This is a genomic window from Chrysiogenes arsenatis DSM 11915 (genome assembly GCF_000469585.1).
In the GTDB taxonomy this organism is placed as follows: domain Bacteria; phylum Chrysiogenota; class Chrysiogenetes; order Chrysiogenales; family Chrysiogenaceae; genus Chrysiogenes; species Chrysiogenes arsenatis.
The window spans coordinates 1-57671 of the sequence record NZ_AWNK01000005.1 but is presented as its reverse complement, the minus strand read 5'-3'; the positions used below and the strand labels follow the sequence as shown (position 1 = coordinate 57671).

Here is a 57671-nt window from a genome sequence, read left to right as displayed (position 1 = left end):
TTTCGGCAGAGGTAGCAAGGTCGTATGAGCGAAATTGTTGTCCAGCAAGGAGTGTGGCCGTTTCCAGTGACCACAAGTAGTCGCTCACTTCTTGGACGACGCGTTCGCGCAGGTGTTCTACAATGGTTCGGGAGAGGGTGACAGCGGCTTGTGACGCTTTGTGATAATTATAGGTGCTGAGCGCCAGTATGGCACTGGTGGTGAGCAGAGAAAAAAGCATCAGAATGCTGATGCGAAGCGGTATTCTTTTGGGGATCATACCCGAACCATGTGATGGTCGTCCGCGCTACGCATAATCCGTTTGAGTTCATTGCACCGTTCCGTGTGGCAATACTCTTTGCGAGCAAAAAGCACTCCTGCTAGCAAATACCCATTAGCCGAAGCATACGCGAATCCTTGTTCGCGCAGTGTCATAATATGGGCAAAGACTTTTGGTTCGCGGCTGTAATCTCCATAACGGATCGGCATGATTAAAAAATTTGCAACACACAATCCGTGATGGTGTGCGGTGTCGATAATGCCAAGCGGGTTGGAGTAACTTGATACGAGCAACAGCGACATTGGGTATGGTTCACGTAGGAGCTGTGTCGTCACTTCGCTTCCGTGGAGACCGCCATGCAGGTAAGGAAGACGGATGGAAGCGTCAGGAAATGGGATATACGGGGGGTTGGCTAGCAGCGCAAATGCTTCGAAAGAAGGCTTTTCGAAAAATGAACCCGCTTGAACGTGGTACTTGGAGCCGAGATTGGCGGCGGTAATATTTGCCTGGCACAGAGCATATGCGCGCAAATTCAGTTCATAGCCAGTAATGGTTCCCGCAAAATCAGGTGCCTTCTGCAACGCTTCGATAACAGGAGTGCCATCACCCGAACCAAATTCAACCAGTGCGGCTCCTGATGGGATGTGCGGTAATAAAAGATGTTCAATGCACAGTGCGTAGAATACCGACTCTTCAAGGCACGAAAAGATTTGTTCGGGAACCGCGCTATCGGAATGGCGAGGGGAATTATGTCGGTTCATCGCATGTCACTCCGTTTTCGCGCGGGGTAATCAGGGTGCTGGCGGCACAATTTGATTGTACGTTCACCAGTGTGAGGAGAGGATCGGTGATTGGGTCAAGTGCTAGTAAAAGAATAAAGGCTGATTCTATCGGTAGTCCAAGCGGTTCGAGAACAAGTGAAAGCATTGAAATAGCGACAATCCCTGGCGCACCAGCGCTGGCCATACCAGCGATGACTGAGCCAAATATCACAATAGCCAGTTCGCGAAAACCAATTTCGATTTGGTAGAGTTGGCATAAGAATAAAGCTGTTAACGCAAAAATCATAATCGTGCCATGGCGGCAAATCGTTATTCCCAGTGGAATAACAAGGTTGGTTCCTGTGCGTTCAAAACCGAACCGCTCATGAAGGGCTTCGATAGCCGAAGGGATAGCGGCTAATCCTGAACGGGTACCAAGAGCAATCACGATAGTATCTTTCAGCCCCAAAAGTATATCACTGAAACCTTGTCGAGCGCGCACCCAAATAATGACAAAACTGACTATCAGGAGGAGGACTCCTGCAATACCAAAGGCGATGATAAAGCCCAAGAGTGCTTCCAGTGTTTCACGTCCGACACGTGTGGCTTGTTCCGCCACTAAAGCACATAAACCAAATGGGAGGAGGTACATGAGACCGCTGATAATCCTGCTGAAAGCGGCGAACACAGCATCGAAAAAGTCAAAAGCCGTTACGGAACGGGCAGGTGGCAAGATACCCAGAGCAATTCCAAAGAGAATAGAGAAAACCAAAATCTGAATGCTGTGCCCCTGACTAAGGGATTGAAAGACGTTTTCTGGCACCATATTGGCCAAGTACGCCAACGGATTAACGGTTGCTGGAGGCGGAGGAGAAGTGAAAAAGGTGATCTCAAGGTCAGTAGCGATAGTGTGAGTATCGGTATCACCACCAGCACTCATGAGCCGCCCGACCATCTCACGATCGGAACTATCCAAAGCATTACCCGGCTGTAATACCAACGCGGCGGCAACGCCGACGACACTGGCAATCAACAAGCCGATGAAAAACACGCCGGCAACCCGCAGAGGGCTGATTCCTTGGTCTTTTGAGGCAACAAGACGGCCTAAGCTGGTGATAACGGCAGAAGTCATAATTGGTAGGACGCACATTTGCAGGAGGAGTAAATAGAGTTGACCTGCTGGTGCGAATGCCAGTGCGGTATCCGTATAAAAGACCCCAAGGATAACACCACTGGCGAGGCCGATGGCAATGGCCCATGGCGAAAGAAGAAGCTTACTGTTCATAGTATTTCCTCAGTAAGGTGTCGATATCCATACGCACGGGAAATGCATCGATATACTGTTCTAGCCATGCCAGAAGATGTGTGCTCTGCCAGGGAACGGCCATAGCAATCGGGTCGGTCATATCGCTGATAATTGCTGTTTGGAGTTGTATGGCTATCGCTGGATTGTCGCGGATGATTTTCTTTACTTCAATTTCATCGTGATAAGCAAAGAGCACTTCGCCACGGACACAGGCGTCAACCACCTCTTCCCATTCAGGGTAGGTGCGGATTTCTGCGTTGGGGAAATTCGCCTGAGCATACCCCACATAAGAAGTTCCGGCTTTGACACCCACCGGGCCTGCAGAGGTAAAAATCCACTCAAATCCAGTGGTCGACTGTGCGCGTACTGCGGCAACACGATTCAGGAGTAACCCTTGCCGTAAAACGATATAGGGACGGGTAAAGCGTACGGTGCGTGCCCGTTTCAGGGTTCGTGATAGTTCGGAGATAACAACGTCAACTTCTCTTTTTTCCAACATTTCAACGAGCGCATCAAACGTTTTTGCGGTTCGTACCAGTTCAAGTTCTACGCCAAGCTCTTGTGCGACATGGTGCGCGAGATCCACATCAATACCAGTCAATTCGCCATTATTGCTTTGCATGAAAAAAGGGGCGATATCGGCATGGTACATTCCCACGCGTAATGTGCCGCGGTCAAAGATGCGCTGCATGTCGGGAGGTAAATCACGGGACGATGCCAAGCTTGTTCCGAAGAAGCAGCTTATAATGGCAAGTATAACCATCAGAGCGCGAAGCATGGTATTCACCTCATTTGCGATGTATTGTGTATCCTATTCTTGTTCTAATTTCCGTGGATCTGATGCGAGTACTAAGACAACACCAACCAGAGGGGTCAAGAAAAGGCTGGCAAAAAAATACCCCCAAAAGCCAAATTTACGATTCATTCCAAAAAGGGCAATCATGAGGCAGACGACGATGTAGAGAGCCATTAAATGTGCTGGCATGGTTTACTCCTCTGAATCCTGTTGTAGATAAAACACCCCATCGGATAGCTTTTTAAACGCAATCTTTTTGCCCGCAATACTCCCATCTAGCTGCATGGCGTATGTACCGAGTACACCTTCCCATGGTGGCGAAAAACGGAGTGCTGAAGCTACCTCAATAGGGACAGACGATTGGCTGTGGCGCATCGCATTGGCAATAACCATCAGTGCATCATACCCTTGTGCTGCCAAAAAGTCGGGCTGCTTATCGGGATAGCGAGCGGTAAAGCGTTCGACAAATCCTTTCACGTTCGGGTGGTTGTCAGCGGCGTCGAAGGTTGTAGCTACAACGGTTTCATTGGCCGCTTTTCCCGCAATCGTCCACAGTAAATTAGAGTCGAGCCCATCGCCTCCTATAAAGGGCTCGGTGCCACCCATGGCACGGTATTGCCGAATAAAATGAGCAGCGCGCGGTACGACGTCTGCGATAAACACAAAATCATACTGGTAACGGCGCATTTCAACGATCATGGCGCGAAAATCCTCCTGATTTTCAGCATATGACTTGAGTGTAGCAATGTTAATATCATGTAGGTAGGCCTCTTCTTGCATTATTTCAGTAAAACTCTGGCCGTAATTGCCACGAACATAAACAATAGCAGCATTTTTCCAATTCTGTTTTTGGCAGTAAGTGAGTACCGCAGCAGAAATTTCGGCATCGGTAGGGATATTACGGAAAAGGTAGTTAAATCCGAAACGGGTCAGCGATGGGCTGGTAGCCACGGGAGACATATAGAGAATGCCGTTATATTCATAGGTGACTGCCGCAGGCAGCGAACGGCTGGAACCGTAGTGGCCAATGGCAGCCACAATCTTGGGGTTAGCCGCTATCTTTTGTGCGACTCGTTTGCTTTGTTCGGCAGATGTTTCGTCAAAGATACGCAGGGTTATACTGCGTTTGGCATACACGCCTGTCGTGTTGATCTCTTCGGCAGCAAGCTGTACCCCTTCCATAAAGAGTCCGGCTTCCAGTTGTTGTGGCCAGACGACGGCAATTTCAATATCGCCGGTATTGGCTTGCGCCAGTGCGTCCCGTTTTTGGCGGCTCATCTCATAGAAATCGCATCCTGCAAGAATGGTCATCAGGAGTAATGAGAGGACGATGGTGGATGCACGACGCAAGATCATATCTCTACCAATCTGAACCGAGGATGATCGGCAACTCTTTCGATGAATTTCCGATGACAACCACCTTTGCATTGTCAGATTTAGCCAGTTCTCGGGTCGCTTCGATCCCTTTCCATTGAAGGATTTGCGGCGTTAAAGATTCGCGAACGGTGTCATTATAGTCTTTGAGTCCCGATGCTTCTATGCGACGGCGCTGTGCTTCCTGCTCTTCGCGTTGCAGGCGAAATACATACGCTTCGGCGATTTGCTGTTGTTCGAGTTTGGTTTCGATGGCGTCCTGAATCATTGGCGGAAGATCGACTTTCCGAATAATTACGTCGTCGATTTTTATGTACTTTTGCGTGACTTGTTCGAGCGATTGGTTGACGACTTTATGCAGAATGGCTCGTTTGGTGGTGTAGACTTCTTCGGCGTCAAAATCGCCAATGATAGTACGGAGTGTTGATTCCACTTCTGGAATGACGATTTTCTGCACATAGTCGGGACCTACTTTCTGGTGCAACACGCCAAGAACATCGTACTCAGGGTGATAGCGAACCGAGAGGCTCAGGTGAATTTTTAACCCTTTCTGAGTTAAGACATCAATTTCGTGAGCTACTTCCTGCACACGCATATTATAGATGTGCATGGTGTTCCATGGCGGAATGATGTGTAGCCCTTCACTGAAAACGCGGTCAGTTACCGTACCGCCGAAAAGCGGACGGTACAATATTCCAGCATGCCCAGCATTAATAACGACAAAAATTCGTGGCCAAAAAAACACCACGAGAAATACCAGCAAAAGGCTCGCTATCATGAGCTGGGGAAGATGTTGTCGCACGTACGCTCGAATGCGGTTCATTGTTTCGACCTCAATGTCTCTGAACAGTCTGATGGAAACCTAAAGAGGAGCATAGAAAAAACGGGGAGATTGCTCCCCGTTTTTGCGTCACAGGATTATACGGTTGTGGTTGCTTCTTCCGGAGCTGTCGTAGTGTTCTTTTTGCCGCTTGATTTGACCGATTGCTTGAGAGAGTTGGCAACCTCTTTCCCTTCGGCATACATTTTTGAGAAATATTCTTTTGTTTTGGCTGGGTCAAAAGTAAGGAAAGTTCCGCCTGACTCAAAATGACGAATGAATACTTTCCCGACTGCGTAGGTTGATGCTCCGGCTATTGCAGGCATCGTCAGCATGGCGGCGGCTTGACCAACCAAAGGGATGAACTTTACAAGACTCATCACGGGTGGAGAAAGGTAGTAGGTGCCAGCGCCTCCGACAAGCGAAGCGACAATGTGTTTGGCACGATCTTGTGAAAACGGCACACCGTAGATGGCACACAGACGGCTCAGCATGTTGATTTGTAATCCAGTAATAGCAACCATGTCGAGGAGCGGGAAAGGGATCAGACCGACTCCAGCCGCCATAGCGGTGTGGTTGTTAACGGTAGTGTTAGCTTCAGCTAACGGTTCAATAACAATTTCTGCTTGAGCGGTCGTTGCTTGTGTTTCGTCCATGGAATCCTCCTGATAGTTCAGAGCCCGTTAAGTGGTTATAAGAAATCTCTCCTGCGACAGAATAATATGGTGTGCCGGAAAAAGCATCCCTTTTTTATATATTGTTTCGCTCAACCGATTCCGGTGGCACGGCAAGCGTACCATAGTCCATTTTTAGCACCCGATCGGCAACACCAAAGTAACGGTCATCATGACTCACCACTATCACGGTCTTACCTTGCTGGCGTAGTGATGGGAGAAACACTTCGTAGTAATAGCGACGAAATTGTGGATCTTGATCTGCAGCGACTTCGTCAAATAGTAAAATCGGGCGATCTTCCAGAAGCGCACACACGAGGGCGAGTCGTTTCCGTTGTCCAGTAGATAATCCCGGCGTTTCAAACACGTCGCCGTCAAATCGGACTTTCTTCGCAATATCCATCTGTTCAAGAAGCTCCCAAACCCGTTTGGGTTCGACCTCATTCATGCCGTAGAGACGGTCAAAGAGGTGAAAGTCGGTAAAAATAACGGAAAAAAGCTGTCGAAATTGCTCGTATTCGCCGGCTGCTATCGGGCGACCATCTATCTGTAACACGCCGGCTTGAGGTGTATAGAGTCCCGTGAGTAATTTCAGTAAGGTGGTTTTCCCGCTACCATTGCCGCCCACAATAAAAAGGATTTCACCAGCACGGACGTCAAGGTTGACGGGGCCAAGTCGAAAGGTGTGATCACTTGGTTCGCTGCCGTTGTAGGTAAAGTACATATGTTGCAATGAAAGAGTCGTGAATGTTGGTTGATGCGCGAGGGGCGAATAGGTAGGTTCTACTTCGCGGGCTTCATCGAGTTGTGCTTCGAGTTCCGCCAAGCGGCTGAGAGCAATATTGGCTTTCGTAAAGGTTGGCATGGCATCAACAACGGCTCCAAGCGGCCCCACAATAAAGAGGATCATCGTAACCAATTGCACAATGATGTGCGGTTGTTGCGACTCAAAGCGTGGCAGTAAAAAGATGATCGCGGCGATCAGCAGGTAGAAAAAAATCTGGGTAAAAATCATGTTATCAACGAAACGTTTTTCGGTGTCACTTTTCAGGTCACGTAGGCGAGTTAAAATGTCGCCGAGAGTCTGGTGAAAGAGCGAATCGCTCCGTGCGCGGTTCATTTTTACTTCTGTGAAACCCAACGTGAGGTGGTGGAGCGTTTGTGAATACTCCTGTTCGACACGTCGTGTTTCCCGCAAACCGAGGCTGATTTTTTTTTCATTGTGCAAGTAGGCATAAATGCCACATGAAACAAGAAAAAGACTAAGCCAGAGAGCGGCTGGCGAGAGTATGGCAATGTAGACAAAAGAGGCAAACAGCATCACGACAGCCGCGGCGGCACTTGTTGCCATGCGTGAGGCTTCGAGAATAAGGGAGCTGTTTTCTGTTAAGTCAGCAATAATTCGTTCTGGGCCGATTCTTTCGTAGGAGCGGAGTCCAATATGCCGTGTTTTGTCGGCCAATCGTTGATTCAGATCGATCAGCGAACGTTGGACGCCAACGATACTTTTTTGCAAGGCAAAACGGCGAGTTGTGATATACAGGATAATTGTTATGGCAAACATGGCCAAATAGCGCCACTGAAAGTCCGAAAAATCTTCTGACGCATTGTTGATGATAACAACTACTCCCGCGTTGGCGGTTCCGGCAATGACAGAAGCGAGGATAATGCGTCGGAACTCAGCTGGCGTTGTCGCTTTTTGAAAAAAACGTGTCAGGTCGTTCGCCATGGTACAATCACCCTTTGTTGAAAGGTATTTTTTATTGTGCGTGTTTTTCAGTGTATATATAGCAGATAATTCGGTAATAACAGCATAATGTTGCAGATGCTGTCGGGAAATTTACAAGGAAGGCTGTTTTGGCATGACGATTATCTTTCAGGGATTAGCTCCGATTTTCTTACTTATCTTGTTTGGTTATGCGTGTAAAGTGAAGCATTTTCCAGGTGATGCTTTTTGGCCGATGGCTGAACGAGTCACCTATTATGTTTTTTTCCCGGCACTGTTGTTTTCCAACTTGGCGAAGGCTCCGCTTGAGGGGTTACCCGCGGCTTCTATGGCAATTATCTTGTTTGGAACCACCACGCTGGCGTCGCTTTTGCTGTTGGCGCTGCGGGCAGGAATCCGTTCTGGCGGCCCGGCGTTTACGTCGGTATTTCAGGGGGGAATCCGCATGAATACCTATGTCGGTATTGCTGCCGCTGCAGCGATATTTGGCGAAATCGGCCTGACGCTTTCGGCGATTGCCATGGCGACATTGATACCACTGGTCAATATCTACTGCGTCTGGGTTATGTTGCGCTATGCTTCGGAACGCAAAGAGGGACTGCTCAAGGTGTTTCATGCGCTTTTCCGCAATCCCCTTATTCTGGCCTGTGCGGCGGGGATTGTCGTTAATTTGGCGCATATTCCACTGCCGCTCTTTCTCCTCAACACAGCAGAAATACTGGGTCGAGTCTCATTGCCATTAGGTCTGCTGAGCGTGGGTGCGGGGTTGAGTTTTGGCGCATCGATCAGATCTTGGAAAGAACTTGGTATGAGCAGCTCTGTCAAGTTGATAGTCTATCCGGGGATAACGCTTCTCGCCTGCCAGTTCTTTGCGCTTGATGCCACAGCTACGGCGATAGCGGTACTTTTTACTGCTGTTCCAACGTCGGTTTCATCATACATTCTTGCGCGTCAAATGGGTGGCGACACGACGCTGATGGCGAGTATTATTACGTGGCAGGTCATTTTTGCGGCGGTGACCATCCCTGTTTTTCTTGCGCTTGCAACGTAAAAAAGGCGACCGAAAGGTCGCCTTTTGAAGGAGTGAGATACGTTAACTTTCTTGAAATGCGTCTATCAGCTTCTGTAATACTTCGGGCGCACTTTCGTGCGAAAGCTGGCAGGTGCCGGCTGCGGCGTGTCCACCACCTCCGTACTGCAGCATCGTCTCCCCGACATGGGCTTTTGACGAACGGTTCACAATCGATTTTCCGACGGCAAAAACGACATTCTGTTTCTGGAAACCCCAAAGAACATGGATCGACATATTGCAGTGTGGGTAGAGGGCATAAATCATAAAGCGATTTCCCGCGTAGATGACCTCTTCGTTGCGCAGGTCAAGCACAATGAGTTTTCCGTGAATGGTTGCGCAGCGGCGTAGTTGCTCTTCGAACTTTGGAGCATGCTCGCGGTACAGCTCGACCCGTTCTTTCACGTCTGGAGTTTCAAGGATTTGTTCTATGGTGAGTGTTTTGCAATATTCGATAAGATCCATCATCAGTGCGTAATTGGAAATGCGGAACTCGCGGAAGCGTCCGAGTCCGGTACGTGCGTCCATAAGATAATTGAGCAGAACCCAGCCATCAGGTTTCAGTATTTCGGCAAGGGTAAATTGAGCCGAATCGGCTTTGTCGACGGCGATCATCATTTCGGGGTTAATGACACCTCCAAAACGACTGTTGCCACCGTAGTAGTTATAGACAACCCGCGCGGCAGAAGGGGCATTAGGGTCGATAATATGGTTTGGATAATCTTTCCCGTCGGCACGCTGCACTTCGCTGGCGTGGTGGTCGAACGCCATATAGCAACCCGGCACGTATGGAAGGTTTGTGGTGATATCACGTGAGGTTACGGCGATTTTACCGTCTTGCATATCCTTCGGGTGGACAAATTGGATATCATCTATCATGCCCAGTTCCGTTAAGATCACAGCACATGCTAAACCATCGAAATCGCTACGTGTAATAAGTCGATACTTTTTATCCATGGGGAACCTCCTAAGGGTTTGTGGTTATATTTCTTCTTTGTGCTCTCTCTGAAAAATCGTCTATTGAATCAGTGTCATGCATTGCTGTGGTTGCGCGATTTGCATCGCTGTTGCCCCACAAGGTTGTCATGCCGTACACCTGATTGCGCCCCGCTTCTTTGGCGCTATACAGCGCTTGGTCGGCTGCTTGCAGGAATTCCAAACGAGAGATACGGAAATTCGGCAAACAGGTAGCGTGACCAATGCTGACGGTAACGAACGGTGAAACCGATGAGTCAGGATGGGGAATTTCCATCGCTTCTACAGCAGCTCGGAGTTTTTCTGAAACCTGTACCGCCCCATTGATCTGTGTGTCGGGGAGCAGCGCGATAAACTCTTCACCCCCATAACGAGCCACCATGTCAGAACCGCGTAAGAGCACATTGCTCAGAGCTTCGGCGACACGGCGTAAACATTCATCGCCATCACTATGGCCACGTATATCGTTATATGCTTTGAAGTTGTCAATGTCTATCATCACCAATGATACGGGTTTGTTGTAGCGCATGGCGCGACGCCATTCCTGTTCATAAGAGTTGTCAAAACGGCGTCGATTCGGGATATGGGTCAGTCCGTCAATCAAGGAGAGTTTTTCGAGCAGCATAGTTTTGCGTTGCATATTCACATGATTGCGGACGCGGGCACGGACAACCGGCACATGGAATGGCCGAGTGATGTAATCGACGGCTCCGAGTTCTAAGCCAGTCTCCTCCGATTCGCGGTCGTCGCACGCCGTGACGAAAATGATCGGAATATTCATGGTGCGGTTATCGCTTTTGAGTCTGCGGCAGATATCATATCCACTCATTCCCGGCATCATAACATCGAGCAGAATGAGGTCTGGTTGTTCATCAGAAAGGGCAATTTGCAGCGCTTTTCGTCCATCAGTCGCACTGATTATGTGGTAATCCTGCGAAAGTGTTCGCGTTAACACCTCAATATTTGTCGGCTCATCATCGACGATTAAAATAGTAAATTCGTCAAGTTTCATTGGCTGCCCTCGTCGTAAAGTAGGATCGGTTTATATCATCTTTCAGTTTACAGTGTAATAGATAATTCACGTTTTTGATTCCTCTGTCGGGAGGGCAATAGTGAAGCAGGCTCCAGCTTCGCTATTCCTTGCTTGGAGGCGGCCACCCATTTTTTCTTCGATAATGGTTCGTCCGAGCGATAAACCAATCCCAGTTCCTTTTTCCCCTTTTGTCGTACTAAACGGTTCAAAAAGTTTGTCTGGTAAAAGTGACTCAGGAATACCGCCCCCATTGTCACAGAGAATAATCGTAACAAAGGGATCGGTCGGTTCCACGGTAATCGTTATTTTCCCTGTCTCAACGCCCCGTTCAATGATGGCATCGTGTGAGTTATTTATCAGATTGAAAATGACTTGTTTAAAATCGCTTGGGAAACCAAAAGCGACTAAACTTTTATTGCCTGTCAGCACAACATCAATATTACAAGGGGTGAGCTGGTGGCTGAGTAAATCCAGCACGCCCTGAATGGCCTCGACAACAGCAAAGTACTTTTTTTGTTGTGATGGCTTATAAAAGTCGCGAAAATTATCGACCGTTTCGCTCATAAAGCGTATTTGATTCATCACTTCTTCGATATGTGTTTCTAGCGTAGATGCGTCAAAGAGTTTATCTTCAAAATCGTTTTGCAGTGTTTGCGTCAAAAGGGAAATGATGTTGAGTGGCTGCTTCCACTGGTGCACGATGGCGCCAATCATTCCGCCAAGTTCAGCGAGCTTGGTTTGTTGAATGAGCAATGCTTGTTGCAGTTCACGTTCCTGCTGGAAACGCTTTTCATTTTCCATGCGATTGCACACCTCCAACTCTACCTGCTCTTGCAACCGCTGGTTGAATTCGAGCAGCATGGCTTCGTGCGCTTTGCGTTCGGTGATGTCTTCTTTTACGCCAACATAGTGGGTGATTCTCCCTTGTTCGTCGCGGATGGGTGAAATAACAGCCTGTTCCCAGTATGGTTGGCCGAGGCTATTGATGTTTTCAAATTCACCACTCCACTCCTGACCACTGCTGATGGTTTTCCAGAGATCTTGGTAGAATTCTGCTGATTGTCGCCCTGATTTTAACACGCGCGGGTTTTTCCCCACCAAAGACGCTGCGCTGATGCCAGTAATTTTTTCAAATCGAGGGTTCACGTATTCTATATTTCCCAAAGCGTCGGTGATAACAATCGAAACTGGGCTTTGTTCTACGGCACGCGACAGCGTACGCATTTTTTCTTCGTAATTCAGTCGTTCAATAGATAACGCAACCAGACGCGCGCAGGTTTCGATAAAGGCAATTTCCTGAGGGCTCGGTCCCTTCGGTTCACGATAGTACAGCGCAAAGACGCCAAAAAGATCTCCGTGACGATCAAGGATCGGTTCCGCCCAACAGGCGCGAAGCGAGGTTTTTATAATGTGCGCGTGGTACGCTTCCCAGTACGGGTGCGATACAATATCTTCTACTACCACCCGTTCTTTGCGCCATGCCGCAGTTCCGCACGAGCCACTCTTATCAGCAATCAGCATGCCATCAATAGCGGCACAGTAAAACGGTAGTAAACTTGGTGCCGCACCGTGAAATAAACGTTTCTTTTTGGAATCGGCGAGCATAATCGCACAGCTGATATCAGGGAACTCTTGTTCGATATATGATGCCAGCGGATCAAGAATTCCCGCGAGCGTATCTCCTTGGCTGACAAGTTCCAGAATAACGCCGTGACGGTGTAGGTCATCGATATGCTTGGCCATAAGCGAAGTGAGCGTACGAGTTTTTGTGCTGACGTTGCAGGCCATGGTGTCGAGCGCCATCGCTAAACCACCAATTTCATCAGCTGATTTTGGCGCAATGCGCCTATCAAAATCACCGGCAGCAATTTTTAACGCCTGGGATGAGAGTTGCCGTATGGGTTTAAGGATTATGGCATTCATAAAAATGACAAACGCCAAAATTATAAGAAATAAAGAGGTGAAACCAAAAAAGAGTAAAGTAAAGAAACTCCCCCGATGGAAAGTGCTTTCAAATAACCCGAGCCCCCTAGGGCCAAAGAAAAACAGTGAGGCCATAAAGTAGGCCGCGCTGGCGATTACAAAAAGAACGGTACCAAAAAATACAGTACGACCACGGATACCCAAGCGCTCCCACGTTTGTTGCATAGAATGGTTAACCCTCGTGCTTGTTATTGGTGACGCGAGCCATCTCGTGAATCAGTGGTGTTTTTCGATCGCTGGTTTTTCCTGAACATTTAAAACGTTGATGAGTTGGAAATCATTCAAAAGTTTCCATAAGCGGTGATCGGAGAGGGTAATGGAGATCTGCACGCCATCGTTGACTACTTTTAAAAGAAACCCGATAACAGCGGAGGTCATAGAGAAAGAATCTTCGATAATCAGATGAATCGAACGGCTCCCCTGCGTGATACTGTCCTCGATAGACTTGCGAATAGTTTGCGCATCAATAATGCTTTTAATGTGCCCCGTAATCACAATGGTCGACTGATTCTTCTTGTACAGTTCCATGGCAAACTCCTTTGCGGTAGAAAATCAAATTAGTATCTTATTACAAAGCAGAGCACCTGAATGCCCCTTATAAGCTCACTTATAAGAATGAAAAAATAAGATCGAGATAATACACATGAACGAGAGTAAACGCAAACGGGATACGAACTATTTTGCATCGAAAAATCAGAATGCCTTGCACTCTGAACCGACAGACACTATATTCGGCACGTATTCAGTGAAACGTACTCCAAGAGGTCGCTCCAATTATGAAACAGGTTTTGAGCACAATTATTCGCCAAAGTATAACAAAAGCCATCACCACCGGCGAATTTCCTATTCCCCCATCACAAGTTCCGGATATTATCATTGAAATTCCAAAAGACAAGAGTTTTGGTGATTATGCCTGTAATGTTGCGATGCAGCTTGCTCGGCCAACACGGTTGTCGCCGCGCCGTATTGCTGAAATTATCGTAACACATTCTGCAGAGCATCCCTATATGGCCAAGTGTGAAATTGCCGGCCCTGGATTTATTAACTTCACGATTGCCGATGCCGCGTATCACGATAAACTTCGCGAAGTTTTTGTGCAGCAAGAGCAGTACGGTGCTTCGAACGTCGGCAAGAAGCATAAAGTTATGGTTGAATTTGTCAGCGCGAACCCAACCGGCCCACTGCATATCGGTCATGGGCGCGGAGCTGCTGTGGGTGATACGCTCGCGCGGCTACTCGCTTTTGCCGGATACGATGTCACCCGCGAGTACTATATTAATGATGCTGGCAACCAAATGAATAATCTTGGTCGTTCCACGTACATCCGCTATATGCAGCTCCTTGGTCACGAGTCATTTCAACTCGATGAAAACTGTTATCAAGGCGACTACATTATCGGTATTGCGCGTGATGTGGTTGCGAAGTATGGCCCGAAGTTTGAGCATGACGATGCTGCGTTGCCGTTTTTTACGAAATTGACCGGTGATATTATTCTTCAGGGGATTATCGACGACCTTAAAACCTTTGAAGTCACGTTTGATACCTATTTTTCAGAAAAGTCACTGCACGAGGGCGGACATGTTGCCCGTGTGCTTGATCAACTGCTAGAAACGAAAGGGGCGTATGAAGAAGACGGAGCGCTCTGGGTGAAAACTACAAATTATACCGACGATAAAGATCGCGTTGTGCGTCGCTCCAATGGCGAAACGACTTACTTTGCAGCCGATATTGCCTACCATAAAAACAAGCTTGACAGAGAGTTTACGACGATCATTGATATCTGGGGTGCCGATCACCACGGATATGTCGGACGGATGAACGCGGCGATGCAACTGCTCGGCGCTCCAGAAAATACACTCGAAGTGATCTTGATTCAACTGGTTAACCTGTTGCGTGATGGGAAGCCAGTGGCCATGAGCACGCGGAGCGGCGAATTTGATGCGTTAATTGACGTATTGAATGAAGTCGGCACCGATGCTGCACGCTACTTTTTCCTCATGCGTCGTAGCGATTCGCAACTAGACTTTGATCTTGAATTGGCCAAAAAACAGACCAACGAAAATCCCGTTTTCTATGTGCAGTATTCACACGCTCGCTGCTGTAGTATTGTCGAACAGTTGAAAGCGAATCAGCAGTATCCGGCACTGCCGCTCGAAAACATTTCGCTCGCAGCTGTCACATCACCTCAGGAACGCGAACTGATTAAAACGCTTGTTAAATTTCCCGAAGTTGTCGCTGGCGCAGCTTTGGCGCGAGAAGGGCATCGCATTCCCCATTATTTGAATGAACTCGCTTCTAACTTCCATAGCTTTTACAATACCTGCCGCGTGATCGGTGCCGAAACAGATGAGTTGACGGCCGCGCGGACCACACTCGTAGAAGCCACGCGACAAGTTGTCGCCAATGGATTACATTTGCTCGGGGTGAGTGCGCCGCAGAAAATGTAACGCGGGAAACTTCAGAACGCAGTTAAGGAGGTTATTGTGGATCAGCAATTTGGAAGTGGCAGAGTTGAACATAAAAGTAATCGACAAACTTTTATTATGCTTTTGGTTTTCATCGTCGGGGTGACACTCGTCTTTGGCCTTGGCATCTTTGTCGGACGTATTGTGCTGGGTCCAAAAGAACCCGCTGCGCAAGAAGTCGCTACCTTGCAAACCCCACCCACCATTGCGGAAAATACTGGGAGTGCAAACACTCCGTTAAGTCGTGACGAGGTGCTGAAACTGCAACCAAGCCGTAGCGATGCCACCCTCCCTGCAACTCCGCCGGAACTTCGCTACTCTGATGTGCCGAAACTTCCCGAAGAACAACGTGTTGAGGCTGCTGAAGACTCAGCTATTCGCGCTCAGGAAGTGCAACAGCAGAAAAAAGAAGTATTAGACAACGCAAAAAAACAAGTGGCGGTAGTTGCGCCGACACCTGCGCCCGCCACACCAGCACGTCCGGCTGCAACGCAAGCACCAGCCACCACATCAACCGCCGCTACGCCTGCCGCCACTGACCCGAACGCACGTTACCGTCGTACGTTGCCTACGGGATCTTTTACGATTCAAATAGGAGCGTTTAAAACAGAAGATCGCGCTTTAGAGCGGGTTCAAGACCTGCTTAAAAAACGCTATGATGCCTATTACACCATTGCCGATCTGGGTGACAAAGGGATGTGGTACCGCGTTCGCGTTGGTAAATATGATGATATGGCCAAAGCTCGCCAAGTTGCCGACGAGATTAAAGAGAAAGAAAAACTTTTTCCGTATGCTGTAGAAGTGAAAGAGTAAATGAAGGTATATATGGTGCGCTTTTGGGTATGCCTGACGCTTCTTGTATTGCTGGTTGGCTGTGCGCGGAAAATACCGGAAAGTGAATTTGATGGTATTCAATCCTCTACCTATACCAGCGCAGGAACCTACCAAACCGAAGAACAGCGCGAAGCGGAAACCGAAGCGTATGGTAATATCCTCTTGGCCATGGTGCAGGATGATTTCCAACTGGCTTATGATCGACTCCAACTCTACCGCCAGACCTTTGAACCGCCGGCACATCGGATTACCCAACTCGCCGAAATTCAGCAACGGCTTGAACTTCAGCTTGCGTTGACTTCTGGTGTCGATACCGCTGAAGCAGCGGCTGACTCGCATGAATTTGTCCCGCTCACCCAGGCGACGGATGAATTTACGACGCTCTTTCTTGGACAAATTCCGCTAGTTGCCGTTTTGCTTGATATGACAGGGCAGTACTTCCCGTTTTCGCGAGATATATTGCAAGGGATACTGGCCGCTGCCGAAGCCGAAAAATTCTCCTTCCGGTTGATTAACACGGCTACCATTACCCCCGAAGCATTGGTTGATCTAATAGCGTCGTACCGCGTCGTGATCGGCCCCTTACGCCCAGATCGTCTTGCTGTGCTTGAGCCATTTTTGAACGATCCGAATCGTGTCTTTATTTTCCCGACCATTGCGAATAACCCAGCTCATCCGAATCAGTATTCGGTCGGATTGAGCATTGCTGACGAAATCCGTGCCATCAAACGCCAGATGCTGGCCGATAATGTGCAGCGGTATATCTCCTTTGCGCCCGATGATACTATCTCCCAAAGCATTGCGTTGCGACTGAAAAATGAACTGGCGCAAACACCAATTCGTCTCTATCGCGAGCGGACGTACTCTCCATCACAGAATAATCAGTCAGCGTTGATTCGTGAGTTTCGCGGCCGTGTAATTGGTCAAAGCAGTGATCGCGAAAAGTTTGCCACCTATTCGACGGACTTTGACGGGGCGTTTCTCCCTGGCGGGCCTCTGGATGCGCTTGTCGTTGTGCCACAGTTCCCTTTTTATAATTTCAATATGAACATAATCCGCTTGTACGGGACGAGTTTTTGGCAAACGCCGAAACTGTTAGAAGCGGCTCCGCATATCTACGGGGCAAAATTTCCCACCACCTACCTTTCCAACCAAAACTGGTTGCCAGACGTATCGTTCCGGCACCACCTTGCGAGCGTCACCGATCAACTGCCAAGCACGCTCCAAGCCCAAGGATACGACGCCGGGATACTGGCAAAGCAGGTGCTTACTCACGGCATTGAGACGCTTAACAATGCGTGTTTTCTTGGTGTAACCGGCCTGATGTGTCGCGAAGCAGGGCGTCACGTAAAATTTCCTTTTATTGTAGAAGTTACCAGAGGAGGGTTCCGTCTCTATGACGCACCAAGAAACCGCTTTGAATTTGAAGTACCAACCAGCACCATCAATTGAGTTAAAAGTCTCACTCCCTGCCGCTGCTATTGAAGAGGCCGAAGCATGGCTCACCTATTTCGGTGCAGAAGGATTTGTGACGAAAGAGTTAGAAGACGAAGAGGGTCAGGAACGACAAACGATGAAGGCTTACTTCCCGCCTGATGTGTACGAATCCAATCGCGTCGCGGTAGCGCAGTACCTTGAAGAAAAAACTTTTACACCATTTTCGGCGACGACAGTCTTGCCCGCTGATTGGGAAAATTGTTGGAAAGAATTTTTTTCTCCACTCGAGTTGCGCGGTGGCATACTTATCAATCCGGCATGGATTCCGATTACTCCGGAAAAAGCAGCCAGCTATCGTGCGGTAATCTTTATCGATCCCGGTATGGCGTTTGGTACTGGGCAACATCCGACCACCGCACTGTGTATTGAAGCACTTGGTGGGCTGCCAGTGGCAGGTATGTCGGTACTTGATATTGGAACGGGTTCGGGAATTCTTGCCATCTGTGCCCAAAAACTCGGAGCCAAGCCGATTGTTGCGATTGATAATGACTCCGACTGCGAACGAGTGGCACTGAAGAATATGGAGCTGAATGACGTCAATCCTTCTGATATCACCGTGCAAACGGGTACCAGCGATCAGATGCAAGGGGTATTTGATATTGTGTTGGCGAATATCACGGCTGATGTTCACCTCTTATTGATCGATGACTACTTCCGCCTGGGAAAAAAATATCTTGTCCTTTCCGGTATCCTCTGCACGCGTGAAGCAGAAATTACCACTATCCTCCGCCAGAAAGGGTTGCGCAATCTGCAAACGGTTGTCGATGTGGCTGGTCAATGGTGTTCCATTCAAGGAGAGTTTTAGTGGCGTTTTTGGTTGCGCAGCACACGATTACTGACGATCAGTGCGTTCTGAGTGGCGACGATTTTCACCATCTCGTGCGAGTGTTGCGCGCCAAAGAGGGCTCTGTTATCCCTATTATCACCGACCAGAATATTCGCTATCGCGGATTGGTCAGTGCGGTCGATGATTCCAGCGCTACGATTACGCTTCTTGACCCCCAGCAGCATAATATTGAATCGCCGGTACGGATTATCGTGGCGTGCGCCCTTACGAAAGGGAACCACATCTTCGACACGATGCGGATGTTCACCGAACTTGGCGCAAGCGAGTTGATCCTTTTCCATTCGCAACACACGGTTGTCCAGTATACTTCACAGAGCTTTGCTGCCAAACGGCAGAAACTGCAGCGTATATCGGAAGAGTCGCAAAAACAGAATCAACGTACAGCGCCAGTACAGGTGAGCGATGTGTGTTCCTTCAAAGACCTTTTTCAGGGGACATACGGCGAAATTCCGAAGGTGCTTTTTTACGAAAAAGATGGGCAGAATCTAAGCGATATTTCGTTGTCAGCCATGCCATCATTGATGCTCATTTTTGGGCCAGAAGGTGGATTTCATCGTGATGAAATTGCCTTTGCGCAGCACAAAGGTACCCATTTCGCCACGCTCGGCCCGCGCATTCTCAAAGCTCAGACGGCTCAGATTGCAGGCGTGACACTTGCCCAGCATGTGTTTGGTGATATGTAATGTGGCAAGAATACCCGTAGCCGTTTGGGGAGTTTGCCAGTCATCTCGAACGAAGTGAGAGATCTAGATTTCTCCTCGCGCTGCTCGTTCGAAATGACGGATTGTGGCAGCCACAGATACTGAAACAGAGAAATTATCGAAAAGGAGAACGATATGACAGATGTTCAACTTCGTGAATTACTGACGCGCACAAAAACCATCGCCGTCGTTGGCTATACCCCAAAAGAAGGGCGGGCGGCAAACTCGGTCACTGCTTACCTCCACCGCGAGGGATATCACATCATCCCCGTGAATCCAGCGTATGCCGGACAAACGTTTTTCGGCGCTACCTGCCTTGCTTCGCTTGATGAACTGAGTGAGCCGGTCGATATGGTCAATATTTTTCAACGATCTGAAAACGTACCACCCTTTGTCGATCAGGCGATTTCCGGTCGGGCAAAATCTATTTGGATGCAACTTGGTATTGCCCACGAAGAATCCGCCAACAAAGCGCGCACACACGACATAACCGTTGTAATGGATGCCTGCTTGATGGTGGAGCATGCTAGAATTTTCGGGAAACAACCAATTCATTGATAAAGGATTTTTATATGCTCACTCCCGCTCAAGCGCTCGATACTGTTTTAGAACACATTCGCACCATTGGCACCGAACGGATAAGCCTTTTCGAAGCCCAGAACCGTGTTGTCGCACGGGATCTTACGTCGCAGCGTTCGTTACCACCTTGCGACAATGCCGCTATGGATGGATTTGCGGTGCGTGCTGCAGATATTGCGGAGCTTCCGGCACGATTGACCGTACAAGGGACGATTGCCGCGGGTGATGATGTCACTGCACTGAAGCTTTTACCTGGTCATTGCTACCGCATTATGACGGGAGCATTCATTCCAGCGGGGGCGGATACCGTGGTGGAATATGAAATTACCCGTTCTGAAGGTGAGCAGGTTACCGTACTTGAACCGAAAAAACTGGCAGCGAATATCCGCCGCGCAGGCGAAGATATTGCTCGTGGTGCCACGATTCGCTGTCAGGGGGAACCTGTCCGCCCATGGCATATTGCGCGGTACATTTCGGCGGGGGTTTTCTATTTCTCGGTCTATCGCCGTCCTCGCGTGGCGGTGATATCGTCGGGCAATGAAATTGTCGATCCTGGGACGCTTGATGATTCAACGAAAACGTACGACTCGAATGGACCGGCGGTGGCGGCACTTTTGCGTAACATTGGGTGCGAAGTGGTTTACCTTGGCGTCAGTCGTGATGATGAGGCGAGCTTGCAAGCAATGTTCAGCGATTTGAGCGGTTTCGATGCCGTTATTACTTCGGCAGGGATATCGGCTGGCGATTTTGATATGATGAATCGCGTCGCGAAGAATCTTGGCATCCGCTGGCACTTCCAAAGCGTGAGTCAAAAACCCGGCAAGCCAATTTCGTTCGGAGTGCTCCATGGCACAACACTACTTTTTGCCCTCCCTGGAAACCCTATTAGCTCAATGTTTTGTGCCTATTTTTACCTTTTGCCTGCCATGCGCAAAATGGCGGGATATGCGTCATTCGCCAATGTTGCTGTGAACGTGGAACTTGGTGCCGGTACGAAAAAGACAAAAAAGCGGACGCAATTTGATCGCGCCCGCTTGCAAATTGAAAATGGGAAGCTGATAGCGTATCCCGCGGCAAATCAAGATTCGCATGTGATAGATTCGATGGTTGAATCGAATGCGTTTCTCGTTTTGGAGCCACAAAGCGAATATCGCCAGGGCGATATTGTCGCCGCATACGTCCATAATGCGGCGGGGTTGCTCGGAGGAATTTAGCGCGTTTCGGAGTAAAAGCTACCCTTCGCGCCTAATAGCCGATACCAGCCGCTTGAATTGATCCGATATCATGGGCGTGGCATGGGGTTACACCGTACGTCATGTTGCACGAAGGGCAGCTTGACTCCAATGTTTCCATCACAAACTCTGTCTGGCAGTTGGTACAGGTGAAATCGACCGGAATTGGAAAAAAACTGATGGTTGAAACCCATCATGCGCAACTTATCGACTACTTGCGTGCCGCTGGCAAAAGAACCGCTACATCCACTGTGCATATTGACCCCTTATGTAAAATTTTTTGTGACATATAGTTTCGGTGTATGTGCAGTTGCATGCACCATTAATGCCCTTATACCCCTTCTCTCAGTAAATAAAATTGATATATGTCAAGATCAAAATAGAAGCACCATTTTTCTTGTTATCTTGGGGAAAAGTGAGTATGTTTTGTGCGGAATTACTCATGTGTTTAAGAGAGAGAAATAGATACAACAATATATCCGGAGGGGCTTATGCTGTATGCCAGTCCAGTTAAGATAGCGCTACTTATTATCCTTGGGATAAGCCAATTCGGGCTCATGTTTTTATCTGATATGGCACTTCGCGTGTCGTGTAGTTTGGTGGTGCTAGTTGCTACTATTCTTGTGCTTTTCCTCCTCATGCGCGACTATCGCAAAAAGGTGGTGCAAGAGAAAGAACAGGCGGAAGCAGGGATCTTCGAGCGTATACACGAAGTGCTCACCCCTATCTATAATATCCTCCATCAACGGGCAGAATTGGTTCCCGTCATTAACGCGCAAATCCAAGAAGTTATCGATGATAGCGGATCGGCGATTGAGTCCATAGGGACTCGCTTTGGGGATATTATTGATCGGGCGCAATCGCAATCAAAAAAGGCAGAAAGTGCCTTTTCTGAATTGATTACCTCCAATAATACAGATGATGATGGTCTGATGGAAGGGATCATGGATAACGTCAAAGGTTCCATGCACCGCATCATTGAAGACTTGAAACAGTCGGGACTTTTCACGACAAAAATATGCTCGAACCTTGATGTTCTTATGAAGCGGTCGGAAAAAATCAATTCCATTGTGGGACAGGTTGGTGAAATTGCCGACCAAACAAATTTACTTGCGCTCAATGCCGCTATCGAAGCGGCGCGCGCCGGAGAACATGGTCGCGGATTCGCTGTAGTAGCTGATGAAGTGCGAAAGTTATCGGAGCAATCCAACCGCTTTGCGCTCGATATTAAAACCGCCATCAATCAAATAACCGACGAAATGCGCGGCGTGTATACGCTGGCAATATCCGAATCTGAAAAAGTTGAGCACGCCACAAAAGATGCCGAAGAAGCGGTGATAGGATCACTGGAAAAAATTGATGTCGGGATTAAAGTTTCCGGCATGATGATGACCGAACTTGCCAGCGAAACCAACGAACTTGCCAACGATATTGGCATGATCGTTGTTTCTATGCAGTTCCAAGATATCAATCGCCAACGGCTGGAACACGTCATGCAGCCACTAGAAAAGATTCAGGGCGAGCTGGTGAAAATTGCTGCGAACCTGAAGCATATTGAAGAACTAAAAAGCGATATAGACGAAGAAGATTTGAACCAGTGGCTGAAAGAAATTTACACCATGGAATCAGAACGGGTCTTACTCGAAAAGAAGCACGCTGGACATCAAGCTGCTGCACCAGTCGCTGCTACGCACCATCCAGAACCAGACCTTTGGGGTGACGAGCCAGCAAAACCTGCGAAAGCCCCAGCAGCGCAACCAAAACCGCAGAAGCCGAAGCCTGAGCCGAAAGCGGCAGATCTCGGCGACAATGTGGAACTGTTTTAACCGCATTCTGTGAAGGGCAGTGTTCTGCTGTCCGTATGTCATTTCGAACGAGCATCGCGAGGAGAAATCTTGATCTCTCACTCCGTTCGCGATGACAGGTGGATACTGCAACGCCTCATGGCAAAGGAAAAGTCAGTGGCGAGAAAATATGGAGGAGACGACCATGATCCATGCGCAAGTGATCCATGAAAACGATGGGAACACCACTGTCAGCCTCGGTGGGGAAATTACCATAGAAAATATTGGCCAAGCTCGCGAAGCACTGCTTGAGGCGGTGCAGGCCAGTTTGCACAGTGTAACAGTCGACTTTGTGCCGGAATCGCAGGTGGATATCAGCCTCATTCAGCTTTTGTGCGCGTCGCACCGCAGTGCCGAAGAACTCAATAAGCGGATTACCATGAAAGCACCGCTCCTACCAGCGCTGAACGACTTGGCGTCCCGTTCTGGCTTTGCGAGTTGCGCCGGTTGTACTGCCCAGATTGATAAAACATGTTTATGGAAATATATAGAGAGCGTTGAAGGAGGTTTATAGATGTCAAAAACAATTTTAAGTGTCGACGACTCTGCCAGCATTCGTCAGATGGTAAAATTCACTCTCAAGCAAGCGGGCTATAACGTCGAAGAAGCGGTGGATGGTAAAGATGGCCTTGCCAAAGCTTCTGCCAAGAAGTTTGATATGGTGATTACCGACCTGAACATGCCGAATATGGATGGTATAGCGTTAATTCGCTCGCTGCGGGCGTTGCCGAATTACAAATTTGTCCCGATGGTAATGCTGACAACAGAATCACAAGATGGCAAAAAACAAGAGGGCAAAGCCGCCGGAGCGACCGGCTGGATTGTGAAACCATTTCAACCGGAGCAATTACTAGCAGTTGTCAAAAAAGTACTGGGGTAGTGCCATGATGGAAAATCCGCAAGAGGTATTCAAGCAAGAAGCCTACGAACTGCTGGAAGTCCTTGAAAGTTCACTGCTCGAACTCGAAAACACGCCCGACGACATGGAAGTGGTCGGCAAAATATTTCGTGCCATGCACACCATTAAAGGGTCGGGAGCCATGTTTGGCTTCAAGACCCTTTCTGAATTTGTGCACGACATTGAAACGGCATACGACTTGGTGCGTGGGGGAAAACTGCAGGTAAGTCAGGCGATTATTGACCAATCGTTGACTTCAACAGACGTGATTAAGCGGATGTTGGAAGACGACTCTATTACACTCGATGATCCCGCCGCGGCGGGAATCCTCCGCTTCTTTCGTGGTTTTACGCGAGCGAAAACGGAACATGCCGAAGCAGCGCCCAAACCACAAAGCCCCACCAAAAAAGAGCAAAAGCCCACCTCGGAAGACCTCACCACGTACCGCATCCGCTTTAAGCCGCATGCTGATATTTTCCTGCACGGCGTCAATCCTGTCCTTTTACTCGATGAACTCAATGCTATGGGGTACGCCAAGGTGATTGCCCACAGCAATGCTATTCCTGACCTTGCAACAATCGATACCGATAAGTGCTACATCTATTGGGATATTCTCCTTTCGACAGAAAAAGACATCAACGCCCTGCGCGATGTGTTTATCTTTGTCGAAGACGATTGCGATTTGCATATCGACGTCATCGACCGCATGAGCGATGACGATGGCGAAGTCCACATCAAGCGGATTGGCGATATTCTCGTTGAAAAAGGGGACATCTCGCGCGAAGAGCTTGACGCCGTCATGCAGTCGCGCAAACTCATCGGCGAAATGCTGATCGAAAAAGGACTCGTGCAACCTTCGGTGGTCGAAGCAGCCGTGCAAGAGCAAAAACACATCCAAGAAGCGCGCGAGAAAAAAGGCGAAGCCGAAGCAATTGCTTCGATCCGCGTCCCTTCCGATAAACTCGACATTCTGGTTGACCTCGTCGGCGAACTCGTCACCGTGCAAGCACGCTTGACACAAACCGCCGTGCAGGAAAATGATCCCGAAATGACCAAACTCGCCGAAGAAGTCGAACGACTCGTCTGGGCACTGCGCGATAACACCATCAGCATTCGCATGCTGCCAATCGGCACCATCTTCAATAAATTCCGCCGCTTAGTGCGCGACCTATCGCGTGATCTTGGCAAAGAAATCGACCTTGTTACCGAAGGCGAAGAGACCGAACTCGATAAAACCGTTATAGAAAAACTGAACGACCCATTGGTTCACCTCATCCGCAACAGCCTTGATCACGGCATCGAAATGCCCGCGGTGCGCGAAGCCGCTGGCAAGCCGCGCGCCGGAAAAATCCTCCTTTCTGCCAAACACTCCGGCGATAGCGTCCTGATACAGATTATCGATGATGGCAAAGGGATTGATCCCGACGTGATCCGCGCCAAAGCGATTCAAAAAGGGATGATTGGCGAACATGCCGAACTCAGCCGCAAAGAAATCTTTGACCTCATCCTCGCACCCGGATTTTCGACCAGCGAAAAAGTATCCAGCGTTTCGGGGCGGGGCGTCGGCATGGACGTTGTAAAACGAAACATCGACGCCATGCGCGGCACGGTGGAAATTACCAGTGAAGTAGGCAAAGGGTCGACCATGTCACTGCGCCTACCGCTGACATTAGCCATCATCGACGGCCTGCTCGTCAAAATCGCCGATCAGTCATTCATTATCCCGCTCTCCAATGTCCGTGAATGTATTGAACTCACACGCCACGATGTTGCCAATACCCACGGGCGCAACGTAATTCGCGTGCGAGACGAAATCGTGGCCTACATCAGCCTGCGCGACTTTTTCGGACTCAGCGGCGAAGCGCCCGAGTTTCAGCAGATAGTGATTACCGAACTCGATGGACATAAAACCGGCTTTGTCGTTGATACCGTGATCGGCGATCACCAGACTGTTATTAAATCACTCGGGAAATCGTTTAAGCATATTCAGGGCGTTTCTGGAGCAACGATCCTTGGCGACGGCTCCATCGCTCTGATTGTCGATATTGGCAAGGTATATGAGGGACTGGTGACGGCCAGCTACCAAGAGGAGATGCCTATGGCAAGTCAGTAAATGCTACTGCCGCTTGTTTTCGCGCTGGTGTCACTTCGAGCGTCAGCGAGAAATCTGACATCCCTGAACATGGCACTTGAGTCATTTCGAGCGTTGGCGAGAAATCTGATAACTTTAGTGTATTACTCGGTGTCATTTCGAACGAGCAGCGCGAGAAGAAATCTAGATCTCTCACTTCGTTCGAGATGACCGGTTGACTTGCTGAATATTTGCTTTTTGCAAAAGAACACTATGTATTTTTGAAGAGACAAAGGAGTTCACTATGAAGAACATGAAACTCGGACAAAAGATTGGTTTTGGTTTTGGAGCGTTGATTCTGATTGCCTTTTTACTTGGTGGCATTGCTGTGTACAACATGAATGATGTGCAAAATGGTGCCGAAAAACTTGCCGAGGCGTATGTGCCGGAAGTGGCGGTCGCAACGAACGTGGAGCGGTATTCTTTGCAAACGATGGGCTATATGCGTGCGTATGGAGTAAGTGAGGATGATGCCCATTATAAGCTGGCACAGGACTATCTCACGCAAGTCAACAAGTACTTGGCTGATGCCAAAAGCCACGGGGAAAAATTTCAACTCCCAGGGCTGATTGAGAACGCGCGTTTAGCACAGATTCAGGTCAGTGAGTATGAACGACTTGCTGCACAGACTCAGGAATATATCCGTGCGATGGCGCGCGACCGTATTATGATGAACGATACGGCACGTACGTTTGCTGAGCAGCTAATCGCCTTTATTGAAAGCCAAGAAGAAACGCTGAAAAAACAAATAACCGATGGCGACAATGCGGATAACCTCTTGCGCCGTCAGCACCGCGTGACAGAAGGGAACCATATCCTTGATTTGGGCAACGATGTGCGCCGTATGAATTTCCAAGCACAGGCCACACGTAATCCCGAAGTAATGCTGGCGGCTATGAAGCTGTTTCCGGAAATGGATAAAATTATCGAAGAATTGATTGCTGCGAGCCGCGTTGAAGCCAATAAGCAACAGTTGCAGGCAGTACGTACTGCGGCGCATGGCTACCGCGATGCCATGAATACCTTCCTTAAAAACTGGACTGACCTACAGCAGCTTGGCGGACAACGTCAGATAGTAGCCGACAAGGTACTGGAAGCGGCACAAAAAACAGCCCAGGTCGGGATGGATGAAACACAAAATATTGCGAACGAAGCGGTAGTCAACCTGAACCGTGCTTCAATGATCATGATCATCGGCCTCTCTATCGGTTTGGTCATTGGTGTGATTATCGCTATCGTGATCACTCGTGGCATCGTCCGCCCTGTTACGATGGGTGTGATATTTGCCGAGCAAATTGCCAATGGCGACGTTTCCAAGCAACTCGATATTGATCAAAAAGACGAAATCGGCCAACTCGCAACGGCGCTGAATGTGATGGTAGCGAAGCTGAAACAGGTGGTTATTGACGTTAAGAGTGCGTCGGATAACGTGTCAGCAGGATCGCAAGAACTCAGTTCGTCGGCACAGCAGCTTTCACAAGGGGCGACCGAGCAGGCCGCTTCTGCCGAAGAGGCATCGTCCGCAATGGAGCAAATGGCATCTAATATCAATCAGAATGCCGATAATGCCCTGCAAACCGAAAAAATCGCATTGAAAGCCGCTGCCGACGCGCGTGAAGGCGGCGAAGCGGTACAACAAACGGTCAGAGCTATGAAAGAAATCGCCAGCAAAATTTCGATTATCGAAGAAATTGCTCGTCAAACGAATCTTCTCGCCTTGAACGCTGCGATTGAAGCGGCTCGTGCTGGTGAGCATGGCAAAGGGTTCGCCGTCGTTGCTTCCGAAGTCCGCAAACTCGCCGAACGTTCGCAGGAAGCGGCGGGAGAAATCATCAAACTTTCGACCAGCAGTGTGGAAGTAGCGGAGCAGGCTGGGAGCTTGCTGGAACGGATTATCCCAGACATTCAGCGCAACGCGGAGTTGGTGCAGGAAATTTCGGCCGGCAGCAACGAGCAAAGAACGGGAGCGGAGCAAATCAACCAAGCGATTCAGCAGCTTGACCAAGTTATTCAGCAGAACGCGGGGGCTTCGGAAGAGATGGCTTCGACCGCCGAAGAGCTATCTAGCCAAGCAGAAACTCTGCAAGACACGATGGCGTTCTTTAAAGTGGGTGACGAAGGGCAAAGTACAAAAATGCGCCTCAGTACCTCGCATGGCAAGTCAAAATCAGGGCGCCATTTTGATGTCCATCGTGTAGAACCAAAAAAGAGCAGCTCTGCCAATCCGCATATCAGTAAAGGTGGCGTGAAAATCAATCTTGATGAAAAAGGAAAGCACGACAAGCTTGACGATGAATTTGAGAAGTTCTAAAGGGGGCACCATGCAAACCAATAGTGTTGAAACCAAAGGAAGTAGTGTCCCGCTGCAAGTGTTGACATATCGGCTGGGCGACGAAGTGTTCGGTGTCGAAATTATGTCGGTGCGCGAAGTACTTGATTACACCGTCATCACAAAAGTGCCACGGACGCCAGAGTTTATGCGCGGTGTGATTAACCTGCGTGGGAACGTGGTGCCGGTGATCGATTTGAAAATGAAACTTGGCATGGGGCGGACGGAGCAAACGGTCAATTCGTGCATTATCATCATGGAAGTGACGCAAGACGGGGAACTCCTCGTCTTGGGTTGTCTGGCTGATTCGGTACAAGAAGTGGTCGATTTTGAAGGGAAAAACATCGAAGATGCCCCGCGCATCGGCACCAACATGAACACGGAATTCATCAAAGGGATGGCGAAGCAAGAAGAGAAGTTTGTCATCATCCTTGATACCAATCGGATTTTTTCGGCGAACGAGTTAACGACGATCGAACAAGCGGCGGCAGCTGGAACATAGTTTTCTCTTGAGGAGGGTGCGATGAAGAATGTCAGGATTGGAGTAAAGTTAATCGCTGGGTTTCTGGTAATAGCGTTGATTACGCTCATCGTTGGGATGGTTGGACTCTACAGCCTCAATACGATGGATAACCAGATGACCTATATTGGCGAACAACGCATGCCGAGTGTTGTGAACCTCATGCAAATGGACACTGCGATTGAATCCATCCGCGTAGTACAACGCACGCTCCTCAACCCAAGCCTAAAAGAAGAAGACCGCAAGCGGCAGTTTGCAAACTACGAACGCGCTATGAATGACTATCAAGCGGCGTGGGCGCGTTACAACGAAGTATCTCGCTCCGCTGAAGGGGAAGCACTTGTGCAGCAGTACCTTCCCGCTTGGAATGCTTTTGTAAAAGAAGTGGATGAGTTTTTCCGCTTAACGCGCGAGTTAGAAAAGAATGGCATTCTCAACCCAGTTGAGCTTTCAATGCAGCTCCAGCGATTCCGTGGCGATCACCATGTAGTGATGGAAAATGCATTATTGTTGCTGTATTCCGGCAGAAGTTTTGATGGTGGTACCGATCCTACGGGATGTAATTTTGGACGGTGGATGCCAACGTACCGTTCCACGAATCAGGAACTGAATGCCATGATCGATGGGATGAAGCAAAGCCACGATCCGTTTCACCACGGCATTGCTGAGTTAAAAAATCTGGTTGCGGCGGGAAAAACGGTTGAAGCACAACAGGTGTTTCGCAACGTCATTAACCCGGCGGCACAACAGACGTTTGCTACCTTCGATGTGTTGATTGAAGAAGCGACAAAGGCCGCACGCCTGTATCAAGCCATGGAACACCAAGCTATGGTTACGGTTGTGGAAAAGCAGCGTGAAATGCTCACTATCATGGATCGTTTAGTGAATTTGAACCAAAATCAAGCAACAAATGCCGTTGCGAACGCGCATGCAATGGCGTTGCAGGCGGAAATAATTGCTATTATCTCTTCACTCATTGGTGTGGCGTTGGCTATTACGCTTGGGATTATTCTTTCCCGCGCTATTTCTCGTCCAGTGGCTAAAGGAGTGATCTTTGCAGAAACCATCGCTGCTGGTGACGTTTCGCAGCAGCTTGATATTGATCAAAAAGATGAAATTGGCCAGCTGGCGGCAGCCCTCAATACAATGGTTGCCAAGTTGCGGCAAGTCGTTGTCGACGTCAAGAGTGCTTCGGATAATGTTTCCGCAGGTTCGCAGGAGTTAAGTTCTTCGGCGCAGCAGCTTTCCCAAGGGGCAACTGAACAGGCGGCTTCGGCAGAAGAGGCTTCGTCGGCTATGGAGCAGATGGCTTCAAATATCAATCAAAATGCCGATAACGCATTGCAGACCGAAAAAATTGCCCTGAAAGCGGCCAGTGATGCTCGTGATGGTGGCGAAGCGGTACAGCAGACGGTGCGTGCGATGAAAGAGATTGCCAGCAAGATTTCTATTATTGAAGAGATTGCCCGTCAAACCAATCTGCTCGCACTGAATGCGGCTATCGAAGCGGCACGTGCCGGAGAGCACGGCAAAGGGTTTGCGGTGGTGGCATCTGAAGTACGGAAGTTGGCGGAGCGTTCACAAGAGGCGGCGGGAGAAATTATCAAGCTTTCTACTTCCAGCGTGAATATTGCCGAAAAAGCTGGTAGCTTGCTGAATCAAATTATTCCTGATATTCAGCGCACAGCGGAATTGGTTCAGGAAATTACGGCTTCCAGCAACGAACAGCGGACCGGGGCGGAGCAGATCAATCAGGCGATTCAGCAACTTGATCAGGTTATTCAGCAAAATGCTGGCGCGTCTGAAGAGATGGCTTCGACATCCGAGCAACTTTCGAGTCAGGCGGAATCGCTTCAGGATACCATTGCTTTCTTTAAGGTTGGAGATGAGCACCAAAGCACAAAATTACAGTTGGCTGCGTCGGGCGCCACACGCAGATAGTGTCAAAATTTTCAATTAGATAGAGGGGTATATCGCCCCTCTTTTTTTTGGCTTTTTGGCTAATTTGCGTATGGAGAAATAGCAATTTATGGTAAAAGTTATTAAGTAGATTCGAATGAGTGAGGGGTAAGAATGGCCGAGGTCGATCTTGCAATATTTCGAGAAAACATCAGCGATGCAGATTTCAAACGGCTCAAAGAGTATATTGAATCGCATTGTGGTATTAAACTTGGCGACACAAAACGGCAAATGGTTGAAGGTCGGCTGCGCAAACGGCTGCGCGAACACGGATTTGCCAGTTATCGCGAATATCTCGATTTTGTTTTTCATACCCCACAAGGTGAAGATGAAATCATTTCACTTATCGATGTGTTAACTACCAATAAAACAGACTTTTTTCGCGAACCGGCCCATTTTGACTTTCTCGTTGGCCACGCTATTCCAGAAATTATTCCGTTGCTGCGACGGGATAATCGACGAATCTTTAAAGTTTGGTCAGCGGGATGTTCCACTGGTGAAGAACCGTATACTTTGGCGATGGTGCTGTTTGATGCGCTTGCCAGTTATGGATCGTCGATCGATTTTTCTATTTTAGCGACCGATATATCGACGCAAGTGCTCGAAAAAGCCCATCAAGGCATTTATGATCAGGCAAAAGTAGAAAGTCAAATTCCATCAAGTCTCCAGCGCAAATTTATGCTGCGCAGTAAAGATCGCAGTCGCAAACTAATGCGTTTTGCGCCAGAAGTCCGTTCGCGTTTATCGTTTAAGCGGCTCAATTTCATGGATGCTACGTATGGTTTGAAAGAAAAATTCGACGTGATTTTCTGCCGTAACGTGCTTATTTACTTTGATAAAAAAACACAGGAAGCTATCTTACGCAAGCAAATTGCGCATCTGAGCGATGATGGCTACCTTTTTCTTGGCCATTCTGAGACGCTCAATGGAATGAATTTACCCCTTCGCGGGTGTTACCCGACAGTGTATAAAAAAATATAAAATGGGGATGTGATTGATGCCATCGTGTGTGGCAGAGAGGGGGTGCTGTGATCAATTTTTCAAACGCATATTATTTGAAGCCAGCGCAAGGAGTTGTTTTTGACACTCCGCATGTGGTGCATACCATCCTTGGTTCCTGCGTGGCGGTGACGATGTTTAATGCCCGCCTGAAAATTGGGGGGATTACGCATGCGATGTTGCCATCAGCGACAGAGGAAACAACCCATAAGTGTGTACAATGTCACAAGTATGCTGATTGCTGCGTTAAATTTCTCCATGCAAAGTTTCAATCGTATGGGATCAATCGAACGGAAGTTGAAGTCAAACTTTTCGGTGGCTCTGACATGTTTCAAACCGCCGATTCTGGGCGTGGCGTAAAAACTATTGGTCACCAGAATGTGGAAGTGTCGCTGCGTGTGTTAGATGAGCTTGGGTATCGGATTTCTGCTCAGGATATTGGTGGGTCGTTGGGACGAAAACTGTACTTTTCGACCGACACCGGCGCGATATTCCTGAAACGGATACAACGTCTGCATGCGGAGGAGTGAGCATGGCGCTCAAAGGGAAAATTAACGTACTGGTGGTCGATGACTCGGCGGTGGTACGTCAAACATTGCAACAAATCCTGCAATCCGATTCGCAAATTGGCGAGGTGGTAACGGCTGGTGATCCGTATGCGGCAACAGAAAAACTTGAATCATTTGTGCCCGACGTGATTACGCTGGATGTCGAAATGCCGCGCATGGACGGGTTGACCTTTCTGAAAAAGCTGATGTCGCAGCACCCGATTCCGGTGGTGATGTGTTCCAGTTTGACGATTGATAATTCCGAAACCTTCATGAAAGCACTCGAATATGGTGCCGTTGATATTATTCAAAAACCGTCACTCGGTACGAAGCAATTCCTTGAAGAAGCGAAAACCCGTATTTGTGACACGGTAAAAGCTGCAGCCAGTGTGAACATGAAGACGCATCGCGCCCGTTTTAAGCCAATGCAGGTAGCGCCAAAGCTAACCGCTGATGTTATCCTCGCCAAAGGGAATGAATCAAATAAAGCGATGGCGAAAACAACGGAAAAAGTGGTGCTGGTCGGCGCTTCAACCGGAGGCACTGAAGCGCTGCGGGTGTTCTTGGAGATGTTTCCCGAAGATTCGCCGGGGATTGTCGTCGTACAACACATGCCGGAAAATTTCACCAAATCGTTTGCCGAGCGGCTCGATTCGCTCTGTCGCATTACCGTGAAAGAAGGGGAAAATGGCGATACCGTTCTACCGGGGCGTGCCATTATCGCCCCTGGCAATAAGCATATGCTGATCAAACGGAGCGGTGCGCGGTACTATGTAGAAATTAAAGACGGGCCATTGGTCAGTCGCCACCGCCCATCCGTTGATGTTCTCTTTCGTTCCGGGGCGCGCTATGTTGGTGCCAATGCCATTGGGGTTATTATGACCGGTATGGGCGATGATGGTGCCAAAGGGATGCTGGAAATGAAAGAGGCTGGTGCTTACACGATAGCGCAGGACGAAGCGACCTCGGTTGTTTTTGGTATGCCCAAAGTGGCCATTCAGATTGGAGCGGTGAACGATATCGCCCCGCTGGAAAAAATCTGCCAGATGGTTATGGGAGCGTACCGCGGCAGGCGATGAGGATCTTGGTATGATATTGCACGCTGATCACCTCAACTCTGTTTTCCGAGGCACTCACTATGACCCGCACTGTACTCAAGATATTCGTTCCGCTTTTGATCCTTGCTGTTGGCCTGTTGATAGCTCGCCAGATTATTGCCCGCAAAACTCTTCCGCAACCAACCCCACCCGCTGAAGTTGCGGTGCTTGTGGATGTAATCGTACCGGAACCAGCCCAAGGGGCATCGCGCATTGCCGCGTCGGGTACGGTGACACCATTGCGCCAAACGGTGCTGGCCGCGCAAGTTGCAGCACGGGTGGAGCGGATTCACCCGGCCTTATTGGTAGGCGGTGTTGTTACGGCGGGTACTGAGTTGATTGTCTTTGACAGTGCCGATATGGTATTTCGCCTGAAGCAGGCTGAAGCCGCGCTGAGTGCCGCGATCTATGAACTGGAAGTCATTGAAGCCAAGCGCGATCTGGCACGTACTGAATGGGAGCAGTTTACTTCGCACCGCGCGGACGCTGCCGCGCTGCAACCAACGTCATTGGTGCTGTATGAACCGCAGGTGCGCAATGCCAAAGCCGCGCTCGCTTCGGCTCAGGCCTCGGTAGAAAATGCCGCGTTAAATGTGGCACGTTCCACCGTCGTCGCGCCGTATGACGCCCTCGTAACGGAAAAGTTGATTGATGAAGGGCAGTTCGTCACCGTCGGCGCCAAGCTTGCCACTGTCGCGGCTATTGACGTTGCCGAGGTGGAAATTCCACTGGCGCAGCGTGACTTTGAACAGATCGACTGGAAGCAGCCACCCATGTTTACCGTGACGCGACCCAGCCAGAACGCACCGCAGTGGCACGGAGTGCTGCATCGCAGTCGCGGAACCGTTGATGCCGCGCGCCGTACGGTGATGGTGATTGGTCGTGTGTCGAATCCCTATTCAAACAAGGGGCAGAACACTCCACTAGAGTTTGGCACGTTTGTCAATGTGGTGATTGCCGGAAAGTCATTACAAGGACTTACGCGCCTGCCGCACCGCGCATTGCGCGAACAGAACACGCTCTGGGTGGTCGAAAATACGCAAACCTTAGCGATCCGCCCGGTGAGTGTGGTGTGGTCAGAACCAGATTCGGTCTACATTCGTGAAACGTTTGCCGAAGGGGAAACCGTTGTGACGTCGCCGCTCAGTGCACCGCTGGCGGGAATGCGTGTGCGTGTCGGCACCGTTCACGGGACAACGCTCCATGAATAGCCTGATCCGTTGGATGACCTCCAACCGTGTCGCTGCCAATCTTTTGATGGTCACGCTCTTGATCGTTGGTGCCATTGTCGGTAGCGGCTTAAAACAAGAAATTTTTCCCGAAATTGTGCTGGATACTGTGCGCGTCAGTGTTGCCTATCCCGGAGCCGCGCCGGGCGAAGTGGAAGATTCGCTGGTGATCAAGATTGAAGAGGCGATCGGATCACTCAGTGGCATTAAACGCGTTCGTTCGCAGGCGGCGGAAGGGTTGGGCGTCGTCAACGCCGAAATCCGTGAAGGGGTCGATGTCGATCTCATGTTGCAGGAGATTAAGGGCGAAGTGGATCGGATTGATTCCTTTCCCGAAGAAGCGTTGCAGCCGATGGTGGTAAAGGTCGATAACCGCCAGCAGGTTATTTCGATTGCCCTTTCTGGGGCGCTCGCCGAGTCGCAGTTACGCGCTCAGGCGGAGTTGATTCGCGACGAGCTGCTGGCATTGCCAGATATTACCCTCGTGGAAATCGGTGGCACGCGTGCACCGGAAATTGCGGTTGAAATAGAAGAAGCCACGCTGCGTCAGTATGCGTTGACGCTCGAAGGGGTAGCAAAATCTATCGGTTCCTTATCGCTTGACTTGCCCGGCGGGAGCATTCGTGCCGCTGGGGGAGATATTCTGGTGCGGACGGCAGAAAAACGCTTGCAGGCCAGTGCGTACGAAAACCTGCCGATACTTGCTGGTGCGGCAGGCGAGCAAGTGCTCCTCGGAGACATTGCAACCGTGCGCGAATCGTTTGTGGATGTTGATCTGCGTTCGCGGTTAGGCGGCCAGTCTGCTGTCACCGTGGCGGTGTACCGCGTCGGCAATCAAAAGCCTATCGCCATAGCGGATACCGTCAAAGAGTACGTGGAACGCAAACAACAGGAACTGCCGCCAACGGTACAACTCGCTGTGCTGGACGATCGCGCGGAAATCTTAAAAAGCCGCATGAATCTTTTGCTGCGCAATGGCGCGATTGGGTTGATTCTGGTGCTTGTGACGCTGGGATTGTTTCTCGATCTGCGGCTGGCATTCTGGACAACCATGGGAATACCCATTTCCTTTCTGGGGGCACTTATGGTGTTGCCGATGGCCGATGTGTCGATCAATATGGTTTCGTTATTTGCGTTTATCCTGGCGTTGGGGATTGTTGTTGATGATGCCATTGTGGTTGGGGAAAATATTTACACGCACCGACAAATGGGGAAAAAACTCTACGATGCCGCTATCGATGGGACGCTGGAAGTAGCTGGGCCGGTAATATTTTCAATTCTCACCAGCGTGGCGGCCTTCGCGCCAATGCTGCTGGTAACGGGTATGATGGGGAAATTCATCATAGTGATTCCCGTGGTGGTGATTTCGGTGCTGCTGATTTCGCTGGTAGAAGCGCTGCTTATCCTCCCCGCCCATCTTTCAGGCAAACATGCTAATCAACCGTATAGAGGTCCAATGGCCTTACTGGAGCGGGTGCGTCAAAAAACTTCTGCTGGGCTGGAGTGGTTTGTCGCCGTGCCATACGCCAAGGCGCTTAACTTCTGCTTGGAATGGCGCTATGCCACCGTTGCCAGTGCGGTTGTTTTGCTGGCGCTGGTTTTGTCGCTGGTGATCGGTGGCGTCATCAAGTTTACGTTTATGCCAAAAGTAGATGCCGATATTGCCAAAGTGCAGCTTATGCTCCCGTATGGAAGCCCGTTTGAAAGTACGCTGAGTGCTGCCGAGCGGCTGGAACAAGGGGCGTTGCGAGTCTTGGCACGGCTGGATGCGGAAGCCGGAACGCCAGTATCCCGTGCGCTGTACACGGTGGTGGGGTCGTATGGCCTGAGTAGTTCGCCGCAGGGGGGAGCCGCACCATCGGGAGGTCATCTGGCTGAAGTGCAGGTTCATCTGGTTCCCAGTGATGAACGAATGTTCGGTTCGCAGGAGTTTCTTGACGCGTGGCGCGAAGCTGTCGGCGAAATTGCCGGCGTCCGCTCCCTGAATTTCAGTGCCAATCTCGCCAGCTTTGGCGCTCCTGTTGATGTGGCGTTGTCGCACCGCGACCATGCCGTGCTGGAGCAGGCTACGCGCCACCTGAAACAAACCTTGGAAACACTTCCCGGCGTGACCGACATTGCCGATACGCTCCAGCTTGGCAAGCGCGAATTGGCATTTACCCTTGAGCCCGCCGCCCGTTCGCTGGGAATTACCGCGCACGACTTGGCACGGCAACTGCGTGCCGCTTTTTACGGTGCCGAAGCGCTTTCCATTCAGCGCGGACGTGATGAAGTCAAAGTGATGGTACGCTATCCCGAAGCCGTACGACGTTCGCCGCATGCCTTGGAACAGTTGATGATCCGCAACAGTGCAGGGGTGGAGATTCCGTTGTATCAGGCTGCCCGTATGGATGATGGGACGGGCTATTACGCCATTGACCGCATAGATCGCCGCCGCGTACTCAGCGTTACCGCTGATGTGCGTGAACCGGAAGGGAACAGTGCCGAAATTGCGGTCGCCTTGCGTGAAACCATTGTTCCGGCACTCGTGAGCCAGTTTCCCGGCTTATCCGTCAGTCTGGAAGGGGAATCAAAAGAACGGCGCGAGTCGTTTGCCAGCCTTGGGAAAGGGTTTGCTGTCGCACTGTTTCTGATCTATGCCCTGTTGGCCGTGCTCTTTCGCAGTTACTTTCAGCCAGTTATCGTGATGTGCGCCATCCCTTTTGGCATCATCGGTGGGCTGCTGGGGCACATCATTATGGGATATGATTTAAGCATGCTGTCGCTGTTTGGCATGGTGGCACTTTCTGGAGTCGTCGTGAATGATTCACTGATCATGATTGATTTTATCAACTCGCGCCGCCGTGAAGGGATGCCGCTGTGGGAGGCAGTATGCCAGTCGGGGCAGCGCCGCTTTCGCCCGATACTGCTGACATCGCTCACAACCTTCCTTGGCCTGTGGCCGATGATATTTGAAACCTCGGTGCAGGCGCGGTTTTTAATCCCGATGGCGATCAGCCTTGGCTTCGGCATTATCTTTGCCACCGCCATTATTCTAGTGCTGATCCCAAGCCTATATTTGATTACCTACGATGTGGTGCACCTGTTCCAGAAAGAAGCGGAGATTGAAGGGGCGGCTGGGGAGGCAACGTAATAACGATGGTTGCGTTGGGTGGATATAGGATAATTTTTAAATTGGTTTTAGAATAATCATAATTATTCTAAAGTAAGTCACTATTTCGCTTCGTGTTATGAGGGATTCTGTGTCATTTCAAACGATCTTGGCGAGGAGAAATCTGACCTCCGCAAGCAAGAGCAAATGTCATTTCGAGCGAAGCGAGAAATCTGGATCTCTCACATGCGTTCGAGATGACTGGCAACAGTGCTGAATAGTTTACGTCACGTTTAACATATTACAAATAAGCATGATGGAGAAAAAATGGATGTGGCCGCATATCTAGACATGATTCAAAAACGCCTCAGAGCAGGTAAAACCACTGAGCACACCTTTCGTGGTGATCTTGAACAGCTTTTGCGCACACTTCTGCCGGATGTTCACGTCACTAACGAACCGGGACGCGTCCAGAACATTGGCAATCCCGACTATATCCTTTCGCGTAAAACAATCCCCATCGGGTACATAGAAGCCAAAGTCATCGGGATTAAACTGGATGGAAAAAATGAACAGTTCGAGCGATATAAAAAAGGGTTCGATAACCTTATCATTACCGATTATCTGATATTTCGTTTCTACCGTTATGGACAGTTTACAGAAGAAGTTCGGCTAGCAGAACTCCAAGGCACCACTATCATCGCCAACACAGATGCATTTCAACAATTTGAAAATCAGATTAAAGATTTTGGCATATTTGTTGGACAAACCATAAAATCACCAAATGTGCTTGCCAAAATGATGGCCGCCAAAGCACGACTTCTGCAAAATACTATTGAATACGCATTGACGTCACAAGATGATACCTATGAAAATAACAGCCTTCGCGATCAGTTAACTGCGTTTCAAGAAAGCCTCATCCATGATATCGACGAAAAGCAATTTGCTGATATTTATGCCCAAACCATAGCGTATGGCATGTTTGCCGCGAGACTGCATGATACCACACTTGAGAATTTCAGCCGCCATGAAGCAGCCGAACTTATCCCAAAATCAAATCCTTTTTTGCGTAACCTTTTTTCGTACATAGCTGGAACAACTATTGATGAACGGCTAATTACGAATGTTGACAACTTAGCCGATGTATTTCGTGCTACTGACGTAAAATCACTGTTAAATAATTTTGGCAATTCCGCTACGGCTCAAAACGACCCCATTATTCATTTTTACGAAACATTCCTCTCTGAATATGACCCCAAGCTCCGCAAGGCTCGAGGAGTCTGGTATACACCAGAACCCGTAGTCAGCTTTATCGTCCGTGCCGTTGATGACATCTTAAAAAGTGAGTTTGGTATCAAAGATGGCATTGCCGACAACAGCAAGATAGCCATTAAAGTCGAAGGTGTTGGCACTGATAAGCGCGGCAAACCCATAATGCAAGAAAAGGAAGTTCATAAAGTACAAATACTTGACCCTGCAACAGGAACAGGCACCTTTCTGGCCGAGATTATCAAGTACATCTACAAAACCCGGTTTGCTAACATGAAAGGCATGTGGAGTGGCTACGTTGAAAACGACCTCATTCCGCGATTAAACGGCTTTGAACTCCTTATGGCATCTTATGCAATGGCACACTTAAAGCTCGACTTGCTTTTACAAGAAACGGGGTATGTGCCAAATAAAAGCCAGCGTTTCCGTGTGTTTCTCACCAATAGCTTAGAAGAGCATCACCCTGCAACCGGAACCCTGTTTGCACGATGGATAAGCCAAGAGGCGCAAGAGGCTGATCTTGTAAAACGCGACACGCCAGTGATGGTAGTGTTAGGCAACCCACCATACAGCGGCGAAAGCGCTAACAAAGGCGAGTGGATTATGTCTTTGATGGAAGACTACAAAAAAGAACCTGGTGGGGCTGTAAAGCTAAATGAAAAAAATCCCAAGTGGATTAACGACGACTATGTGAAATTCATTCGTTACGCCCAGCATTTTATTGAAAAGAAAGGCGAAGGGATAATGGCGTTCATTAACCCACACGGCTTTCTTGATAACCCAACATTTCGTGGTATGCGCTGGAGCTTACTCAATACATATGACAAAATATACGTTATTGATTTACATGGCAACAGCAATAAAAAAGAAACTGCTCCAGATGGCTCAAAGGATGAAAATGTCTTTGATATCCAGCAAGGTGTTTCTATAAGTATCTTTATCAAAAAAGAAAAAAGAAAAATTGGTCAATTAGGTAAGGTTTATCACTTTGATGTTTATGGAAAGCGTACTCACAAGTATTCATTCCTTAGTAACAACTCGAATGGCCGGATCAACTATAAGCTTGTATCTAACATATCCCCTAGCTATTCTTTTATTTTAAAAGATATTGCAAGATTAAATGTGTATAAGTCAGGATTCGGCCTTGACGAGTTGATGCCCGTTAGCGTTGTTGGTTATCAATCGCACAGAGATTCTTTTGCTGTTGCCCATTGTAAGCACGAACTCATCAAGAGGCTGGCTGATTTTGTTGATGACAACATTGATGAACATGAGCTGCTGTCTAGGTATAATATTAATGAATCCAGCAGTTGGAAACTCAAAGAACAAAGAAATAAAATAGGAATACATATTAATTATGGCCAATTCGTATGCAAAACTACCTATAGGGCTTTTGATGATCGCTTTGCAATAATGCACCCAGCTATATGTGATAGGCCTAGAAAAGAACTAATTCTGCATGTCGCTGGCAGAGAAAACTATTGTTTACTGGTCTCAAAACAACAAGCAACCGTAGGGTTTAGGCATTGTTTTATCACAAAACTTATTGCAAATGACTGCGTCATTTCTACCTCTAGCAGGGAGGCAAATCAGGTTTTTCCTCTGCGACTATATGGTAGTGACGATCTTTCAACTACTACTGAAGGATATAACTTAAATTTAACTATTGTTGATAATATTTCACAAGCTATAGGCCTCGTTTTTAATGTTAATGATGCGAATGGCACATGCAGCATGTCTCCAGTTAATATCATAGATTACATTTATGCCGTCCTCCATTCGCCAAGCTATCGCACAAAATATCAAGAGTTTTTAAAAACCGATTTCCCCCGCATCCCTTATCCCACTGATGCAAATATGTTTTGGGATTTAGTACAAAAAGGGAGTGAACTGCGCCAGTATCACCTACTGGAGCATCAAGAGATTGACCGCTTTGTTACTTCGTACCCTGTTGCTGGCAATAACACTATCACCCGTAAAATTACCAAAAAAGATTGGGAACTCTACGACGAAGCTGGCGGAATTGGTCGAATCTGGATCAATGATGAACAGTATTTCGATGAAGTCCCGCTTATTGCTTGGGAGTTTTTTATCGGTGGCTATCAACCAGCACAAAAATGGCTGAAAGATCGCCATGGTCGAACGTTGAGTTATGACGATGTGCGGCATTATCAGCGGATTATTGTTGCACTCAATGAAACACATCGAATCATGGGGGAAATTGATGATACATGGCAACTTTAGTGACGCACATAACCCCACTTGTAACGTACATATTCAATTTGCAGATAGCCTTTTATTCGAGTTTAGTTCTCAAAAAGGATTATAAGAACATGTGCAATAAGACTACTAGATTACGAAAAGCTATATTAGGGTTAACAGCGATAGAAAAGACTGCGCCAAAAGTATCACCGGAAGACGTTAAATATAAGTGGTCACAGTTAGCGGGATCAGGTGGTGATCCCTACTCCATTGCACAGGAAGCGAATTCAGATGAAATTAGCGATGAACGGTTTAAAACACTAATGCGTCACTTAAATAGTTATTTATAATTCGGCGCAATGAACGGTTCAAGATAGTACGAAATTTCGTCTTGTATGCGGGTCATTTATAAATCTTGATTGATTAAGGAGTGTGTAAGATGAAATTAGATTCATTTGAAAAGAAAATTCGAAATGCAATAGCAAATTACAATGATACTTGCAATAAAGACCGTCTGGTAGAGGATGTTGCTGTGGCAATATATCATGAGCTTGGGCTTAACAATCACATTGATGAATCTTTATCTTTAGAATTACTAAACAAGCTTAAGGTCTCTGGCTAGAGTAGCCTCACTATTTCGTAGCCGTTCGCGGAATAACACAGAAAGGGATTACCATGCGAGCTGAAGGTACAGCACCTTCGTACGCAATTGGAAGATTTGATAGAGCGTATGCGGCGCATGTCTGAACAGCCACCAGCGTTCTTTTTGCGGTTAGATTTCCTCAAACAAAGTCGTTATCTTGCTCCTTACAATGCCTTTTTGATTGCGCAGCAGCGGCCCGATGCGCAATTGGTTTTTTCTGAATCAAAATGGAAGGTGTATGATCGCTACGTGCTGCCAGGCGCAGCGCCAATTGTAACGCTTATCCCTTTTGGTCCGGTTGCATTTGTCTATGATATTCGGGATACGGATGGGCGGCCTATAGAAGGGTATGAGAGTGATATTCCGCTAGGCGCGTTATGCGATCGCCTGTTCCCATTTGAAGGGTCTGTTGGCGCTGACTTGGAATTAGCATTCCGGCGTCTTGTCTACAACTGCGATAAAAAGAATATTCACGTAGAGTTCAAACCACTTTCAGTTTTTCAAGCGGGATACGTGACTTGCTATACGCAACCGGACGAGAAAAACTCGCCACAAATACATTATTCTCTCACAATCAACTCAAATCACGGTATTGCTCAACAGTTCCCCACGCTAGTTCACGAACTGGCACATATTTTTTGTGATCATTTATCTGAACGGACAAAACGTCTTTCTCACGAAATAGAAGAGCTGGAAGCCGAGGCGGTGGCATATCTATTCTGCTATCGCAAAGGATTTCGCCCTTGTTCGGAGAAGTACCTTATTGACTTTTTCGAGCAGGGCATTGACGTACCACTGTCACATTTTGAAATAATTTTGAAGGCACACCGAGAGATTGAGAAACTTCAGGTTGCCGATATCGGTGACACTGATCTGATCCCAGTAGAGTTTCACTTCTCCGTCGGCGGCTACTTTGGCTCATCGTATGCGCTTACCTTAAAAGATGAAACGATTGACTACGAAATTTGGCATCTCAGTGATGGGCATGTAGTGCCAACCACCGTTCTTAGCGTAAAGAAAGGTGCTTGGTCAAAGTTTCTGCAAGTGTGTCACGAAATAAATGTTTGGGACTGGAATAGTAGATATGTAAACCCTGGGGTTTGCGACGGAACTCAATGGCAATTTGTGTTACGGCTCCCTTATGCATTCATTGAAAGCTCAGGCGACAACAGTTATCCACCAGAATTTGATCGGCTATTAGCCGCGGCAAGTCGATTAGCTAACGGTGTCGAACTCAAATGATGTTGGCAAGATAACGTGGTGTGGTGGCGTGTGAAAAGATTGAAAACCAGCAATCGAGATAATCTATGAGTAACGAACAGGCCAACTCCGCAAACCCTCCCGACCTGAATTGAAAGGGGCGGTCTGCTGAAAAGCACAAAAAAAAAGCCCCAAACTCCTTGGGGCGTGAACGGTAGCGTTACCCTAGCGGCCAGATGGGCTGACGGTTTTTACGTAACCGTAATTTTTTTCAGTATTTGCTTCCCAAATAACCAACCCGCCGAGTAATAGGCCGACAACGCCAAGACCAATAATAAGTTTGATGACATTCTTGTTTATAGGGCACCTCGTGTCTGTTTTTCAGTATTGTTAGGGGTTTTCCCCTCTTTCTACAAGGGAAATCGACCTCATTAGGATAACTCTTCGTCAGTTTTACGGTTTGCTTGATGTTATTTTCGCCATTTGCGCTGTTTTTTGGAAGGTCTCTAGGTCGCTAAAGTGAATCCGTTCTCTTCCGTAGATTTGGTATTCTTCATGCCCTTTACCAGCAATTACCAGCAAATCATCCTCGCCTGCAAGTTCGCAGGCGCGCTGAATAGCGGTGGTACGGTCACGGATGGTTTCGGTTTTGGCAGGATCCATCGGTGCTATGATTTGCGCGATAATCTGATCTGGATTTTCGGTACGTGGGTTGTCGTCGGTGACAAGAGCGATATCTGCCAACTGCGATGCCAGTGCTCCCATTTTAGGGCGTTTCGTGGTATCGCGGTCGCCACCACAGCCAAACACAACAATCAATCGACCGGTGCAGAGGGCGCGCGCACCGTGGAGTAAGCGTTCCAAAGCATCTGGAGTATGGGCGTAATCAATGATGGCACGGATGCTGTTGACGGCCACAACCTGAAAGCGTCCGGCTGGGGGTTGCAGGGTAGTAAGTGCCTCCGCTATTTCGGCTGGAGCGTAGCCGTCTGCCAGCGCAAATGCGACAGCTGCCTGGATGTTTTCGAGGTTAAAGGGGCCATAGAGCGGTGCGCGGAAATGGTGCCCTTGCATCTGGAAAGCAATCCCTTGTTCATCCATGATTTGGTTTTCTACGCGCCAAGAGCCATTTGTTCCATAACTTGCGACGGTATGCCACTGTGTAGCGCTCAGTGGAACGCGTTCACGATTGACCAGCGCGATGGCGGGGGAATATTCGGTAAACAGGCGCCACTTTGCGGCGAGATAGTTTTCCATGGTGCCGTGGAAATCGAGGTGATCCGGAGTAAGGTTTGTAAACAGCGCACCGAAAAACTGAGTTCCCTGTACGCGGCCAAGTTCCAGTGAATGGGAAGAGACTTCCATAAAGAGATAGTCGACACCCTCGGCGATGCTGGTGTTGAACAGGGTTTGGAGCTCGGCGCCGCGTGGTGTGGTATTAGAAAGCGGCGTTAGCGGCTCTGGCCACACGGCGTAGCCGAGTGTTCCCAGCACCGCAGCACGTTTACCGAGCGCATGATAGATCTGGGCAAGATAGGTAACGGTAGAACTTTTGCCGTTGGTGCCGGTAACGCCAACAACGCGCATCTGGCGCGCAGGATAGTCGTAGCAGAGTGCAGCAATTTCCCCTTCGCGTTCGGCGAGATCAGGAATAACCAGTGTCGGGATGCTCAGCGAGATTTCTCGCTCGACGAGCGCTGCCAGAATTTTTCCGCTGGCCGCAAGCGACGGTAGATCATCATGCGGATCGTAATTTAGACCGGCAACGGCGATAAAGAGTGAATTGTCAGGGATGGTGCGACTATCCCACGCAAGCGCGGTTGGGGTGAGCGTGGCGTAGTGTGGGAGTGGTTCGATATCGAGCGCGGTAGCGATGTCGTGCAGTGTTTTCATCTGAAAAAGTTCTCCTTTGATGGATGTTTACTCTGGCAGGAGGAAGTCAACCACACGCTGCTGAAGTTTGGCCGTGTCCCCTGAGTGACGGTACGAGTGGGCAAACGGGTAGCTGTCGAAGTGGACACGCACGCCGTGTTTGAGCAGTGCGTTATAATATTCTATTCCTTGCGCGTAAGGAACGATGCGATCACGGGTGCCATGTATCAGCAGCACTTCGGCCTGCACGGATTTTGTATAAAAAAGCGGCGAGCGCTCAATGAGCAGTGGAAGTTGGTCAAGGTCGCCCATATATGATTCGGCAAAGCCAGTGTAGAGCGTAGAATTGATATAGCTGGTAAGGTTGGTGATGCCGGCTCCAATGATGGCGCGACGGAAGCGTTCGGGGTAACGACTGATGGCCATTGCGCTGAGGTAGCCACCATAGCTCCAGCCAGCGACGCTGAGTTCGTTGGTATCTACCGCGTAGTGTGCGATGGCAAAATCGACCCCTGCGATGACATCATCTACATCGCCGCCGCCCCAATCGCCGATATTGGCACGGCGGAATTGGAGTCCCCAACCAGCGCTGCCACGGGGATTTGGCCGTAGCACAAATGCACCCCGATGAGCCATAACTTGAACCGGCAGGAAATATGGGTAGCCGCTAAATCGTTCGGTGTAGACATCGGCTGGGCCGCCGTGCAAGTTCAAGATAAGTGGATAGCGTTTGTTGGCGTCGTAGTGTACCGGAAAGGTAAGGAGGCCGTGGATGGTTTGCTCACCCGATTGCCAGGCGATGGGTACTGTTGCTCCGCGCGGGAGATCACGTGTCTGTTTGTTGTAGTGTGTTCGCCAGCGAAGCGTGTTGCCCATGAAGAATGACAACTCTTCTGGTTCGTCGATATGGACACTCAAGAGGAGTGTGGTAGCGCCGCGGGACGCGTAGTTTTCTATATAGTGGGGCGAGGGGAACTGGGTTTCTTGTGGGGTGGCACCAGTGGTTTGGGTGATGAGCCGTTGTTGCATTCCCGCGACACTGAGGTACTGTACGGTGTGGTTGTTGACCCACGTTGCGATGCGGCAGTCGTCTGGTGGACGGATGGCCAGTGGTGTGTCGCTACCGGTAGCGAAATCGTAGATGCGCGGTTGTAATTGGTAGCCCCATCCGGGAACACCGTTGGCGCTGAGGTACAGAAAGCGGCTGCCATCTGGGGAAAAGCGCGGTGCGGCGTCCATAGCAGGGCGTTCAACCAGTGTGGTAAGTGATCGGTTGGTTGTGTCGAACAGGAAAATATCGTAATCGACGGGATACCAGATTGGTTCGTCACGATGCGCGGCGAAAAGGAGCGATTGTTCGTCGGGAGCGACGTCAAGCGATGTGATGCGGAGTGGTTGGTTTTGCAGTAACGGGGTGGTTTCACGGGTAGCAATTGTCTGTTGATAGAGGTCGTGAAACTGGATGGGATCGTGTGTTTTTGCATTCAATCGTCCGCTATTGACGGCAAGGTAAAGGGCGTCATGACCGAGGGAAAAGAGCAGTACGCCAGCATCAAACGAAGTGAGTTGTTGCACGGTCGCGTGCGCGTGGTTCCAGCGAAAGACTTGGCGGCGGTTGTTCGTGTCACTCGCAAGAAAGAAAAGCTCCGGTTGCGTCGCGTGAGCGGTCAATTGTGTGATGGAACCGCGTGGCGACTCCAGCGAGTCAATGCGCGTCCCGTCATGGTCATAGAGGTCGATCCGTTTCGAGTTGACCACAACGGCAGCCACGGTATCGGTGAGTTGCGGTTGAGAGAGGTAGACGTAGTGTTCAAGGTCGGCCACGGTCGTAGCGGTGCTGGTGAGAGGGCGAATAGATACGAGAAGCAGTACCAGCATGACAAAGGAAAAGAGTGACCGGGCGCGCCTGTGCATGTGGGCTTAACGGCGGAACAGGACGATTCCATCCTGCTCAAAGTTCTTCAGCCACGAGGGACGTTGCTCCAGTAACGTCAGAAAGGGAACGACAGCAAAAATATCGGGTTTGATATGGCACGTGTATTCGGCTTCAATGGCATCGAGCAGCGTGGTGATTTGGGCAAGCGCAGCTTCTGTCCGTTCGGGAACGAGAAAGATCACGTTCAGTGGCGATTCTCCATCTTCCATGCGGCCGCCGTAGAGGGTGGCGTACTGGACGCATTCTAGGTCGGCGAGGCGTTCGCTCAGTGCGGCGAGGGCGTTTTGTTCATGTTCGGGAAGCAAGTCAATAAAATGTTTCGGGTTCAATGGGGTGTCCTTGTGTGGGGGAAGTTGATGCGGAAAACGGGCAGGATTGCTCCTGCCCTTGTTCATAGTTACTTCAGGTTTGCCAAAATCGCTTGGCCGATTTCTTTCGTATTCACGCGCTGCATGCCGGGGCTCATGATGTCGCCGGTGCGGTAGCCCTGATCAAGGGTTTTGCGAACAGCAGCTTCGATTTTTTCCGACGCTTCGATGGCACCGAAAGAGAACTTCAGCATCATCGCCGCCGAAAGGATTTGCGCAATCGGGTTGGCAATCCCCTGTCCGGCGATGTCAGGTGCTGATCCGCCTGATGGCTCGTACAGTCCGAACGTTCCTTCAGCCAGTGATGCCGATGGCAACATGCCGAGTGAACCGGTTAGCATGGCAGCTTCGTCAGACAAGATATCGCCGAACATGTTGTCGGCCAAGATCACGTCGAATTGCTTCGGGTTACGCACGAGCTGCATAGCGGCATTGTCGACGTACATGTGCGTCAGTTCGACTTCAGGGTAGTTTTTCGAGACTTCTACGACCACTTCGCGCCACAGGATTGACGTGGTAAGGACGTTGGCTTTGTCGATAGAGCAGAGTTTTTTGTTGCGCTTCATGGCGGCTTCAAAAGCAACGATGGCGATACGACGGATTTCGGATTCGCTGTATACAAGTGTGTCAAATGCTTTGCGTTCGGGTTTCTCTTCGCGCCCTTTCGGTTGACCGAAGTAAATTCCGCCCGTGAGTTCGCGGACAATCAGAATGTCCATGCCACCGGCAATACATTCTTCTTTAAGGGTTGAAGCGCCAGTCAGTGCTGGGAAGATGATGGCTGGACGTAAGTTAGCGTATAGACCGAATATTTTCCGTAGAGGCAAGAGTGCGCCACGTTCCGGCTGTTTTTCCGGTGGCAGGTTTTCCCATTTGGGGCCACCGACGGAGCCAAACAGGATCGCTTCGGCATTTTTACATGCTTCAAGGGTTTTAGCGGGCAGTGGCTCGCCCCAGTTGTCGATGGCGATCCCGCCAACATCAGCCCACTCTTTTTCAAAAGTCAGTCCGTACTGTGCACCAACGGTGTCGAGCACTTCGATCGCTACAGCCATGACTTCTGGGCCGATGCCGTCGCCGGGTAAAACGGCGATTTTGTGTTGCTTGGTCATACTATCTCCTTGTTATTTTTGGCGGTTGATTTGCCGTATATGCTGAAAATTTTGTAACCATTTACGATCTCCCTTGTCATCTCGAACGCAGTGAGAGATCTCTTGTTTTTTCTGAGACTTCTCCTCGCTACGCTCGTTCGAAATGACACCATGTAGTTAATGGATGTCTATATGCGTCTGTGTGTAAGAGTTGCCATTCTTTTCACGTGAAAAGAAAGAACATTATCCTCCGCTACACGCCGACTTGCCACCTTTAGATACGCCGATTTTCTGCGGTGCTGGTTTGGTTTGCATCCGCACGCTAACACTGGCGACAAGGTTTTTCGCAATTTTCGTGAACTTCTTGGCGAGGTCGCTTTCGCTTTCCAGTGCGGCGTAGAACGGTGTGCCAGCGTCGCCGGTTTCGCGCACGGCAATGCTGAGCGGGAGATCGCCTAAGAAAGGGAGTTTCTTTTCAGCTGCGTATTTGCGTGCCCCTTCGGTGCCAAAAATATGGCTTTCGTGGTTGCAGTTGGGGCAGATGTGGTAGCTCATATTTTCGACAATACCAAGGATCTCCACGCCGGTTTTTTCAAACATAGCTACCGCTTTACGGGCATCGAGCAGGGCAACGTCTTGCGGCGTCGAAACGACTACCGCGCCAGTAATCGGCACGGTTTGTACGAGGCTCAGCTGCACATCGCCAGTTCCTGGGGGAAGGTCGAGCAGCAGAAAGTCGAGTTCTTCCCATGCCACTTCGCACATAAACTGTTTAATTGCACTGTGAATAACGGGGCCGCGCCAGATGACAGGGTCGTTTTCATCGAGAAAAAATCCCATGCTCATAATCTTGATGCCGTCGGCGGTTTGCGGCGGAACAATATCTTCGCCACGCACGGTCGGGCGCTCAGTCACACCGAACATTTTCGGCACCGATGGGCCGTAGATATCGGCATCCATTAAGCCAACTTTATAACCCATACGTGCGAGAGCGACGGCCATATTGCAAGTGACCGTCGATTTGCCGACGCCACCTTTGCCACTGCCAATAGCCACAATGTGTTTAATGCCAGGGAGGGGATTTTCGACGGCAGTTGTTTCAGGTGCGGTCAGCCGGATGGCGACGCTTTTGACGCCAGCGACAGTTTCTACCGCTTCGCGGCATTCGCGTTCAATCTGTGTTTTGAGCGGGCATCCGGCGGTGGTTAGTTCGACGACCACCAGAACATCTCCGCCATCGACCTGGATATCTTTAATCATTCCGAGTTCGAGCAGGGTTTTGCCGATTTCGGGGTCTTTGACGGGGGCAAGTGCCTCCCGAACTTTTTCAACGGTCAATGACATATTCTACCTCTTTTCATCTCTTGGGGAGCTTATACCCTTTCAGGTAGTCGGGTGGCAAGCCTTTGAAATTTGTCTTCGATTACATTCTGTAATGCAGGTATTGCATGTAAGTAACCACTGATGAACGAGGCACTTCAATGATTGGTTGGCGGTATGGCCATGGCCAATGACTTTGGCTGGGCAATGGTTTAAGCAGCCATCACAGTGCTCGCAATGGTTTGTTGGCACAGTTGTTGTGGTCATCAGCTCCATCGGAACCAGTGGCCGGACGTAATATTTTTTTCGGGCAGCAATATTTGGCAGATAGCCAAATCCGCTTTCTCCGCGCACTAAATATCCAAGCTGATAGAGGAGCTTTTGGCTCGCGCGGTGGTTGAGTCCTAGCCTTTGCGGGGTAGCAAAAATTTGCAGTTGATTATCCGCGTAGAGCAGCGTCGATCTCCTCTTGAATCAGGGCATACCCTTCTTGCGGGCGCTTATGTTTGGTAATTGGGCGACCGATTACCATAAAATCTGTCCCCAGCTTCACGGCATCGGCTGGTGTGGTGATGCGGGTTTGATCGTCAGTGGTTGACCACGCGGGGCGAATGCCCGGTGTGATCGTCAGGAAATCTTCGCCAAGGTGTTCTTTGATCAGGCGCACTTCACGCGCGGAACAGACCACTCCATTGAGTCCGCTTTCTTTCGCGAGCGTGGCGAGCCGTAAAACGTGTTGCTCTAGGGGTGCTTCAATGCCGACTTCGCGCAATTCATCGGCTCCCATGCTGGTCAGGACGGTAACGGCAATCAGGAGCGGCGGATTGCTGATATCCTTCAGCGCGTTCGCGGCGGCTTCCATCATGGTGCGACCGCCACTGGCATGAACGTTCACCATCCGCACACCGAGTTCGGCAGCGGCACGGGTGGCTTGGGCAGCGGTATTGGGGATGTCATGGAACTTGAGGTCGAGAAAAACGTGTGCGCCAGCAGAAACAACATCTTCGACTATTTTTTGTCCATGGGAAACAAACAGTTCCTTACCGATTTTGAACCACGGACGAAAAGAGGCGAGCTCATCGACGGTGCTGCGGGCAATCATCCGATCTGAGGTATCAAGCGCAACAATTACTTTTGACATGCAAGGCTCCTTGCTTTTTCTATCAGCATGATGGGGATGTCATCAGTGATGGGATATGCCAGTGCGCAGGCATGGCAGTGGAGTTCTTCGCGCGGAGTGGTTGCGTATTCCAGTGTCCCTTTGCACTGTGGGCACACTAAAATGGACTGAAGTTCGGGGGGAAGTGGCATACATACATCCTTTATTGTTTGGTACTTCTAAAATAGCGATGAACACAAGGGTCACCATTTTACACAGTTTTTCCGCCAGATAACAACCATCGGCAGCCCCATGATGCCATAGAAAGACCGAAGGTGGCGGGGACAAAGATCATGCTTCCCTGTGCCACGCGGTCGCGTCCATGGGCGGTTTTACTGATGAGCGGAGTGTGTGGTGTGATTGGTTTTTCCCGCGAATAGACGACAGGGAAGTCAAGGGTGTGGCCGGTGCGGCGGATGAATTTGCGCACACGCGCGGCTAAGGGGCAAATGTCGGTTTGGCTTAATTTGGCAATTTGCACTTGTTGCGGATCAAGTTTGCCGCCAGCGCCCATCGAGCTGATGAACGGTTGTCCGGCATCGAGCAAGCGGCGCAAAAGGCGTAGTTTGGGGTTGAGCGAATCGATGCAGTCAAAGACGAGATCAACCGTCGCGCCGCCAAATAGTTCCCCTTCGGTATAGAAGTCGGTATTAATGTGTACGGTTGTGGTGGGCGATATATCAAGCACACGTTGTTGTGCGACTTCGGCTTTTGAATGGCCGATTGTAGAATGGAGGGCAACGAGTTGGCGGTTAAGGTTGCCAGTGCTGACCACATCGGCATCAAGCAAATAGAGCGTGCCAACTCCTGAACGAGCCAGTGCTTCGGCCACAAATGAACCCACTCCACCAAGGCCAATAACCGCCATGCTTGATCGAGCGAGTGTTTGGATTCCGGCTTCGCCAATCAGTAATGCGCTTCGTTCGTGCATCATGCGCTGGCACCGGTTGTCGTCTGTAGTGGAAGATGGATTCGTAAGAGGCCATCGCGCAGTTCAACACAAACATTTTTTTCGTCAATGTCATTTTCCAGATACACGCGCTTGCGAAAGGCACCGTGGTTTTGTTCCATTCGCACGTACGTGCACCCTTCTGATTGCTTGCGCAAACGCCGTACTCCAGAGATGACGAGGTGTTTGCCGCGAATTTCGAGTTCTACATCTTCGTTGTCCACTCCGGGGAGGGCGACTTCTACACGATACTCTTTTGGGCTCACGCTGATATCGACATCTGGGAGCCATTCAGAGCGTCGTTCGCCACGAGAAATATCGCTTAAAGCACATGTTTCATCATAAAAAGACGTCATTTTATTGTAGAGAAAGACCATCTCAAATAATGGTTCTTGCGGTATTTTGGCCATTTCTATACCCCCGATAGGAATCAAACATCATTTCGAAAAATACTTGCCATCACTAGAATCTTGGTATATTGTATACAGAAATTTGGCCTAAGTAAAGGCTGCTGGTCGTTATAGCACGTTTGTGCTAAGTCAATAGAAAGTGATTTTAAGGAGGCATCAGTATGGGACTTAAAGAGAAACTGCGCCAAAAGATTGTTGAGCACCGTCCGCGTACCACAAAACTCATGAAAGAACACGGTAACGTGAAGATTGGCGAAGTGACCATCGAACAGTGTATCGGTGGCGCTCGTGATGTGAAGTGTCTGGTAACCGACATTTCTTACCTTGATCCACAAGAAGGGATTCGTTTCCGTGGTAAAACAATTGACGAAACATTTGCTTGTTTGCCAAAAGTTGCTGGGAAAAACTACCCTACTGTAGAATCTTTCTGGTATTTTCTATTGACTGGCGAAGCGCCAACAGAAGCTGAAGTTGCTGAGTTAGTTGCTGACTTCAAAGCACGCTCACAAGTTCCACAGTACGTGTATGACGTGCTCCGCGCGCTGCCGCGCGACTCGCATCCAATGGCAATGTTCTCGGCTGCGATCGTTTCTATGCAACGCGAATCAAAGTTTTCTGCCTACTATAAGAGCGGAAAATTCAACAAAATGGATGCTTGGGAGTACATGTACGAAGAGTGTACTGACCTGCTCGCCAAACTCCCAGCTATCGGCGCGTACATCTACCGTATGAAGTACAAAGGGGACGTCCATATCCCTGCTGATCCAAACCTCGACTTTGGCGGAAACTTCGCACACATGATGGGCGTTCCTGCTCCTTATGACGACGTTTCTCGTATGTACTTCATCCTCCACTCTGACCACGAATCAGGGAACGTTTCTGCACACACAACTCACCTTGTTGCGTCGGCTCTTTCTGATGCGTACTACTCACTTTCTGCTGGTATTAACGGTCTTGCCGGCCCACTTCACGGTCTTGCGAACGAAGAAGTTCTCCGTTGGACACAACAGTTCATGGAAAAACTCGGCGGCCAAGAGCCAACCGAAGAGCTGATCGAAAAAGCTCTGTGGGATACACTGAACAGCGGTCAAGTTGTTCCTGGGTACGGTCACGCAGTATTGCGTAAGACTGACCCACGTTACACTTCACAGCGCGAGTTCTGCTTGAACACTGAAGGGCTGAAGGATTATCCGCTCTTTAAAGTTGTCAGCATGATCTACAAAGTGGCTCCTGGCGTTCTTACGAAGCAAGGAAAAGCGAAGAACCCATGGCCAAACGTTGACTCACAGTCTGGCGTTATCCAGTGGTACTACGGTGTTACCGAGTATGACTTCTACACCGTTCTGTTCGGCATTGGCCGCGCCATCGGCGTACTTGCTAACATCACTTGGGATCGCGGCCTTGGCTATGCTATCGAGCGTCCGAAGTCTGTTACGACTGCTATGCTCGAAAAGTGGGCAGAAGAAGCGAAGTAATTTCGCACTCATTCCAATACATAAAACCCCTCGGCCAGTCGGTCGAGGGGTTTTTTTGCGTCAATTAAAAGTTGTTTTTCACATACGCTTCAAATTGTTCAATCGGCAGTGGTCGGCTAAAGAGGTAGCCTTGGCAGGCGTAACAGCCGACGCTTGCAAGAAACTCCCGCTGCGCTTCCGTTTCCACCCCTTCGGCGATGACACTCAGCCCAAAACTTTTCCCAAGCGCTACGACTGTTTTTGCAATGGTGGCATCGTTTGGGTCATCCAGAACATCGCGCACAAAGGATTGGTCGATCTTTAATTGATCAAGTGGTAGACGTTTCAGATACGCCAGCGAGGAGTATCCGGTGCCAAAATCGTCCAGTGAAAAGCCAATCCCATGGGTTTTCAGCGTAGCCATTTTATCAACGACATCATCAACCTTTTCTACCAATAGGCTTTCTGTAAGTTCCAGCTTCAAAAGTGCGGGATTGGCACCTGTTTTCTGAACTGAGTCGAGAACGGTGGCAACGAAATTTAGTTCGCGGAATTGCCGCGTGCTGACGTTGATCGCCAGTGTCAGGTCAGCCAGTTTTGGTTCTGATGCCCAGCAGGCAAGGTTCGTGCAAGCCGTTTCAAGAACCCATTGGCCTAAGGAAAGAATTAAGCCAGTTTCTTCGGCTAAAGGGATAAAATCGGCTGGTGATACCATGCCACGTGTGGGATGTTGCCAGCGCACAAGAGCTTCAGCGCCGGTGACAGTGCCATTTTCACCAATTTGTGCTTGATAGTGAAGTATCAGTTGCCCTTCTCGGATTGCGTTGCGGAGATCTTTTTCCAAAGCTGTCCGATAGGTAACCGCTATTTCCATTGCAGGGTCAAAGAAACGGATAGCATCGCGTCCGGAGGCTTTGGCTTTATACATGGCAAGATCTGCTTGTTTCATCATCTCATCAATGGATGTATCTTCGCCGAGGAAAAGGGTTACGCCAATGCTCTGCGTGCTGTGATGCAGTAATCCTGCGAGTGTATACGGCTGATTGAGTGTGGTAAGAATTTTCTCGCCAATTGTTTCCGCAATTTGTGCCGCTTCGGTCTTATCGCTATGCAGACTAGAAATCATAACCAGAAATTCGTCGCCGCCAAGACGCGCCACGGTATCTTCGCCGCGCACGCAACTGGTAAGGCGTTGGGCAACTTGCCTTAACAGGGAGTCACCCATATCATGCCCGAGGGTATCGTTCAGGGTTTTAAAGTTGTCAAGATCAATGAAAAAGAGTGCTCCATAGACGCCACGACGACCAGCTGCGGTCATAGCCTGCTTCAGGCGATCATTGAAAAGCGTTCTGTTCGGTAACCCGGTAAGTTGGTCGAAGTAGGCCAGTTCGGCAATCCGTTCTTCGGCTCGTTTGCGTTCGGTAATGTCAAAATGGCTGCCGACATAATGGGTAACACGCCCCGCGGCATTTTTGACTGCCGAAATAGTGAGCCATTTAGGGTACACTTCTCCGTTTTTGCGCTGATCCCAGATTTCACCCTGCCAGACACCCGAAGCATTGATCGATTCCCACATATCGCGGTAAAACTTTTCATCATGATAGCCGGACTGTAAAATTCGTGGATTTTGACCGATCACTTCTTCGGGTTGATAGCCTGTGGTTTCGGTGAATGACGTATTCACTTTAAGGATAACGCCATTGGCATCTGTCACCACCATCCCTTCTTGTGACTCGAAGGCCGCAGCGGCAATACGCAGCTCCGTTTCTGCGAGCGCGAGTTCTGTCATGTCGATAAGAACGCCACGGAAGCCGGTAGGCTTGCCATGTTCGTAGCACACACTGGTGTAAACTTGAATGGGGAATGTGCTGCCATCTTTACGCAAAGCGGTATAGCTATTCCCTTTTGCGATTCCTGTGAGCGTAATGTGTTTGAGGTTTTCCGCAAGACGGGCGTGGTCTTCGGGAATAATCGTAGCGGTAATATTCATGCCACGAACAAGGTCGGCTTCTGTATACCCAAAAGCTTTATATCCAGCTTGGTTGACGTAGGTGAGTATTCCTTGTAGGTTCGATTCAAAAACGGTTTGCGGCAAAAGTTCTGTGACTTCGCGAAACTTTTTTTCGCTCGCCTGAAGAGCATCTTCTGCCCGCTTGCGTTCTGTAATATCCGCAAAAACACATGCAAAACGATGGGGCGACGGGCTGAAGGCAGTGATTTGAAAATGTTTGCCAATTTCTCTGGAGTAGTTTTCAAAGAAAATAGGTTCACCGCCGAGCGCGACTTTACCGTAGGTTTCTATCCAATACGGCTCGGTATTGGGGAGTACTTCAAGGACGGTACGACCGACAATATCGTGTGCGCGCAAGCCAGTCATCTGCTCAAAACTCGGATTGACCGCAAGGAAACGGTAGTCAATAGGGTTACCTGCGCTATCACACACAATTTCATGGAGTGCAAAACCGTTCAGCATGGATTGAAATAAGAGTTGATAGCCTGCTTCGGCTTGCTTTAAGTCGGTGATATCCAAATGGGTTCCGGCCATTAAAAGTGGTGCGCCATCGGCATCCCATTCGTAAACACGCCCACGGTCAAGCACCCATACCCAATGGCCGTCTTTATGGCGCATGCGCACTTCGCAGCGATAGCTGTCGATTTCGCCTGCAAAATGTTGTTCCAGTGCATTTTCCGCTTTAACAAGGTCATCAGGATGTGACAGTCGCTGCCAAAGGGTGATATCAAGGGGCGATAATTCCGGTAAGGAGTAACCCAGCATTTCTGCCCACCGTTCATTATAAACAGTCCTTCCCGTTTGAACGTTCCATTCCCACGTTCCAGCTTGCGAGCCCTCAATGATATAGGTAAGCCGTTGTTGGTTTTTTTTGATTTGAGTTGTTTGGCGCGTGATTGTATGGCGTAACGAAAGGTTCCACAGCGCAACGAGAGCGATGCCTCCACAGGCGACAAGAATATACGGCCAAAGGGTTATAGACTCGGTCGCATGGTCGGGCAACGTAGTGCCAATCCACTTGCGACTGAGGCGATCAAGCATTCCGGAAGCGTCAGCGTGCTCAATCCCTTTATTTATTATTGATTGAAGTAAGTGATGGCCTTGTAGTACCGCCATGCTATTCAATCCGATATAGAGGGGTTCGCCGATAATTTTTAGTTCAAGGTTGAGATTCGAGCGGTAGAGGTGATAGAGGACAATTTGCTCATCACCAATAATGGCATCGGCTTGGCCGTTAATAACCATATTTGTTGCTTCAGCAAAGGTACTGGTTGGTACTATTTCGGCGGTGATCCCTTGCGATTTCAAATACTCTGCGGCGTAGTCGCCACGTTGCATGGCGATTTTTTTTCCAGACAAATCGGCTAATTTCGCAATATCTGGTCGATCTGTGCGTACAAATATGGATGCGGGAACTTCAAATATGGTTTGGGTAAAGTCGAATAATTCATCCCGTTTTTCGCTGTAGAAAAAACTGAGTGTGTAAAATATTTTGTGTAAGTGGCCATTTACGATACCATTCTGATCATATCTCAAGGAGTATCCTATGGCCATTTCCGATGAACTTCTCGACCAGCTTCTTGCCAACTATAAAAAGCCTGAAGATCTTGTAGGCGAAGGCGGTCTACTCAAAGAGTTAACGAAGCGACTTGTAGAGCGTGCAATGCAGACAGAGATGACTGACCATCTTGGCTATGCCAAACATGGAAAGTCAGACAAGCAGGCTGGAAACTCACGCAACGGCAAATATCCAAAGACCATTAGTGGTGAGTTTGGTGAGCTTCAGATCAATGTTCCCCGTGACCGCGACGCCAGTTTTGAGCCAAAAATTATCCCCAAAGGTCAAAGCCGCTTTCATGGTTTTGACGATAAAATCCTCTCTATGTACGCGCTGGGCATGAGTACACGGGACATTCAAGTTCACTTAGAAGAGATGTATGGAGTGGAGGTTTCCCCCACCTTAATATCCCAAGTAACCGATGCTGTGATTGACGATGTGAAATCATGGCAAAACCGTCCCCTTGATGAAGTTTACCCCATTGTTTATCTGGATGCTATCAGGGTGAAAGGGAGACAAGGCGGACACATTATCAACAAAGCAGTGTATCTCGCGTTGGCTGTCACCATGGAGGGACAAAAGGAAGTTCTTGGCATGTGGATCGCCGAAATGAAGGGCAAAGTTCTGGCTTAGTATTCTTAACGGACTACAAA

The 57671-nt window shown here is 49.2% G+C and carries 48 protein-coding genes and 1 pseudogene (1 of these 49 running past the window's edge); 26 read left to right on the top strand and 23 right to left on the bottom strand.

Annotation, left to right across the window (positions count from 1 at the left end; genetic code table 11):
* The 9 genes from P304_RS0102625 to P304_RS13650 form a co-directional block, all read right to left on the bottom strand.
* Nucleotides 1–220, bottom strand: the 5' portion of a protein-coding gene (locus tag P304_RS0102625) for an adenylate/guanylate cyclase domain-containing protein (RefSeq protein ID WP_160165002.1). 1595 nt of this gene lie to the left of the window's left edge; only the first 220 of its 1815 coding nucleotides appear in the window; its start codon is at nt 218–220; the stop codon falls past the left edge of the window.
* Nucleotides 221–255: 35 nt separating this feature from the next.
* A complete protein-coding gene (locus tag P304_RS13670) occupies nt 256–1020 on the bottom strand; it encodes a class I SAM-dependent methyltransferase (protein WP_051321342.1) in 765 nt (254 codons plus the stop codon).
* Nucleotides 1007–2305, bottom strand: coding sequence for a dicarboxylate/amino acid:cation symporter (locus P304_RS13665; RefSeq protein ID WP_051321341.1), 1299 nt, complete (start codon nt 2303–2305; stop codon nt 1007–1009). Before P304_RS13665 ends, P304_RS13670 begins: the two co-directional genes overlap by 14 nt.
* The gene (locus P304_RS13660) at nt 2295–3104 is read right to left on the bottom strand and encodes a substrate-binding periplasmic protein (RefSeq protein ID WP_051321340.1); all 810 of its coding nucleotides are present in this window, start codon (nt 3102–3104) and stop codon (nt 2295–2297) included. Before P304_RS13660 ends, P304_RS13665 begins: the two co-directional genes overlap by 11 nt.
* 33 nt (nt 3105–3137) lie before the next feature.
* On the bottom strand, nt 3138–3311 hold the full coding sequence (locus tag P304_RS17165; RefSeq protein WP_169720914.1) for a hypothetical protein: 174 nt from the start codon (nt 3309–3311) through the stop codon (nt 3138–3140).
* Between the two features lie 3 nt (nt 3312–3314).
* Nucleotides 3315–4478 carry an ABC transporter substrate-binding protein gene (locus P304_RS0102600; RefSeq protein WP_027389275.1) on the bottom strand — a complete coding sequence of 388 codons (1164 nt, stop codon included), beginning with the start codon at nt 4476–4478 and terminating at the stop codon, nt 3315–3317.
* A 4-nt stretch (nt 4479–4482) separates the two neighbouring features.
* Nucleotides 4483–5319, bottom strand: coding sequence for a prohibitin family protein (locus P304_RS0102595; protein WP_034763855.1), 837 nt, complete (start codon nt 5317–5319; stop codon nt 4483–4485).
* Between the two features lie 95 nt (nt 5320–5414).
* Nucleotides 5415–5972 (bottom strand): YcjF family protein, encoded by a 558-nt coding sequence (locus tag P304_RS13655; RefSeq protein ID WP_051321339.1) that lies wholly within the window; start codon nt 5970–5972, stop codon nt 5415–5417.
* A 94-nt stretch (nt 5973–6066) separates the two neighbouring features.
* On the bottom strand, nt 6067–7719 hold the full coding sequence (locus tag P304_RS13650) for a cyclic peptide export ABC transporter (protein WP_051321338.1): 1653 nt from the start codon (nt 7717–7719) through the stop codon (nt 6067–6069).
* Nucleotides 7720–7852: 133 nt separating this feature from the next.
* On the opposite strand from P304_RS13650, the gene P304_RS0102580 reads away from it, so the two are divergent.
* Nucleotides 7853–8767 (top strand): AEC family transporter, encoded by a 915-nt coding sequence (locus tag P304_RS0102580; protein WP_027389273.1) that lies wholly within the window; start codon nt 7853–7855, stop codon nt 8765–8767.
* Between the two features lie 42 nt (nt 8768–8809).
* Here the strand turns inward: P304_RS0102580 and P304_RS0102575 are convergent, their stop codons facing one another.
* From P304_RS0102575 to P304_RS0102560, 4 genes are all read right to left on the bottom strand, one after another.
* Complete coding sequence (locus P304_RS0102575; protein ID WP_027389272.1) at nt 8810–9742, bottom strand: DHH family phosphoesterase; 933 nt, start codon at nt 9740–9742, stop codon at nt 8810–8812.
* Between the two features lie 10 nt (nt 9743–9752).
* On the bottom strand, nt 9753–10772 hold the full coding sequence (locus P304_RS13645) for a diguanylate cyclase (protein ID WP_084417491.1): 1020 nt from the start codon (nt 10770–10772) through the stop codon (nt 9753–9755).
* 66 nt (nt 10773–10838) lie between these two features.
* Nucleotides 10839–12716, bottom strand: coding sequence for a PAS domain S-box protein (locus tag P304_RS0102565; protein WP_160165001.1), 1878 nt, complete (start codon nt 12714–12716; stop codon nt 10839–10841).
* A 276-nt stretch (nt 12717–12992) separates the two neighbouring features.
* Nucleotides 12993–13304: a hypothetical protein gene (locus P304_RS0102560; RefSeq protein WP_027389270.1), complete on the bottom strand. Its 312-nt coding sequence runs from the start codon at nt 13302–13304 to the stop codon at nt 12993–12995.
* Nucleotides 13305–13552: 248 nt separating this feature from the next.
* Here P304_RS0102560 and argS point away from each other — a divergent pair, with 248 nt between their 5' ends.
* The 23 genes from argS to P304_RS0102440 all read left to right on the top strand — a co-directional run bounded on the left by argS (nt 13553) and on the right by P304_RS0102440 (nt 42932).
* Nucleotides 13553–15223, top strand: coding sequence for an arginine--tRNA ligase (argS, locus tag P304_RS0102555; RefSeq protein WP_027389269.1), 1671 nt, complete (start codon nt 13553–13555; stop codon nt 15221–15223).
* Between the two features lie 36 nt (nt 15224–15259).
* Nucleotides 15260–16054 carry an SPOR domain-containing protein gene (locus tag P304_RS0102550; protein WP_027389268.1) on the top strand — a complete coding sequence of 265 codons (795 nt, stop codon included), beginning with the start codon at nt 15260–15262 and terminating at the stop codon, nt 16052–16054.
* Complete coding sequence (locus tag P304_RS0102545) at nt 16055–17527, top strand: type 1 periplasmic-binding domain-containing protein (RefSeq protein ID WP_027389267.1); 1473 nt, start codon at nt 16055–16057, stop codon at nt 17525–17527.
* Entirely contained in the window at nt 17472–18377 is a 906-nt protein-coding gene (locus P304_RS13640) for a 50S ribosomal protein L11 methyltransferase (protein ID WP_051321337.1), read from the top strand. The genes P304_RS0102545 and P304_RS13640 overlap by 56 nt, the downstream gene beginning before the upstream one ends.
* Nucleotides 18377–19102 carry an RsmE family RNA methyltransferase gene (locus P304_RS0102535; protein ID WP_027389266.1) on the top strand — a complete coding sequence of 242 codons (726 nt, stop codon included), beginning with the start codon at nt 18377–18379 and terminating at the stop codon, nt 19100–19102. The genes P304_RS13640 and P304_RS0102535 overlap by 1 nt, the downstream gene beginning before the upstream one ends.
* Before the next feature lie 153 nt (nt 19103–19255).
* Complete coding sequence (locus P304_RS0102530) at nt 19256–19678, top strand: CoA-binding protein (protein ID WP_027389265.1); 423 nt, start codon at nt 19256–19258, stop codon at nt 19676–19678.
* Nucleotides 19679–19692: 14 nt separating this feature from the next.
* Entirely contained in the window at nt 19693–20913 is a 1221-nt protein-coding gene (locus P304_RS0102525) for a molybdopterin molybdotransferase MoeA (protein WP_027389264.1), read from the top strand.
* A 101-nt stretch (nt 20914–21014) separates the two neighbouring features.
* Nucleotides 21015–21224 carry a GxxExxY protein gene (locus tag P304_RS17005; RefSeq protein ID WP_027389263.1) on the top strand — a complete coding sequence of 70 codons (210 nt, stop codon included), beginning with the start codon at nt 21015–21017 and terminating at the stop codon, nt 21222–21224.
* 198 nt (nt 21225–21422) lie between these two features.
* Nucleotides 21423–22757: a methyl-accepting chemotaxis protein gene (locus P304_RS17495; RefSeq protein WP_051321336.1), complete on the top strand. Its 1335-nt coding sequence runs from the start codon at nt 21423–21425 to the stop codon at nt 22755–22757.
* A 163-nt stretch (nt 22758–22920) separates the two neighbouring features.
* Nucleotides 22921–23289 (top strand): STAS domain-containing protein, encoded by a 369-nt coding sequence (locus P304_RS0102510; RefSeq protein ID WP_027389262.1) that lies wholly within the window; start codon nt 22921–22923, stop codon nt 23287–23289.
* Complete coding sequence (locus tag P304_RS0102505; RefSeq protein ID WP_027389261.1) at nt 23290–23655, top strand: response regulator; 366 nt, start codon at nt 23290–23292, stop codon at nt 23653–23655. It begins immediately after the preceding gene.
* 4 nt (nt 23656–23659) lie between these two features.
* Nucleotides 23660–25786: a chemotaxis protein CheA gene (locus P304_RS0102500; protein ID WP_027389260.1), complete on the top strand. Its 2127-nt coding sequence runs from the start codon at nt 23660–23662 to the stop codon at nt 25784–25786.
* A gap of 262 nt (nt 25787–26048) precedes the next feature.
* Complete coding sequence (locus P304_RS0102495) at nt 26049–28115, top strand: HAMP domain-containing methyl-accepting chemotaxis protein (protein ID WP_027389259.1); 2067 nt, start codon at nt 26049–26051, stop codon at nt 28113–28115.
* A 10-nt stretch (nt 28116–28125) separates the two neighbouring features.
* Nucleotides 28126–28635 carry a chemotaxis protein CheW gene (locus P304_RS0102490; protein WP_027389258.1) on the top strand — a complete coding sequence of 170 codons (510 nt, stop codon included), beginning with the start codon at nt 28126–28128 and terminating at the stop codon, nt 28633–28635.
* Nucleotides 28636–28656: 21 nt separating this feature from the next.
* Nucleotides 28657–30594: a methyl-accepting chemotaxis protein gene (locus P304_RS13630; protein ID WP_051321335.1), complete on the top strand. Its 1938-nt coding sequence runs from the start codon at nt 28657–28659 to the stop codon at nt 30592–30594.
* A 132-nt stretch (nt 30595–30726) separates the two neighbouring features.
* A complete protein-coding gene (locus tag P304_RS0102480) occupies nt 30727–31593 on the top strand; it encodes a CheR family methyltransferase (RefSeq protein ID WP_051321334.1) in 867 nt (288 codons plus the stop codon).
* Nucleotides 31594–31640: 47 nt separating this feature from the next.
* Complete coding sequence (locus tag P304_RS0102475) at nt 31641–32141, top strand: chemotaxis protein CheD (RefSeq protein ID WP_027389256.1); 501 nt, start codon at nt 31641–31643, stop codon at nt 32139–32141.
* A gap of 2 nt (nt 32142–32143) precedes the next feature.
* Complete coding sequence (locus P304_RS0102470; protein ID WP_034763850.1) at nt 32144–33238, top strand: protein-glutamate methylesterase/protein-glutamine glutaminase; 1095 nt, start codon at nt 32144–32146, stop codon at nt 33236–33238.
* Nucleotides 33239–33297: 59 nt separating this feature from the next.
* Nucleotides 33298–34467, top strand: coding sequence for an efflux RND transporter periplasmic adaptor subunit (locus P304_RS0102465; RefSeq protein WP_027389254.1), 1170 nt, complete (start codon nt 33298–33300; stop codon nt 34465–34467).
* On the top strand, nt 34460–37618 hold the full coding sequence (locus P304_RS0102460; RefSeq protein WP_027389253.1) for an efflux RND transporter permease subunit: 3159 nt from the start codon (nt 34460–34462) through the stop codon (nt 37616–37618). Before P304_RS0102465 ends, P304_RS0102460 begins: the two co-directional genes overlap by 8 nt.
* A gap of 309 nt (nt 37619–37927) precedes the next feature.
* On the top strand, nt 37928–41089 hold the full coding sequence (locus tag P304_RS0102455) for a type ISP restriction/modification enzyme (protein ID WP_236613292.1): 3162 nt from the start codon (nt 37928–37930) through the stop codon (nt 41087–41089).
* A gap of 397 nt (nt 41090–41486) precedes the next feature.
* On the top strand, nt 41487–41669 hold the full coding sequence (locus P304_RS0102445) for a hypothetical protein (RefSeq protein WP_027389250.1): 183 nt from the start codon (nt 41487–41489) through the stop codon (nt 41667–41669).
* 117 nt (nt 41670–41786) lie between these two features.
* Nucleotides 41787–42932, top strand: coding sequence for an ImmA/IrrE family metallo-endopeptidase (locus tag P304_RS0102440; protein ID WP_160165000.1), 1146 nt, complete (start codon nt 41787–41789; stop codon nt 42930–42932).
* A gap of 411 nt (nt 42933–43343) precedes the next feature.
* On the opposite strand, the gene P304_RS0102435 is transcribed toward P304_RS0102440, so the two are convergent.
* The 9 genes from P304_RS0102435 to P304_RS0102395 all read right to left on the bottom strand — a co-directional run bounded on the left by P304_RS0102435 (nt 43344) and on the right by P304_RS0102395 (nt 51995).
* Entirely contained in the window at nt 43344–44783 is a 1440-nt protein-coding gene (locus P304_RS0102435; protein ID WP_027389248.1) for a UDP-N-acetylmuramoyl-L-alanyl-D-glutamate--2,6-diaminopimelate ligase, read from the bottom strand.
* Between the two features lie 27 nt (nt 44784–44810).
* Nucleotides 44811–46640, bottom strand: coding sequence for an alpha/beta hydrolase family protein (locus P304_RS15910; RefSeq protein ID WP_160164999.1), 1830 nt, complete (start codon nt 46638–46640; stop codon nt 44811–44813).
* A gap of 42 nt (nt 46641–46682) precedes the next feature.
* Nucleotides 46683–47027: a hypothetical protein gene (locus P304_RS0102425; protein WP_027389246.1), complete on the bottom strand. Its 345-nt coding sequence runs from the start codon at nt 47025–47027 to the stop codon at nt 46683–46685.
* A gap of 68 nt (nt 47028–47095) precedes the next feature.
* Entirely contained in the window at nt 47096–48178 is a 1083-nt protein-coding gene (leuB, locus tag P304_RS0102420; RefSeq protein ID WP_027389245.1) for a 3-isopropylmalate dehydrogenase, read from the bottom strand.
* Nucleotides 48179–48400: 222 nt separating this feature from the next.
* A complete protein-coding gene (locus tag P304_RS13620; RefSeq protein ID WP_051321333.1) occupies nt 48401–49501 on the bottom strand; it encodes an Mrp/NBP35 family ATP-binding protein in 1101 nt (366 codons plus the stop codon).
* Nucleotides 49502–49916: 415 nt separating this feature from the next.
* Entirely contained in the window at nt 49917–50618 is a 702-nt protein-coding gene (gene pyrF / locus P304_RS13615) for an orotidine-5'-phosphate decarboxylase (protein ID WP_034763846.1), read from the bottom strand.
* On the bottom strand, nt 50606–50788 hold the full coding sequence (locus P304_RS0102405) for a Trm112 family protein (protein WP_027389244.1): 183 nt from the start codon (nt 50786–50788) through the stop codon (nt 50606–50608). The genes pyrF and P304_RS0102405 overlap by 13 nt, the downstream gene beginning before the upstream one ends.
* A 59-nt stretch (nt 50789–50847) precedes the next feature.
* Complete coding sequence (locus P304_RS0102400) at nt 50848–51570, bottom strand: tRNA threonylcarbamoyladenosine dehydratase (RefSeq protein WP_027389243.1); 723 nt, start codon at nt 51568–51570, stop codon at nt 50848–50850.
* Nucleotides 51567–51995, bottom strand: a complete 429-nt coding sequence (locus tag P304_RS0102395) for an Hsp20/alpha crystallin family protein (RefSeq protein ID WP_027389242.1) — start codon at nt 51993–51995, stop codon at nt 51567–51569. Before P304_RS0102395 ends, P304_RS0102400 begins: the two co-directional genes overlap by 4 nt.
* A 161-nt stretch (nt 51996–52156) precedes the next feature.
* Here P304_RS0102395 and P304_RS0102390 point away from each other — a divergent pair, with 161 nt between their 5' ends.
* Nucleotides 52157–53470: a citrate (Si)-synthase gene (locus P304_RS0102390; protein ID WP_027389241.1), complete on the top strand. Its 1314-nt coding sequence runs from the start codon at nt 52157–52159 to the stop codon at nt 53468–53470.
* Nucleotides 53471–53534: 64 nt separating this feature from the next.
* Here P304_RS0102390 and P304_RS15905 read toward each other — a convergent pair whose 3' ends face one another.
* Nucleotides 53535–57014: an EAL domain-containing protein gene (locus P304_RS15905; protein WP_084417488.1), complete on the bottom strand. Its 3480-nt coding sequence runs from the start codon at nt 57012–57014 to the stop codon at nt 53535–53537.
* Between P304_RS15905 and P304_RS13605 the strand changes: the two are divergent.
* Nucleotides 57007–57671: pseudogene (locus P304_RS13605) on the top strand (IS256 family transposase); the annotation flags it as partial. The gene P304_RS15905 and the pseudogene P304_RS13605 overlap by 8 nt on opposite strands.

Bases quoted from the DNA above. Each gene is read 5' to 3' on its own strand.
- P304_RS15905 (WP_084417488.1), bottom strand. From the start codon at position 57,014: ATGGCCATAGGATACTCCTTGAGATATGATCAGAATGGTATCGTAAAT.
- P304_RS0102525 (WP_027389264.1), top strand. From the start codon at position 19,693: ATGCTCACTCCCGCTCAAGCGCTCGATACTGTTTTAGAACACATTCGC.
- P304_RS17005 (WP_027389263.1), top strand. From the start codon at position 21,015: ATGTTGCACGAAGGGCAGCTTGACTCCAATGTTTCCATCACAAACTCT.
- P304_RS0102395 (WP_027389242.1), bottom strand. From the start codon at position 51,995: ATGGCCAAAATACCGCAAGAACCATTATTTGAGATGGTCTTTCTCTAC.
- P304_RS0102565 (WP_160165001.1), bottom strand. From the start codon at position 12,716: ATGAATGCCATAATCCTTAAACCCATACGGCAACTCTCATCCCAGGCG.
- P304_RS13670 (WP_051321342.1), bottom strand. From the start codon at position 1,020: ATGAACCGACATAATTCCCCTCGCCATTCCGATAGCGCGGTTCCCGAA.
- P304_RS0102445 (WP_027389250.1), top strand. From the start codon at position 41,487: ATGAAATTAGATTCATTTGAAAAGAAAATTCGAAATGCAATAGCAAAT.
- leuB (WP_027389245.1), bottom strand. From the start codon at position 48,178: ATGACCAAGCAACACAAAATCGCCGTTTTACCCGGCGACGGCATCGGC.
- P304_RS0102495 (WP_027389259.1), top strand. From the start codon at position 26,049: ATGAAGAACATGAAACTCGGACAAAAGATTGGTTTTGGTTTTGGAGCG.
- P304_RS13645 (WP_084417491.1), bottom strand. From the start codon at position 10,772: ATGAAACTTGACGAATTTACTATTTTAATCGTCGATGATGAGCCGACA.
- P304_RS0102600 (WP_027389275.1), bottom strand. From the start codon at position 4,478: ATGATCTTGCGTCGTGCATCCACCATCGTCCTCTCATTACTCCTGATG.
- P304_RS17165 (WP_169720914.1), bottom strand. From the start codon at position 3,311: ATGCCAGCACATTTAATGGCTCTCTACATCGTCGTCTGCCTCATGATT.
- P304_RS15910 (WP_160164999.1), bottom strand. From the start codon at position 46,640: ATGCTGGTACTGCTTCTCGTATCTATTCGCCCTCTCACCAGCACCGCT.
- P304_RS0102575 (WP_027389272.1), bottom strand. From the start codon at position 9,742: ATGGATAAAAAGTATCGACTTATTACACGTAGCGATTTCGATGGTTTA.
- P304_RS13640 (WP_051321337.1), top strand. From the start codon at position 17,472: ATGACGCACCAAGAAACCGCTTTGAATTTGAAGTACCAACCAGCACCA.
- P304_RS0102545 (WP_027389267.1), top strand. From the start codon at position 16,055: ATGAAGGTATATATGGTGCGCTTTTGGGTATGCCTGACGCTTCTTGTA.
- P304_RS13655 (WP_051321339.1), bottom strand. From the start codon at position 5,972: ATGGACGAAACACAAGCAACGACCGCTCAAGCAGAAATTGTTATTGAA.
- P304_RS13665 (WP_051321341.1), bottom strand. From the start codon at position 2,305: ATGAACAGTAAGCTTCTTCTTTCGCCATGGGCCATTGCCATCGGCCTC.
- P304_RS0102490 (WP_027389258.1), top strand. From the start codon at position 28,126: ATGCAAACCAATAGTGTTGAAACCAAAGGAAGTAGTGTCCCGCTGCAA.
- P304_RS0102560 (WP_027389270.1), bottom strand. From the start codon at position 13,304: ATGGAACTGTACAAGAAGAATCAGTCGACCATTGTGATTACGGGGCAC.
- P304_RS17495 (WP_051321336.1), top strand. From the start codon at position 21,423: ATGCTGTATGCCAGTCCAGTTAAGATAGCGCTACTTATTATCCTTGGG.
- P304_RS0102460 (WP_027389253.1), top strand. From the start codon at position 34,460: ATGAATAGCCTGATCCGTTGGATGACCTCCAACCGTGTCGCTGCCAAT.
- P304_RS13620 (WP_051321333.1), bottom strand. From the start codon at position 49,501: ATGTCATTGACCGTTGAAAAAGTTCGGGAGGCACTTGCCCCCGTCAAA.
- P304_RS0102400 (WP_027389243.1), bottom strand. From the start codon at position 51,570: ATGATGCACGAACGAAGCGCATTACTGATTGGCGAAGCCGGAATCCAA.
- P304_RS13630 (WP_051321335.1), top strand. From the start codon at position 28,657: ATGAAGAATGTCAGGATTGGAGTAAAGTTAATCGCTGGGTTTCTGGTA.
- P304_RS0102440 (WP_160165000.1), top strand. From the start codon at position 41,787: ATGTCTGAACAGCCACCAGCGTTCTTTTTGCGGTTAGATTTCCTCAAA.
- argS (WP_027389269.1), top strand. From the start codon at position 13,553: ATGAAACAGGTTTTGAGCACAATTATTCGCCAAAGTATAACAAAAGCC.
- P304_RS0102465 (WP_027389254.1), top strand. From the start codon at position 33,298: ATGACCCGCACTGTACTCAAGATATTCGTTCCGCTTTTGATCCTTGCT.
- P304_RS0102505 (WP_027389261.1), top strand. From the start codon at position 23,290: ATGTCAAAAACAATTTTAAGTGTCGACGACTCTGCCAGCATTCGTCAG.
- P304_RS0102580 (WP_027389273.1), top strand. From the start codon at position 7,853: ATGACGATTATCTTTCAGGGATTAGCTCCGATTTTCTTACTTATCTTG.
- P304_RS13650 (WP_051321338.1), bottom strand. From the start codon at position 7,719: ATGGCGAACGACCTGACACGTTTTTTTCAAAAAGCGACAACGCCAGCT.
- P304_RS0102455 (WP_236613292.1), top strand. From the start codon at position 37,928: ATGATTCAAAAACGCCTCAGAGCAGGTAAAACCACTGAGCACACCTTT.
- P304_RS0102480 (WP_051321334.1), top strand. From the start codon at position 30,727: ATGGCCGAGGTCGATCTTGCAATATTTCGAGAAAACATCAGCGATGCA.
- P304_RS0102390 (WP_027389241.1), top strand. From the start codon at position 52,157: ATGGGACTTAAAGAGAAACTGCGCCAAAAGATTGTTGAGCACCGTCCG.
- P304_RS0102435 (WP_027389248.1), bottom strand. From the start codon at position 44,783: ATGAAAACACTGCACGACATCGCTACCGCGCTCGATATCGAACCACTC.
- P304_RS0102530 (WP_027389265.1), top strand. From the start codon at position 19,256: ATGACAGATGTTCAACTTCGTGAATTACTGACGCGCACAAAAACCATC.
- P304_RS13660 (WP_051321340.1), bottom strand. From the start codon at position 3,104: ATGCTTCGCGCTCTGATGGTTATACTTGCCATTATAAGCTGCTTCTTC.
- P304_RS0102510 (WP_027389262.1), top strand. From the start codon at position 22,921: ATGATCCATGCGCAAGTGATCCATGAAAACGATGGGAACACCACTGTC.
- pyrF (WP_034763846.1), bottom strand. From the start codon at position 50,618: ATGTCAAAAGTAATTGTTGCGCTTGATACCTCAGATCGGATGATTGCC.
- P304_RS0102470 (WP_034763850.1), top strand. From the start codon at position 32,144: ATGGCGCTCAAAGGGAAAATTAACGTACTGGTGGTCGATGACTCGGCG.
- P304_RS0102500 (WP_027389260.1), top strand. From the start codon at position 23,660: ATGATGGAAAATCCGCAAGAGGTATTCAAGCAAGAAGCCTACGAACTG.
- P304_RS0102595 (WP_034763855.1), bottom strand. From the start codon at position 5,319: ATGAACCGCATTCGAGCGTACGTGCGACAACATCTTCCCCAGCTCATG.
- P304_RS0102405 (WP_027389244.1), bottom strand. From the start codon at position 50,788: ATGCCACTTCCCCCCGAACTTCAGTCCATTTTAGTGTGCCCACAGTGC.